Origin of the sequence: Marinomonas polaris DSM 16579 (assembly GCF_900129155.1) — a bacterium.
Taxonomy (GTDB): domain Bacteria; phylum Pseudomonadota; class Gammaproteobacteria; order Pseudomonadales; family Marinomonadaceae; genus Marinomonas; species Marinomonas polaris.
This window is the reverse complement of record NZ_FQVF01000021.1, coordinates 1-41,015: the sequence shown is the minus strand read 5'-3', so window position 1 is coordinate 41,015 and position 41,015 is coordinate 1. Positions and strand designations below refer to the sequence as shown.

The 41,015-nt window shown below is 42.2% G+C and carries 40 protein-coding genes and 1 pseudogene; 2 read left to right on the top strand and 39 right to left on the bottom strand.

Features of this window, described 5'->3' with window-relative positions:
- From BUA59_RS24210 to BUA59_RS24205, 39 genes and pseudogenes are all read right to left on the bottom strand, one after another.
- Positions 1-405: pseudogene (locus BUA59_RS24210) on the bottom strand (chemotaxis protein CheW); the annotation flags it as partial.
- Between the two features lie 9 nt (positions 406-414).
- Positions 415-1,188: a ParA family protein gene (locus BUA59_RS19190; RefSeq protein ID WP_072841273.1), complete on the bottom strand. Its 774-nt coding sequence runs from the start codon at positions 1,186-1,188 to the stop codon at positions 415-417.
- Between the two features lie 69 nt (positions 1,189-1,257).
- Complete coding sequence (locus BUA59_RS19185) at positions 1,258-2,076, bottom strand: OmpA family protein (protein WP_072841272.1); 819 nt, start codon at positions 2,074-2,076, stop codon at positions 1,258-1,260.
- On the bottom strand, positions 2,069-2,806 hold the full coding sequence (locus BUA59_RS19180; protein WP_072841271.1) for a flagellar motor protein: 738 nt from the start codon (positions 2,804-2,806) through the stop codon (positions 2,069-2,071). The genes BUA59_RS19185 and BUA59_RS19180 overlap by 8 nt, the downstream gene beginning before the upstream one ends.
- Positions 2,806-3,870 carry a protein-glutamate methylesterase/protein-glutamine glutaminase gene (locus tag BUA59_RS19175; protein WP_072841270.1) on the bottom strand — a complete coding sequence of 355 codons (1,065 nt, stop codon included), beginning with the start codon at positions 3,868-3,870 and terminating at the stop codon, positions 2,806-2,808. The genes BUA59_RS19180 and BUA59_RS19175 overlap by 1 nt, the downstream gene beginning before the upstream one ends.
- 26 nt (positions 3,871-3,896) lie before the next feature.
- Entirely contained in the window at positions 3,897-6,140 is a 2,244-nt protein-coding gene (locus tag BUA59_RS19170) for a chemotaxis protein CheA (protein ID WP_072841269.1), read from the bottom strand.
- A 12-nt stretch (positions 6,141-6,152) separates the two neighbouring features.
- Entirely contained in the window at positions 6,153-6,941 is a 789-nt protein-coding gene (locus BUA59_RS19165; RefSeq protein ID WP_012071096.1) for a protein phosphatase CheZ, read from the bottom strand.
- Positions 6,942-6,950: 9 nt separating this feature from the next.
- Positions 6,951-7,331: a chemotaxis response regulator CheY gene (locus tag BUA59_RS19160; protein WP_012071097.1), complete on the bottom strand. Its 381-nt coding sequence runs from the start codon at positions 7,329-7,331 to the stop codon at positions 6,951-6,953.
- Positions 7,332-7,385: 54 nt separating this feature from the next.
- Positions 7,386-8,123 (bottom strand): RNA polymerase sigma factor FliA, encoded by a 738-nt coding sequence (locus tag BUA59_RS19155; RefSeq protein WP_072841268.1) that lies wholly within the window; start codon positions 8,121-8,123, stop codon positions 7,386-7,388.
- A 96-nt stretch (positions 8,124-8,219) separates the two neighbouring features.
- A complete protein-coding gene (gene flhF, locus BUA59_RS19150; protein WP_072841267.1) occupies positions 8,220-9,503 on the bottom strand; it encodes a flagellar biosynthesis GTPase FlhF in 1,284 nt (427 codons plus the stop codon).
- A 101-nt stretch (positions 9,504-9,604) separates the two neighbouring features.
- Positions 9,605-11,722 carry a flagellar biosynthesis protein FlhA gene (gene flhA / locus BUA59_RS19145; protein WP_072841266.1) on the bottom strand — a complete coding sequence of 706 codons (2,118 nt, stop codon included), beginning with the start codon at positions 11,720-11,722 and terminating at the stop codon, positions 9,605-9,607.
- Between the two features lie 37 nt (positions 11,723-11,759).
- The gene (gene flhB / locus BUA59_RS19140) at positions 11,760-12,896 is read right to left on the bottom strand and encodes a flagellar biosynthesis protein FlhB (protein ID WP_072841265.1); all 1,137 of its coding nucleotides are present in this window, start codon (positions 12,894-12,896) and stop codon (positions 11,760-11,762) included.
- Entirely contained in the window at positions 12,889-13,644 is a 756-nt protein-coding gene (gene fliR, locus BUA59_RS19135; protein ID WP_269777510.1) for a flagellar biosynthetic protein FliR, read from the bottom strand. Before fliR ends, flhB begins: the two co-directional genes overlap by 8 nt.
- Positions 13,645-13,670: 26 nt before the next feature.
- Positions 13,671-13,940 (bottom strand): flagellar biosynthesis protein FliQ, encoded by a 270-nt coding sequence (fliQ, locus tag BUA59_RS19130; protein WP_012071103.1) that lies wholly within the window; start codon positions 13,938-13,940, stop codon positions 13,671-13,673.
- 2 nt (positions 13,941-13,942) lie between these two features.
- On the bottom strand, positions 13,943-14,680 hold the full coding sequence (fliP, locus tag BUA59_RS19125) for a flagellar type III secretion system pore protein FliP (protein ID WP_072841263.1): 738 nt from the start codon (positions 14,678-14,680) through the stop codon (positions 13,943-13,945).
- Positions 14,677-15,099 (bottom strand): flagellar biosynthetic protein FliO, encoded by a 423-nt coding sequence (gene fliO / locus BUA59_RS19120; protein ID WP_245813190.1) that lies wholly within the window; start codon positions 15,097-15,099, stop codon positions 14,677-14,679. Before fliO ends, fliP begins: the two co-directional genes overlap by 4 nt.
- Before the next feature lie 6 nt (positions 15,100-15,105).
- Positions 15,106-15,567, bottom strand: coding sequence for a flagellar motor switch protein FliN (fliN, locus tag BUA59_RS19115; RefSeq protein ID WP_072841262.1), 462 nt, complete (start codon positions 15,565-15,567; stop codon positions 15,106-15,108).
- Between the two features lies 1 nt (position 15,568).
- Complete coding sequence (fliM, locus tag BUA59_RS19110; protein ID WP_072841261.1) at positions 15,569-16,543, bottom strand: flagellar motor switch protein FliM; 975 nt, start codon at positions 16,541-16,543, stop codon at positions 15,569-15,571.
- A gap of 4 nt (positions 16,544-16,547) precedes the next feature.
- Positions 16,548-17,060, bottom strand: a complete 513-nt coding sequence (locus BUA59_RS19105) for a flagellar basal body-associated FliL family protein (protein WP_072841260.1) — start codon at positions 17,058-17,060, stop codon at positions 16,548-16,550.
- Between the two features lie 117 nt (positions 17,061-17,177).
- Positions 17,178-18,878, bottom strand: coding sequence for a flagellar hook-length control protein FliK (locus BUA59_RS19100; protein WP_072841259.1), 1,701 nt, complete (start codon positions 18,876-18,878; stop codon positions 17,178-17,180).
- A 46-nt stretch (positions 18,879-18,924) separates the two neighbouring features.
- Positions 18,925-20,643, bottom strand: coding sequence for a fused response regulator/phosphatase (locus BUA59_RS19095; protein ID WP_072841258.1), 1,719 nt, complete (start codon positions 20,641-20,643; stop codon positions 18,925-18,927).
- A 6-nt stretch (positions 20,644-20,649) separates the two neighbouring features.
- Positions 20,650-20,952, bottom strand: a complete 303-nt coding sequence (locus BUA59_RS19090; RefSeq protein ID WP_072841257.1) for an STAS domain-containing protein — start codon at positions 20,950-20,952, stop codon at positions 20,650-20,652.
- 30 nt (positions 20,953-20,982) lie between these two features.
- Positions 20,983-22,881 (bottom strand): hypothetical protein, encoded by a 1,899-nt coding sequence (locus tag BUA59_RS19085; protein WP_072841256.1) that lies wholly within the window; start codon positions 22,879-22,881, stop codon positions 20,983-20,985.
- 20 nt (positions 22,882-22,901) lie between these two features.
- Positions 22,902-24,779: a hypothetical protein gene (locus BUA59_RS19080; RefSeq protein WP_072841255.1), complete on the bottom strand. Its 1,878-nt coding sequence runs from the start codon at positions 24,777-24,779 to the stop codon at positions 22,902-22,904.
- Between the two features lie 51 nt (positions 24,780-24,830).
- Complete coding sequence (gene fliJ / locus BUA59_RS19075; protein ID WP_072841254.1) at positions 24,831-25,265, bottom strand: flagellar export protein FliJ; 435 nt, start codon at positions 25,263-25,265, stop codon at positions 24,831-24,833.
- Positions 25,266-25,318: 53 nt separating this feature from the next.
- Entirely contained in the window at positions 25,319-26,650 is a 1,332-nt protein-coding gene (gene fliI, locus BUA59_RS19070) for a flagellar protein export ATPase FliI (RefSeq protein ID WP_072841253.1), read from the bottom strand.
- A 5-nt stretch (positions 26,651-26,655) separates the two neighbouring features.
- Positions 26,656-27,462, bottom strand: a complete 807-nt coding sequence (locus BUA59_RS19065; RefSeq protein WP_072841252.1) for a FliH/SctL family protein — start codon at positions 27,460-27,462, stop codon at positions 26,656-26,658.
- A 7-nt stretch (positions 27,463-27,469) separates the two neighbouring features.
- Positions 27,470-28,483, bottom strand: a complete 1,014-nt coding sequence (gene fliG, locus BUA59_RS19060; RefSeq protein ID WP_072841251.1) for a flagellar motor switch protein FliG — start codon at positions 28,481-28,483, stop codon at positions 27,470-27,472.
- On the bottom strand, positions 28,480-30,156 hold the full coding sequence (gene fliF / locus BUA59_RS19055) for a flagellar basal-body MS-ring/collar protein FliF (protein ID WP_072841250.1): 1,677 nt from the start codon (positions 30,154-30,156) through the stop codon (positions 28,480-28,482). Before fliF ends, fliG begins: the two co-directional genes overlap by 4 nt.
- A 27-nt stretch (positions 30,157-30,183) precedes the next feature.
- On the bottom strand, positions 30,184-30,546 hold the full coding sequence (fliE, locus tag BUA59_RS19050; protein ID WP_072841249.1) for a flagellar hook-basal body complex protein FliE: 363 nt from the start codon (positions 30,544-30,546) through the stop codon (positions 30,184-30,186).
- An 88-nt stretch (positions 30,547-30,634) separates the two neighbouring features.
- Entirely contained in the window at positions 30,635-31,981 is a 1,347-nt protein-coding gene (locus BUA59_RS19045) for a sigma-54-dependent transcriptional regulator (RefSeq protein ID WP_072841248.1), read from the bottom strand.
- A 1-nt stretch (position 31,982) separates the two neighbouring features.
- Complete coding sequence (locus BUA59_RS19040; RefSeq protein WP_072841247.1) at positions 31,983-33,137, bottom strand: sensor histidine kinase; 1,155 nt, start codon at positions 33,135-33,137, stop codon at positions 31,983-31,985.
- The gene (locus tag BUA59_RS19035) at positions 33,137-33,607 is read right to left on the bottom strand and encodes a helix-turn-helix domain-containing protein (protein WP_072841246.1); all 471 of its coding nucleotides are present in this window, start codon (positions 33,605-33,607) and stop codon (positions 33,137-33,139) included. Before BUA59_RS19035 ends, BUA59_RS19040 begins: the two co-directional genes overlap by 1 nt.
- A gap of 251 nt (positions 33,608-33,858) precedes the next feature.
- Entirely contained in the window at positions 33,859-34,536 is a 678-nt protein-coding gene (gene bioD, locus BUA59_RS19030) for a dethiobiotin synthase (protein ID WP_072841245.1), read from the bottom strand.
- Positions 34,537-34,539: 3 nt separating this feature from the next.
- Entirely contained in the window at positions 34,540-35,358 is an 819-nt protein-coding gene (gene bioC, locus BUA59_RS19025) for a malonyl-ACP O-methyltransferase BioC (RefSeq protein ID WP_072841244.1), read from the bottom strand.
- Positions 35,342-36,145 carry an alpha/beta fold hydrolase gene (locus BUA59_RS19020; protein ID WP_072841243.1) on the bottom strand — a complete coding sequence of 268 codons (804 nt, stop codon included), beginning with the start codon at positions 36,143-36,145 and terminating at the stop codon, positions 35,342-35,344. Before BUA59_RS19020 ends, bioC begins: the two co-directional genes overlap by 17 nt.
- A 12-nt stretch (positions 36,146-36,157) precedes the next feature.
- On the bottom strand, positions 36,158-37,369 hold the full coding sequence (bioF, locus tag BUA59_RS19015) for an 8-amino-7-oxononanoate synthase (protein ID WP_072841242.1): 1,212 nt from the start codon (positions 37,367-37,369) through the stop codon (positions 36,158-36,160).
- Positions 37,353-38,408: a biotin synthase BioB gene (gene bioB, locus BUA59_RS19010; RefSeq protein ID WP_072841337.1), complete on the bottom strand. Its 1,056-nt coding sequence runs from the start codon at positions 38,406-38,408 to the stop codon at positions 37,353-37,355. The genes bioF and bioB overlap by 17 nt, the downstream gene beginning before the upstream one ends.
- Before the next feature lie 60 nt (positions 38,409-38,468).
- A complete protein-coding gene (locus BUA59_RS24205) occupies positions 38,469-38,711 on the bottom strand; it encodes a hypothetical protein (RefSeq protein ID WP_245813188.1) in 243 nt (80 codons plus the stop codon).
- An 89-nt stretch (positions 38,712-38,800) separates the two neighbouring features.
- Between BUA59_RS24205 and BUA59_RS24200 the strand changes: the two genes are divergently transcribed.
- Positions 38,801-39,232 (top strand): ComF family protein, encoded by a 432-nt coding sequence (locus BUA59_RS24200; RefSeq protein WP_245813186.1) that lies wholly within the window; start codon positions 38,801-38,803, stop codon positions 39,230-39,232.
- 77 nt (positions 39,233-39,309) lie between these two features.
- Positions 39,310-40,596: an adenosylmethionine--8-amino-7-oxononanoate transaminase gene (gene bioA, locus BUA59_RS19000; RefSeq protein WP_072841240.1), complete on the top strand. Its 1,287-nt coding sequence runs from the start codon at positions 39,310-39,312 to the stop codon at positions 40,594-40,596.
- The last annotated feature ends 419 nt before the right edge of the window (positions 40,597-41,015 follow it).

The window sequence follows — 41,015 nt, the reverse complement described above, 5'->3', positions numbered from 1 at the left end:
TGGCTCTGGCTCTGGCTCTGGCTCTGGCTCTGGCTCTGGCTCTGGCTCTGGCTCTGGCTCTGGCTCTGGCTCTGGCTCTGGCTCTGGCTCTGGCTGAATAATATTGGCGTCTTCAGAATCTAATGACAAGCCATCAACTTGAGCCGATATTGCTTCTTCAAAATCCTTAAATGATGCATCTAAAGCTGAAAGTTCTTCTTCACTCAGTCCAGCTTCTGAATCAACCAGTTCAGATTTAACTAAATCAGAATCAACAGGTTCAGGTTCAGGTTCAACAGATTCGGCCTCATCTAACTCTTCTACAGACGGCTCAGATGTCGCCTCTTGTAATAAATCATCAAGATAACGCTGGACAGCTAATTGAGGCCCAACTAAAACTGCTTCTTTACTCTTTGTGTCTTTCATAAACTGTTACTATCCCGCTGGGTTCAGCAAAGAATCCATCAGACTTGCGTAAGCCTTAATTCCTCGAGCATTAGGATCCAGTGCCGAAGGAGCAATACCTGCTGTACTGGCATCTCTTAACTTCGTGTCCACTGGAATCACCGAATGCCATACCAACTCTTCATAGGTATCTTTTAAGCTACGTAAGCTTTTATTGGAAGCCTGAGTACGGCGATCAAAAAGAGTTGGCACAATCAAAAATGGCACTGGACGTTTTCTTGCCCTGTTTATCATGGTCAATGTTCTGACCATTCTTTCTAAACCTTTTATCGCTAAGAACTCAGTTTGTACAGGTATCACTAGTTGCTGACAAGCCGCCAATGCATTAATCATCAACACACCAAGTACAGGAGGGCTATCGATCAACACATAATCGTAGTCATCCCATAAAATTGCCAGTGTTTTAGAAATAACCAACCCCATACCACCTTGAGCTTGGGCATGACGCTCTAACGTTGCCAATGCTGTAGATGCTGGCATTAAAGATAAATTGGGATGGCCTGTTTCTAATATTAACGATGCAGGTAACTCTTCTGGAATTTTTCCAGTCGCCTGAAAAAGGTTGTAAGCACTCTTTTCTATAGAATCAGGATCAAAACGAAAATAACTCGTCAGTGAGCCATGCGGGTCAAGATCTATCATTAATACCCGATGACCAGCGTCAGCCAACAACCCTGCTAAAGAAACTACTGTGGTCGTTTTACCAACGCCGCCTTTCTGATTCGCCACTGCCCAAATGTGCACTCTGACTCCCCTGATACCCTATGCTGTTATTTTGCTTACGAATTCCTTGCAATCATATACAGTAACACGCTATTGAAACAAGTAATCATAGAGATTATCAGCCTCACGCTTACTAATTCGCAAGATTACACGGCGATTTTGCTGACGAGCATAATCATTTGTGTTTCTTACTTTAGGATGTTCGCTGGAAAAACCGATTGGCGCGATCATTTTTGGGTCTACCCCTCTATAAACCAGCTCATCCACAACAGAGGAAGAGCGCAAACTAGACAAGTGCCAATTCGAAATTAAACGTCTTGAATTAACTGGCAAGTCATCCGTATTGCCCTCAACCAATATCACTGAAGGATGCACCTTTAGAATGTTTGCAACTAGGATTAATAAGGCGACAGCTTCATTCGTTAAATCGTACTCCCCTTGACCAAACAATAAACCAGACTTCAACTCCAAACTTACCCAATCTGCTGATTCAGTGACAGATATTTGACCTGATGCATGTAGTCCTGAAAATTGATTTTCTACGACTTGACTTAATAATGCGTAAACAGCAGAGGAGTTACTCTCCTCTATCGTTGGAGGCGCAGCAGGAATAGGTTTCGTTTCAACCACTTCAATATCTTTTGGCTCCCCAACAATAGGTTCGCCAATATTAATAGGCTTAATCGACTTTTGAACAGCATCGAAAACACCATGAAGGGTTTCTTTAAGGCGTTGTTCATCACCTGAGTTCTTTAATGAAAGGGAATATAGCGCCACAAAAAAAGCGAATAACAGAGTAATGAAATCAGCATAAGAAAGTATCCAACGGTCTCGGCCTTGTGCACCAGATGGTGGTGACTTAGTCACCACACGACGACGCCTCGATACCCGAGGTGGAGTATCACTCATAAGTATTAAGCTCTAACTCTAATCTGTATGGATGCTTACCTGTGGCAATACCACAAATACCATCAATAAGTAGTTGATGGAACAGAAGCTCTTTATCAACATAACCAGTTAACTTCTTAGTAATAGGAAAAATGACTAAGTTGGCAAAGCCTTGGCCATAAAGCGTAGAAACGAAAGCGACAGCAATACCATGCCCTAATGCTTCTGGACTATCTAAATTCGCCATAGCTTGAATCAGACCTAGTACCGAGCCCATGATCCCTAAAGTGGGCGCATACCCTCCTATTGATTCAATAAATGACACACTCTTCATTCGTTTATCATAAATACGAACAGCATCATCATGAAGTCTATCAGCCAATAAGTCAGGATCAGTACCATCAATAGCCATTTGCAAGGCTCGACTCGAAAAACGGTTATTCAACGCTTCAATATCAGACTCTAAAGCAAGCAAGGAGAGCCTTCTAGCTTTATGGGCAAGGTTATTTATCAATGCGCGGGCTGAGTTGAAATCATAAACAGGAGGGAAAAGGCTCCACTTAATCAAAACAAGAGCACGAGCTGCCTCTTGAATACTACTTTGAATAAGTGTAGCGCCAATACTACCAACAATAACGATGATAGCGGAAGGCAGGTTAAGAAGAAGGATTATCTCGCCTCCTCCTAACCAGTTAGCTAGAAATACGGAGCTGAAAGCAATTAATAGTCCTGCTAAGGTAACAAAATCCACTAGCCGACCTCACGTGCAATGCGCTCACCAATATGCTCTAAGTCAATAATATCATCCGCTAAATTAGCTTTTTCTACTGCCATTGGCATACCGTAGATCACACAAGACTCTTCACTTTGAATCCAGACTCTCGAACCTGAATTCTTTAGCATACGAGCACCTTCGCGACCATCAACACCCATACCAGTCATGACAACAGATAGTACTTTTCCCGGATAACATTTTGACGCTGAACCAAAAGTAACATCTACAGAAGGTTTGTAGTTTAGACGCTCATCCCCATCAAGAATACGGACACAACCGCCATTTCGAGGATCAATCATCATTTGCTTTCCACCCGGAGCTAATAAAGCAACACCAGCTTGCAAACGATCACCGTCTTGCGCTTCTTTTACTGTAATCTGGCAGATATTGTTTAACCGCTCAGCAAAAGCTCCAGTAAATGCAGCTGGCATATGCTGAACCAACACGAGAGGCGCCGCAAAGTCTTTAGGCAATTTACTTAATACCGCTTGCAAAGCCATAGGACCACCAGTAGATGTGCCTATGGCAACAAGGCTCACTCGCTTTCTCACACGCGGAATAATAACACCACGCTCAGTTACGATAGGCTTGGGAGCCTCACGTGGAGCAAGCGCAGCAACAGGTCTTCTATCACCTGCAAATCGAGTTCTAGCTACAGCCAGTACCCGATCAACCAATGCACGCTTAACTACAGCCGAATCACGAGAGATATCCTCAAAGTTCTTCGGCATAAAATCAACTGCACCGGCCTCTAGAGCATCTAGAGTAACCTTTGCTCCCTCATGAGTTAATGAGGAAAACATAAGCACAGGCGTTGGCTTAAGCTTCATAATATTGACTACAGCAGCGATACCATCTAACACAGGCATCTCATAATCCATAGTAACAACATCAGGCGATAAGGATTGAACCTTATCTATCGCCTCCCTTCCATTATTTGCAGTACCAACAACGGTTAGTCTAGGATCGGCTTCAAATATTTCGACAAGACGGCGTCTAAAGAAACCTGAATCATCAACAACCAGCACCTTAACAGGCATATCACATCCCCTAAATGAAAAACTTATTACCTAGATGCGTAACACTTAAGCATACTAGGAACATCCAGAATCAATGCAATACGACCATCACCTGTAATTGTTGCACCTGCCATACCAGCAGTACCTTGCAACATTTTACCTAATGGTTTTATAACCACCTCTTCTTGACCAACCAATTGATCAACAACAAAACCGACTTCACTCATGCCCACTTGAACAACAACAACATGAGCTTCAGTAGGTAAATTGTCTCGGCTATTCCCCTTAATCAACCAATTTTTCAGATGAAATATTGGTAAGGTTTTACCTCGAATAACAACAACTTGCTGACCATCAACCACGTTAGTTTTCTTCAAGTTGAGATGAAAAATCTCGTTAACACTCACTAACGGAAAAGCGAATGCCTGATCAGATAAAGTCACCATTAGAGTTGGCATAATTGCCAGCGTTAATGGCACTTTTATGATAAAGCGAGACCCCTGCCCAAGAACTGACTTAATCTGCAATGTGCCATTTAGTTGCGAGATTTTCGTCTTAACAACGTCCATCCCTACACCACGACCAGATACATCAGTAATTTCTACTTTAGTAGAAAAACCTGGAGCAAAGATTAAGTTAAACGCTTCTTCATCAGACAATCTATCCGCTGCATCTGCATCCATTACCCCTTTTTCAACAGCTTTTCTTCTAAGCAGATTAGGATCCATACCAGCACCATCATCTTCGATGGATAGCAAGATATGATCACCTTCCTGTTCAGCAGACAGAATTACCGTCCCCATTCGAGGCTTGCCGCTCGCTTCGCGAACATCGGGCGCTTCTACACCATGATCTACAGAATTACGCACCAAGTGAACTAAAGGATCAGCCAATGCTTCAACTAAGTTCTTATCTAGATCGGTCTCTTCACCACGAAGAACAAGGTTAACCTCTTTCTTCATATTACGAGCAAGATCTCGAACAACTCGTGGAAAACGTCCAAATACTTTTTTGATAGGCTGCATACGCGTTTTCATTACCGCGTTTTGCAGATCACCAGTCACAACATCTAAGTTAGCAACTGCTTTCCCCATCGACTCGTCTTCACTTTGAAGACCCAATCGAACAAGGCGGTTTCGAACTAATACTAGCTCACCCACCATGTTCATTATGTCATCTAGACGTTTAGTATCTACGCGAACCGTTGCCTCTTGGGTAACAGGTGCGTTAGCCGTTTTCTCTTTAACGCTATCAGCTTCAGGCTCTGGAGCCTTAGGAGCAGGCTTCGGAACAGGTTTAGGCGCTGGTTTTGGCTTAGCAGATGCTGCTTTAGGCTCAGGCTTTGCAGTAGGAGCCTCTGCTTTTTCTGCTCCACCTTTACTTTGTAAGCTATCTAAAAGAGACTCAAATTCATCTTCAGTAATTAAATCAGATTCTGCACCTGCACTAGATGCCGCAGCATTAGTATCAGTTTTAGATTTGTCTTCTTTTTTACCTGAAGCTGGAGTTTCGCCATGAAGCTTATCAAGCAATTCTTCAAACTCATCTTCTGTAATTTCATCAGAAGGAGTGTCTTTGGCACTCGAGCTATCAGCAGCTGAAGCGTCATCGGAGATACCAGGCGCACCACTTCCATGAAGTTGATTCAGCAAAGCATCAAATTCATCTTCTGTAATTTCGTCGTCCGTTCTTGGAGCAGCTGATACACTACTTTTCTCGATATCATCTTCAGATGAAGTATCACCCAAGGCATCTAGTAAAGATTCAAATTCATCGTCAGAAATATCGACTGATTCATCTGCTATAGAAACGACTTCTTCAGTTTCTTCGACATCAGTATCATCTTGCTCTTCAACTTCATCTAACTCTTCATCATCCGCGCCAGCAAGTTCTTCCGCAGTTGGCGGCTTTGCATATGCAGCGAGTGCTGCGATCAGCTCTGGCGAAGCACGTTCAGGCTCACCGCCAGCACGTACTGTATCGAACATTTCATTTACAGCATCAAGAGCCTGTAAAACAATATCCATTAAATCAGAATCTATTTTACGCTGACCGTTCCTTAAAATATCAAAAACGTTCTCAGCATAATGACAACAATCAACTAAAGCAGTTAATTGTAAAAATCCAGCACCACCTTTTACAGTGTGAAAACCACGAAAAATGGCATTCAACAGCTGCTTATCATCTGGATTTTGCTCTAAATCTACTAGTTGTTCGGAAAGCTGTTCTAGAATTTCACCAGCTTCTACCAAAAAATCTTGTAGAATTTCTTCATCGACCTCGAAACTCATCCTCAGCTCCTTCTAGAAACCAAGACTTGATAGCAAGTCGTCTACTTCGTCTTGACTATTCAGTACTTCAGGGTTGTTTTGTTTATTAATAGCTGGGCCATGTCCACGAGTGTCATCGTGTTCAGACTCTTTCTCTTGGTGTTCAATCCCCGAGATACTATCAACGCGTCCAGCAACAGCAACGAGATGTACAAGTTTTTCTTCTACGTCTCGAATTAAATCATTCACTCTAGCGATCACCTGACCAGTTAGGTCTTGATAACCTTGCTCTAGAAGAATTGTGTTGAGGTTTGAATGCAAGGTAGTGGCACTGTCATCAGCGTAAGATAAGAAGATATCAATACGCTTATACAAGTCTCTAAATTCTTGAGGTGTTAAGTCTCGCTGAATTAAACGACTCCAGTCTTTTCGCAATTCCCTTGCTTGACTCTGTAATTCACTAGCCACAGGAACACTACTGTCCACCATGTCCATCGTTTTATTGGCAGCCGCACTAGTCGTTTCAATGACATAGTTCAATCGATCAGAGGCATCAGTGATTTTTGTAGCAGAATCTTTCCCACCTTCGCCAACAACTAAGTCAATAGAATCAATTTGAAAATCACGAATAGCATCATGCAGACTTCGAGTTAAAAACCCCACTTCGTTATAAAAGCTTTTATGACGAGCTTCGCTTAACTCTTGGATGATTTTAATAGCACCACTGAAATCACCGACTTCAATGTGATTCAAAAGCTCCACAGCACCATCTTTAACTAGGTTTTCAAATTCCACTAGTCCAGATCCCAATACATTCGACATCTAAGTTCCCTATTTAGCAGCGTCTATTCGTTCGAATATTTTCTCAATTTTCTCTTTGAGAGCCACCGCAGTAAAAGGCTTTACTACGTAACCATTAACTCCAGCCTGAGCTGCAGCAATAATTTGGTCACGCTTTGCTTCTGCCGTTACCATAAGAACTGGAATGCTTTTCAATTTCTCATCAGCACGAACTGCACGGAGCAACTCAATACCAGTCATGCCAGGCATATTCCAATCAGTAACAAGAAAATCAATTGTTCCAGCTTGAAGTATAGGCAACGCAGTTGTTCCATCATCCGCTTCAACTGTATTGGTAAACCCTAAATCCCGTAATAAGTTTTTAATGATTCGTCTCATTGTCGAGAAATCATCAACAATCAGGATCTTCATGTTTTTATCCAATGCAACCTCCACACCCCAAAGGTAATATTCCACAACTCATAATTAATCTCGCCAATCGCTTAATCGAGCTCGTAATCGCATAGCCGCTTGACTATGTATTTGACTGACTCTTGATTCACTGACGCCTAATACAGCACCAATTTCTTTCAAGTTGAGTTCTTCATTATAATAAAGAGACAAAACCAACTTTTCTCTTTCAGGTAAATCATCAATTTCTTTTGCTAATTGATTTTGAAAACCACCCTCTTCTACTAGCGAATAAGGTGCATTTTCTACCTCAGATTCAATACTGTCTAAATTATTTGTATCAGAGTCTAGCATTTCTTCATAGCTAAACAACTGGGTCGACATAGATGAATGAATCATTTCATGATATTCATCCATACTTATATTCATATGAGATGCCACTTCCATATCAGACACCTCTCGACCTAACTTGGCCTCTAATTCTTTAATCGCATTAGCAACAGCTCTTCCATTACGTCGAACAGAACGAGGTGCCCAATCAGTTTTTCGCACTTCATCCATGATAGAGCCGCGAATTCGAATACCTGCGTAAGTTTCAAAGCTAGCACCTTTAGTCGACTCAAACCGTTTATACGCCTCAATCAACCCCATCATGCCAGCTTGAATTAAATCATCGACATCCACGCTATCAGGCAAACGCGCTAATAGATGATAAGCAATTTTCTTTACCAAATACCCATACTGCTCAACAATCGCATCAATCGAAAGCGTCGCTTTTTTAGAGTAAGTGTTATATCCATTTTTGGTCTGCATAAAATAGTCTAAGCAACCTTTACCATTTAAGTTAGTTGCGCTAACTAACTGTACTACATAGTTTGGCGCAACGCTTTCAGTAATAACAAAATTTTACTAACTACCATACTTTAGTGACCCATAAAGCTGACTGTAATGTTCTGCAGTATATACAGCCCTACTAATCAAGTTATGCGCCCTAGCTGGCTCGATATCATCAGGAATTCTTTGTCCATCTGCTATATATACAACAGGAAGACCTTCCTCAATAACTACACTAATAGCCTCACCAAGTGAAGCAGATTCATCAAGTTTACTTAAAACACAGCCATCTAATTGAACTTGAGAATAAACATCTACAACTGTTTTTAATACTTGTCTTTGGCTTGTACATGGTAATACTAGTAATTTTTTAAGACTTGCTCGCGCACGCTTCATCATTAAAAGCTGTCGCTCAAGATTTGAATCTCTTGGGTTCATGCCTGCAGTATCAACAAGCACTAAAGAATAATTAGCGTATTTTGCTAATACTTCATTTAGATCTGAATATTCATTAACCACTTCAACTGGCACATTTAGAATACGACCAAAAGTTCGTAATTGCTCATGCGCTGCAATACGATAGGTATCAGTAGTAATTAAAACAACACCCTCAGAACCATGTTTTAAAACATGCTGAGCAGCAATCTTACCAATCGTTGTTGTCTTCCCTACTCCGGTAGGCCCCATGAATGCTATGCAGCCTCTAAGTTCTGAAGAGCTAGAGCGAATAGGAATATAATCCGCCAAATGAGCCAACAACCGGTTCCAGTCATCTTCACGGCCTTTTAAATCAATATCGTCAATCAACCTAGAAACAACAAAATCTGATAAGCCTAGACCTTTTAATTTTTCGCGGGCACGTAGCTCAACTGCATTTTCTTTTGCTTCGGATCGGCTTTCATTTTGCTGACGCTGCTCGAGCATAGCTCGAACATTTTTCAACTCAAGTTCCATGTCTCGTAATTGCTTAGCACTCTCACTATTGCGAATAGACAAAGCTTCCTCAACTGCAGGATCTTCTTTGTCGCTTGACAAGGGTGGCATTTCAAACTGTGCTGTAGGACGTTTTTCAGAATATGAAGGTGAGGAAACCTGAGGCGGCGTCTGCTGCTTCGCTCTTTCTATGCGCTCTAAATAGTCAGCACTTGGGTCAGCATATTGTTCAGAACGAGGCGCAGATGACCGTTTAGAAGTCATACTAGAAGGCAAGGATCCATCATAATCTAGAGCAGCAACTATTTCTATCTCACCAGTAGGCAGACGTTGATTTGACAAAATGACCGCATCAGGGCCTACAGCATCACGAACCTTCCGTATCGCTTGCCGCATGTCAGGTGCTCTAAACCGCCTAATTTGCATGAATAACTTAATCCTTCCAGTTTATTTTTCTTACAAATCCATAGCTTACCCGAAAGATTACAATAAATATAGATACAATCCATCACGTTAATAGGTAGATCTTATTGACCTATAACACCCACCACAGTAATGCGTTTATGATCTGGCACTTCTTGATATGAAAGCACTGACATATTCACCATACCATAACGCATAAAACGCGCCAACATAGGACGTATAGGCGCTGACACAATTAAGATAGGAGTATTTCCCATTGCTTCTTGCTGCTCTGCCGACTGCCGCAACGAAGCCTGCAACTGTTCGGCCATTTGCGGCTCTAAAATCAGTGCTTCTTCATTTTTAATACCAGACTGCTGACTTTGCTGAACAGTCTGCATAAGCATTTTTTCCAATTTAGGTTCTAGCGTTAACACAGGAATCTCTTCAACGCCATCCGCCAATGTCTGAATAATCAAGCGAGATAATGACGTCCGCACCGCCGCAGTCAATATCATTGGATCTTGAGTTTTCGGCTGCACTCCCATAATCGACTCCGCAATAGTTCGCATATCTCTTAAAGGAACACCTTCTATCAATAAGTTCTGCAACACCTTCAGAAGAACACTCAACGGTATAGTATTTGGCACCAACTCTTCAGCCAATTTAGGATTATATTGCTTCAACAAACTCAGCAACTGTTGAACCTCATCATGACCAATCAATTCATAGGCATGCTTATGCATAATCTGGTTAATATGAGTCGCAACCACAGTACTTACATCGACAACAGTATAGCCATAAGTTTGCGCCTGATCCCTTTTCTTAGGATCAATCCAGACCGCATCCAAACCAAACGATGGATCTTTACCCGCGATACCATCAATCGAGCCAAATACCTGCCCAGGATCGATTGCCAAATCTTTATCTGGATGAACTTCCGCCTCTGCCAAACTCACTCCCATAAGAGTTACCCGATAGGCATTCGGCATCAAATCTAAGTTATCTCGAATATGTACACTTGGTACTAAAAAACCCAAATCCTGCGACAGCTTTCGACGCACACCTTTGATTCTAGCTAACAACTCCCCCCCCTGAGTCTTATCCACCAAAGGTATCAAACGATAACCCACCTCTAAACCAAGCATATCAACCGGCGCAACATCATCCCAACTAAGATCTTTCACTTCTGCTGGCGCAGGATTATCAGAGGAAGTCTTACCGGTACTTTTTGGACCTGGTTTAGGCTTCTGTTTCTTTCTGTACTCAAGAAAATAAGCAAGACCACCCAAACAAGCCGCCAACGATAAGAAAGAAAAATGCGGCATACCTGGGACAATCCCCATAATAGTCATCACACCAGCAGCAACATATAAAGCCTTTGATGACCCAAACATCTGACGAACAATCTGGGAACCCATATCGCCCGTTTCATTAACACGGGTCACCATTATTGCTGCAGCAGTCGACAGCATTAAAGATGGGAGCTGAGCAACCAAACCGTCACCAATAGTCAATAACGAATAACGCTCAATGGCTTCCGAGAACGAAAGATCATGCTGCGCCATACCAATGGATAAACCACCAATTATATTGATACCGAGAATAAGCAAACCTGCAACAGCATCCCCTTTTACGAATTTTGAGGCACCATCCATAGAACCATAAAACTCAGCTTCGGATGCAATTTCTATACGACGCTGCTTAGCCTGATCAGCATCGATCATGCCTGCATTCAAATCAGCATCAATGGCCATCTGCTTACCCGGCATAGCATCCAAGGTAAAGCGCGCACTTACTTCGGAGATACGACCAGCACCCTTTGTCACTACGGCAAAGTTGATGATCATCAAAATAGCAAACACAACAAAACCAACAACGTAGTTACCACCGATAACTACCTCGCCGAAGGCCTGAATCACCTTACCAGCAGCATCACCACCTTCATGACCATTCAACAAAACCACACGAGTAGACGCCACGTTAAGAGCCAACCTCATTAACGTAGACACCAACAAAACAGTGGGGAACACAGCAAAATCTAAAGGCCGCATTGAATAAATAGCAACCAGTAAAACAACAATGGCCAAAGCAATATTAAAGGTAAAAAGAACGTCTAATAAAAAAGCGGGGATGGGTAAGATCATCATCGCTAAAAGCGACAACAACAAGATAGGAATACCTAAATTCCCACTAAAAATACTCTGAACCTGCCCAGTAAGCCGACCGCGGTCAAAATTCACACGACATCCTTATTGGAAGAATTACTACAAAACATGATTAACTACCGTCCCACTGAAATTCATCAGGCACATCTAAGTTTGGCATCGTTTCTGGGCGCGGCGCTCCCATACGAGCGTTACGCAGCTGATATACATAAGCCAATAACTGAGCAACCACTTTAAATAAACCTTGAGGTATCTCATCACCAATCTTAGTGTGATGATATATCGCCCTTGCTAATGCGGGCGATTGTATCACAGGGATATCATAGTGATTGCCGACTTCACGAATTTTCAATGCAATAAAATCGCCACCTTTTGCGAGCAGCACTGGAGCAGCACCACCCGTTTGATCATACTTCAGGGCCACAGAGAAATGCGTGGGGTTAGTAATAATAACATCGGCACTTGGGACATCAGACATCATTCGATTCATTGCCGCTTGACGCTGCATCTGACGAATTCGACCTCGCACCAAAGGATCACCCTCTTGCTGCTTGTATTCATCTTTTACTTCCTGCTTGGTCATTTTTAGTTTTTCTTTATGTGACCAAACTTGAAAAGGCACATCAATCGCAGCGATCAGCGCTAAAGCAAGCGTAACAAAAACAAAAGACCAAATAACGATATCAATACCATGAGTAATAGCCAGCTGCATCGATTGAAAGGTTAACCCGAGCATTTCTGGTAAAAAGTAATTTAATACTACCACGGCAACAAAACCGACCAACGTCACTTTGGCAATAGACTTAAAAAGCTCCACCAAAGATTGCACCGAAAACATTCGCTTCAAACCTGCTATTGGGCTCATTTTACTAAGCTTTGGAGTCAAAGGCTCCCAAGAAAAATTCAACCCTCCCAAAGCAATACTGCCAACAATACCAGCAACAGCTAAAACAGCCATCAGCAGAACCATAGAGTCCATCATAGCCACAACAGACTCGTATAGATGAAAAACCATACGACTTAAATCAAAAACATCCGCCCGCTCGACCAAAAAATTAAAATCAAATAACACAGCGAGATCACGAACTAGTAGAGTCCCCGTTCCGTAAATAGTTGCCGCAGCCACTATTAGCAAAAGGGCAGAACTTAAATCTTTAGAACGAGGGAGATTACCTTTATTTCGAGCATCCTGAAGCTTCTTACTACTGGCACTCTCCGTCTTTTCGCTACCGTCTTCATTCTCAGCCATTTAAACGAATCCCCCACGTATCCTTCATCCAATCAATCATTTCTGCGAAAAACAACAAATAGATGTTTAAGAAATCATCCAACATAATCCAGAAAAAGAACAAAGAAAATAGCATTATGATTGGAAAACCCAACGCAAAAACGTTCAATTGTGGCGATGCCTTAGCAACCACACCAAAAGACAAGTTAATTACTAATACAGCAACAGCTAAAGGCAACACGATGAGTAATGCTTTTTCAAACATCCACCCACCCAGCAACACTAGCTGCCAATAACGCTGACTGTCAAAACCACTGCCAATAGGCCAATAATTAAAACTTTCAGCCAAATACTCTATCATAACCAAATGGCCATTCGTCCCAAGGAAGGCCAACGCCACCATCGATAAATAATACTGACCAAGCGTCGCAACCGAAATACCATTAGCAGGATCATTAGACATAGCAAAACCCAAGCCAGCCTTCATTGCCGCCAACTGTCCAGCCAGTGAAAACAACTGAAACAAAATAGTGACAACAAAACCCAACACAAAACCAATCACTAATTGCTCTGCAATCAACACAATATAAGCAGGAGAAATAGGATCATAATTAGGGACATCAATAACAGGAGTGATAATAATGGCAACAAGAAAGGAAAACGCAATACGCACTCGCGGACTAACTAGACGACTACCAAATAAAGGCAGCGCCATAAAAAAAGCGCCTATGCGAAAAAAAGGCAAAAGAAAACTGATCGTCAAGCTCATCAGTTGATCTGGATGAAGCTCTAACATCAGCCTATTATCATAGGAATATTAATAAATAAATTAGTCGTGAAATCCATTAACTTCATCAAGATCCACGGTCCCAATTGCATGATGACTAAAATAGTAACAATCAACCTCGGCAAAAAAGACAAGGTTTGCTCGTTAATCTGTGTTGCAGCTTGAAACACACTTACAATCAAACCGACGATAAGACTGGGCACCATCACAACGCCAACGATCAAAACAATTAAGTAAAAGCCTTGTCCATATAAATCTAACACCACTTGAGGATTCATAATTAAATCCCGAAACTCGCCGCCAAAGTACCCATAATCATAGACCAACCATCAACCATGACAAAAAGCATGATTTTAAAAGGTAACGATATAATGATAGGTGACAACATCATCATACCCATTGCCATCAAAACACTCGCCACCACCATATCAACAATCAAAAATGGAATAAAAATCATAAAACCGATCTGAAAGGCGGTTTTAAGCTCACTTGTCACAAATGCTGGCATCAGTATGGTAAATGGGAGCGTGTCCATTGACTGAATAGTACCTTCCTTGCCTGCCAATTTAACAAAAAGAGCAATATCGTCCTCTCTTGTTTGCGCCAACATAAAATCTCGCACAGGAACAGATGCAGCTTCAACAGCCTGAATCGACGTCATTTCTTCTTTTAAATATGGCTGCAAAGCCACTTCATTCACCCTATCCAGCGTCGGCGTCATGATGAACAAGGTTAAAAATAACGCCATCCCAATCATAATCTGGTTAGAGGGCGTTTGCTGCAAACCGATGGCTTGACGCAAAATAGCCAACACAACAATAATTCGAGTGAATGCTGTCATCATCATCAAAGCCGCCGGTAAAAGCGTCAATGCGGTCATGATAAAAAGAATTTGCAACGAAACAGTGTAGTCTTGACTACCATCGGCATTCGTTACGACTTTTACCGCAGGCAACCCCACTTCAGCCCATGAGAAAGCAGGAAACACTAACGACAAAAGCAGAACAAAACGAATCACAAGATATCCCCATTGCTCTTATTGTCAGTAGAGTTTTCCCTATCAACTTCCTCCATCATAGAAGCAAACGATTCAGCCTTAGACGGAAAACTTCGCAGATGACTAATAGAATGCGCAGTGACACCAATTAGTAAACGCTCCCCTTCCACTTCAACAAGCATCAGCTTCTCTTTTGCTCCCAAAGACTGGACATTCACTATTTTAATATCTGACTGCCCCAACTTCATTTGAGCAAATTGAAAGCGTTTCATTAACCAAAGACAAGCAGGTATAAAAGCAATAACAAAGATTAAAGAAATAACCACCTTCCAAATAGAGGAAGTAGCAGACATTTCTTGCACACCTACAGCATGCAAATAGGGAACGGCCATGCAAAGCATGGCCGTGAAGACATAACGATTAAATAAAGAAAAAATCAATTTACACTACTTCAGTCGTCTAATACGCTCACTAGGGCTCACAACATCCGTTAAACGAATGCCATACTTATCATTAACTACAACCACTTCACCATGAGCAATCAATGTACCATTTACAAGTACATCCAAAGGCTCTCCAGCAAAACGATCAAGCTCAACAACAGACCCTTGTGTCAACTGCATTAAGTTTCGAATTGCTATTTCCGTATTCCCCAATTCCATAGAAAGAACTACCGGAATATCCATAATCAAATCGAGATCAGAACCAACTCCACCACTAGGTACAGAAGGATTAGTCAGCGTTTCTAGCTTAACAGGCTCGACTTTTTGCTCAGACATTGCCGCAGCCCATTCGTCTTCAATCCCTTCACCATCTTCTGTCTCCCCCGCTTCAGACATTGCTGCAGCCCATTCGTCGGCTAAATCTTCGTCCATGCCTGCTGCATCTGGGTTTTGTTCTTCTGCCATGTTATTTCGTCACCTTCGCTTTGAAACTTTCTTGCATTTGTACTGAATAGCGTTCATTACTGACGCCCAATTTGCCTTTAAAGGTTGGCACACCATTCGCTCGAACTGTTACAAACTCAGGCATCTCTATCGGAATGATATCTCCAGCTTTGAACTTTAATACCTCACCAAGTGAGATTTTTCGATTCGCAACATTGACAGATAGCCTAACATCAATCTCTTTCACGTCTTGTTCTAAGGACTTGCCCCAGCGGTCATCCTTTTCATCCACGTCACTCTGAACACCCGCATCAAGCAATTCACGCACAGGCTCAATCATAGAGTAAGGCAGAGTAATATGCAGCTCACCACCACCTCCATCCAACTCGATATGAAAAGTGGAAACAACAACAACCTCGCTAGGGCTCACAATATTCGCCATTGCAGGGTTTACTTCAGAACTAATATATTCCAGCTCTAATTTTAATACTGGCGCCCAAGCTTCTGTTAAATCCTTGAAAACTTGTTCAAGCATCAACTGCACAATACGAATTTCAGTTGGGGTAAATTCTCGCCCCTCAATCTTAGCATGTCGCCCATCACCACCAAAAAAATTGTCTACTAGCTTAAACACCAATTTGGCATCAAGTATAAACAACGCAGTGCTTCTTAGTGGGCGGAATTTCACCAAATTCAAACTGGTAGGCACATAAAGCGTATGAACGTATTCACCAAACTTCATTACCTGTAGACCACCAGATGAAACATCTGCAGTACGACGAAGCATGTTAAACAAACTAATACGTGTGTAACGCGCGAAACGTTCGTTTATCATTTCCAGCGTAGGCATACGCCCACGCACAATACGTTCTTGACTCGTAATGTCATAGGATGCCACACCATTAGCATCCCGATTATCCTCTTCTACAGGCTTTTCATCTGCACCATGTAAGAGGGCATCAATTTCGTCCTGAGATAACAGATCTTGAGCTGACATAATTCTATTGCATCACAAAGTTAGTGAATAACACAGCATCAATACCTCCTTGACCAGTTTCCTGCTCAAGAATTCCATTGATTGCGTCAAGCGACGCTTTTTTTAACGCCTCTTTACCATCTGCTGTCTGTAAATCAACAAACGATTGGCTGGAAAATAACAAAACCAAACTATTACGAATTAAAGGCATATGAAGCGTAACCGCATTAATTTGCTCCATATTTTTTGACTTAACAGACATATTAAGCTGCACATAGCGTTGCTTACCATCAACCATAAAATCGACAGTAAAAGCTGGATCTAATGCCAAATACGTAGAAGGTTCATTAGCCAAGGCAGCCTCGGCAGATTCCGCTGAATCGCCACCCTCATCAGAAGAGCCACTAAAAAACAAGAAGTAAGCCGCTGCACCACCTCCAACCAGAACCAAAACTAGAAGAATAATGATAATAAGCTTTTTCTTACCACCAGACTTTCCCTCTTCTGCACCAATATCCAAACCGTCTTCTTCTGCCATATTCATAAACCTTAGGTGTATCAATTTCTTTATTAAGAACGCTTACCACGCTCTTGTGCACTAACAATCCTCTATTCTACAAAGAATCAAACATAGCACCATCAATTTCTCATAAGTTTAAGCATAGTAATCAATACCGGACGCAGAAACATATGATAAGTTTTTCGCAATCAGCTCTTCATCGACTTCATCATTACTAGCAACACTACCTTGAGGCGAGCCATTATTACGATTATTAGCCCTATCTTGCGCACCAGAAGTATCTTGTTGCGAAACATCAACATCTGCTCGGCTCAAGTCCATTCCTTGCTGAGCCAACATTTCTCTCAAGCGCCCCATTTGCCCTTCCAACAAGTCCCGTGCTTGTGGTGTCGCAGCAATAAAGCTTATTTGTGTATTAGAGTCACTGTCGACCGACACTTTAACCGTCAAACTACCTAATTCGGGTGGGTCTAACCTAATATGTGCGGTATGACCACCATCACGTGCAATCCAAGCAACCTTCTGACTCATTTCATTTGCCCAGCCGGGATGACTTGGCGGCAAACTCATTGCCAAGTTGTTGGCCTGAGGATTAGACATAGAAGCATTAAGGGCCGCAGCGGCAACTGCAGGGCGACTAGCATTATTATGAAGCGAACTATTTAAGCCTCCCGGTGAAGCATCATCATTCTGCTTACCATCAATCTGTGCAGACATTCGACCAAGCAGGGCCTCCTGTTCTTTTTTACGCAACTCAATAGGCTCATTAATTAAGACGCCATCTTCATCCAAAAGAGCATCTGCAACATTTAAATTAGACTCTCCTGATAAATCCCCCTCGTTTAGCAGAGAAGCTGGTACAGGCTCAGTACGGCTTCCTTTACCCATTGCTCCTGCGGCAATAACACCAGCAGCAACGGATGACGCAACTTTAGTTGTATTAAGTACTGTTTCGCCAATTGAACTTGCAGGTGGCGCTTTCACACCTGACGCTTCCATTTGAGACAAGACCCAAGATAACTCGCTTTTATCATCACCAACGGATGGTTCTATAACATCTTCTGAAGCAGTCGTTTCATTTAATGCTGAATTAATGTTTTTTACATCACTGACTACGGTCCGTCTTATAGTATCTAAACCGACAACACCAGCACCTGAACTAAGCCCTGTAACAACAGCATCTTTAGACGCGTTTTCTGTCGCGATCGGCGCTACTGCAACTGGGCCCACATCACCAACAACCGCATTGTCAGCCAGTAGGTTTTGCGCCCCCGCTTCTTCTTGTTGCGCCCCATCAAAATCAGACAATAATGAAGAATCAATTTCCGTATATTGCAAATCAGACGGAACCGCGGTCGCAAGAAGTTTTGAATTTTCTGCGGAAACAGCTATAAGTAAGCCATCAGCAGGAGATACCTGGCCATCTTGCTGCAAGGCCTTGCCGCTATCTTGAGATACAGCTGGCGCAGCAACAGCTAGCTTAGTAACAGCTACAACACCAGAAGAACCAGTCGAAGATGTAGAGACTTTATCATTGCCACTAATAGGCGCCGCATTCTTATCAAGCGTTTTAGTCGTTGTGGACGATGAATTAGCAGATGAGGGCACTGAAGAGCTAGAAGCTGCTGGAGCATCAGTAGCTGATGAAGATACTGAAGAGCTAGAAGCCGCTGGAGCATCAGTAGCTGATGATTTTTGGGGACGAATAGTTTCTTTTGCTCTATTAAAATCATTTTCAAAAGCTGCCCCGTTATTAGTGGAAGCCTTAGTCAAGGCAGACTTTTTAGGTGGAACACCTGAAGGTAAAGACAATACCGTATTTGAATCTGTGCGCATAATTTCCTCCAACGATAGAGAAGACTATGCAATAGCAAGGCCAACACTATATAGCCCTGCCATCTAGACCAACCTGCCAATGATAATGTGCCGTTACAGCACTTCCACCTTTAGAGAATTCTAGCTTTGAGCAGAGCTGATCCAACAGAGCCAAGCCTCGGTTGTAGAGCAACTCAGTATTGGATATATCATAATTGACATCCTGAAAATCAAACCCTGAACCACTGTCCTCAACATACAAAATTAGCGCTCTGTTGTTATTATCAGACGTTACTTTAACTGAAATTTTAACATAGCCGTCTTGTAAATTAGCGAGGTTACGCTCACGCTCCTCATAATAAAGAGAGAAGCCATCACTAGAGCTTTTTTTATCAGAGCTTAACTTCAAGACACCGTGTTCAAGTGCATTTGAATAGAGCTCAGAAAGAATCATGAATATTTGACTAGAAAAGCTACTTAGCCCCGGAACAGTCGTTAATATTTGTAATACATAAGGTAAAGGATCTGTATTACGCAGCGAATCTGCATTCAATACGTACTCAAACGAAAAGTCAGCAGGCGCCTCATCATGCCCTCTTGATACTTTATGCTCAGATGAATCAATTCCTATATTAGTATCCAGACGAACACTTAGGCATGAAATATCATCATGTGGATTCGCTAAAACCCCTTCTCGCTCTAACTGTTGAATAAGCCAATCAACTGACTGATCAGCATCAATTTCACCTTGATAGAGCGGATTAAGTACAGAATGACAAAACATCTGCCCAGATAAATCCAACGCCTCATAAACACCATCAGAAAATGCCATCAACCTATCACCAGGAACAAAAGACATAGGATCAATTTGGCACTCAAACGTATCAGGAGAAAGAACCCCCAAAGGTAAGTTTTTAGAGGTAAGTTTGACCGGTCTGTCTGCATTTTGAGGGAAGAACAATAAATCAGGCAATCCGCCATTCCAAACTTCAATACTCTTATTATTCACTTTTATATCAATGAACGCTGCACTACAAAACATATTCGATGGCAAAATTCCTTTTAGACGCGCGTTTATCTCAGGGATAATTTGACGCATCAGAAAGCCTTTTTTCGTCCAATCAAAGAAAATATCAGCAAGCGGTAGCGCACCAATTGCAGCAGAAAGGCCATGACCGGTGAAATCACCTAACAATATATGCATACCGCCGTTTGGCTTGTAAGCAGCTAAAATCACATCACCATTAAAGATATGAGTTCCATAATGAATGGTAGAAAGCGCAGGATCCTTCAAACAATTTGAGTTGGTTATATTTTCATAAACAACTTTCGCAACTTCTTGCTCGTTGAGCAATTGCTCATTATACAAGCTCATTGCATCACGCTGCTCTTCAAGCGTTTTTTGCATAACCAAAAGCCTGACTATGGCATTTAGCTTCGCAGTAATAAGGGCAGGACTATATGGTTTTGAAATAAAATCAATGCCACCAATCCGCAAGCAGTTTGACAAAGCAATAGGATCAGTTACACCAGAAAGGAAAACAATAGGAACAAAAACATCACCCGCGATACGCTGGATTTCGAGTGCCGCTTCCCAGCCATCTTTGTGAGGCATTTTTATATCTAAGCACACCAGCTGAATTGTATGGGGATCAAACTTATCAATGGCATCTTGCCCATCAACAGCCGAAATAACGTTGTGGCCAAATTGACTCAAAATCGCTTTCAATAAAATACGATCCGAAGGGTTATCATCCGCAATCAATATGGTTAAAACTTGTTCCATACAAAACTACTCAGTAATATCAAAAAGCCTATGAAAATTAGCAATTTTAAGAATATCAATAACGGCACTATTCACATGAACCAAACGAATCTGCGCTTTTTCTTCGCCTGCATGATCTCTAAGCAACAACAACATGCCAAGAGCAGAACTATCAAGATAAGACACATCCGCTAGATTAACTTCATAAAACTTTACCTTGCTAACCGCAGTAAAAGCTTCTTTAAATGCCTTATGACAACTGTAATCAAAACGCCCTTTCACATGGATCGTTAGACATTCTGTTTTTTTATCAAAAAAGCTCTCAACCACAGCCTACTCCTCAAATATGAGCGGTAGGCTTTAAGTCTCGTCCCACTCATTACTAGATTTTTTTATAAATACATCATCACTTTTATTTTCTGAAATATTTACTGACGTTTTAGACATCAAATCATGAATCCGCTCTATCATTTGATTAACGGATTCTCTTGCTCTATCCAAACGCGCCACACCAACACTTCGATCTGACTCAAGTAATGAAAGAGTAGAAGCCGCCATAGACTTCATACCTTCAATTTGATCCTGAACCTTACTAATATCATGCTCTATATCAATAGCAAAACGACGACGAACCTTCTCACTTTCACCTTCGGTTGCAGCAAGACTCGCTAACACTCCAGCCCTCACTTCGTTGAGACAACGATCAACATCGCCCAACAAGAACACATCAGAAGATAAGTCCTTCTCGACTAAAGCTAAGCGCTGTAAAACCAACTCATAACCCAATATTAGTGAATCTCGAACTTGCTCAGAAAGCCAAGCCATGTCATTTAATTCCACTTGAAACTCTTCAAGTGGAGCTTCATTCATCACTACGACATCGTTTACAGATGACTCATTGTGATCTGTTTTTTCGTCAATTAGGGATGCTATTTGTTGTAGTTTAGTAATTTTTTCAAGGGAATGTGTTTGCACAGAGGATGCATTCAGACCATCAAAAAGCATGACTACTTTTCTACGAAGAGCTTCCAAAGACTTAGCAAATCCAGCATAGGGCGAATCCTGCCTTGATAGTCGAATAGGAGTATTCCAGACATCTCTCTCCAATAACGCCAAACTGTGATGCAAAATATCAAACTCAGCTATATCCACTTTAGTTCGTATAGAGACAAGTCTCTGCAAACTACTTAAATCTTCATCTAAGTCAGAGATAAAATGCTGAACACTCAACCAGTAAACCCCATCTGATAAATTCAGCTTTAAATCTTGATCAGAAAACAGAATAGAGTCAGCAATACGCTCACCAATTGGGTCATCTAGCCCCGAATCTATACCAAATAGAGATTCAAATAATGGTGTATTCCTAAACCAAAGCCTCTCAGCACCAGCACTCAGCCATGCAATGTCACCTTGATAATTTGTAACAAAAAAGGGGTCATCTACTTGAGACAATGCTTTCTCAATCAAATTAAGGTTTTCGCGTTGTTGATCAATATCAAAATCTCGTGATGCTAATTCATTATCAACCAAATGACTCAAGTCGGTGAACTCATCAATCATCTTACGGGGAGGCAGCACAAGTGCATGACCATGTTTACGATGATCTATAACATGGTGCAAACTCAAAAAACCAGAGCGTAATTGGCGACCAAATTGAGCAGCTAACATAATCACAATAGAAGCTAAAATTAAAAAGATAGCAACAGGAACCCAAATCAACCTATCGACAAAAATTTGACGCTCATAATCCAAACTAACGCTAATCTGCAAAAGCTCATCATCTATCGCTTCTAAGCGCTCAAAAGATGAATAAGCGGCATCCCTTTCCGAATCTGTTAATGGCGATACATCCAGCTCTTTCAATGAAAGAGAGTCTAGTAAGGTCAATGAATTGGAAATATCGACTCCAGCTGTCAATTCAAAATCACTAATATGGCTATTCATCAAGCGATATTCATTCACTAACATCTGATGCAAATGACTAGAAGAAGGGGCTTTAGCACTATTATCATTGTTATAAATCAAACGGTCGCCAACCAACAACCATTGTAACCAGTGTTCCTCTGCACTATGAACTAGTCCCAAAAGCTCGCTCAACTTTTCTTGTTGAGCATTCTGTTTTTCCAAATTAATGCTCATCAACATATACATACCAGCGAACGCTAGTAGCAATACAAATAACAAGGCAAAAACGCCTTTTTGTAGGCCACTAATCAGCTCTTTTCTTGGAGCACCAAACGGTGAATGTAGTGTATTCATAGTCAATAATCACTTTCAAGCTAATGATGAAGATGGCAAAAGCCAGCAACAAAGGATAAATAATTTTTCTTATCAATAACAAAACAATCATCTTGCAAAGACGCAAAACGACTTACTTTATCTTCACAACCATCAACCACGCCTTTAGAAGACAAAGAAAACTCACGAATACAGTTACTATCAGTGAATGTGGCAGACCACTCAAAAGAAGAGAAAGGTAAGACAACTGACTCAGACATCCACTCAAGAATGACTGAAAAAGCCACCTTCTCAACCGAAAAGCTAGCCCCTCCAGAAAGAGGGAAAGCTGAAATTACCTTATCAAAACTTCGCCCATCATGAATAAAAAATGATGCCAAACAAAGTTCATCATTCTCAAAATAAGCCACTGAAGAAGATACCTTATAAGGCAATAACGCCAGTATCAAATCCGCCTCTACCCAAAACATCCTGCCATAGGCCTTTCCAAAATAATAACCATTCTTAGAAGGATATGTTGATTTATTTTTTTCTGACCAAGCATAGGACAGAGGCAACACCTTTTTACTCAATAACCACGGCTCTAATAACGGAGTATCAGCCTGACTTAACCAAATATTTTTTACCCAAGAACGAGGTGCTGACATCTTAGAACAAACAGCTTCTACCTCTCGAAGAAAGGAGTAAGGTAATGCAAAATAAAACTCACCTTGCTTAACAATTAACACCTGAGTGATAGCATCTGGCAACTGACAAAAAGCCGTACAATAAGAAAACATCAAAGGCATATTTAAAAGCACCTCGGCCCTGACCCCCTCTTCTGGACTAAACCAAAAAGACTCTCCGTCTAAAAAGAAATCACCTTCATTGACATCATAACGACCAAAACATTCTTGCTGATCAAAAGCAAATCGTCCGAAGGAAGTATCAATCTCATACAAAAAATAGGATAAATAATCATGCCCTAAACATTTCACATAGGAGTATTTAAGATCAACATTCCCTAAAGTGCGACTAGCAATATAAACACATCCGCCATGACGCATAGGGAAATACGCGAAATGTTCGTTCTGCTCGAAAGTCGTTACATTATTCACACTAGGAACTAGACGACCAGCTTGATCCACATGATTAAGGCCCAATGAAAAAAGAGAACTAAACACCTGATAAAATAGCGCTTTAAACCTATCTTCAAATAAAGCCAAAAGACGGTAGCGAGTATCACGAGATATAGTGACATTTTGAAACAGTGGCAAAAAACTCAATTCACACAAGTCTCGTAATGGTTCTTTTTCATTAATAGACAGGACTTGCCATTGAAGTGAAGGAAATCTCCTTTTAAGCCAAACTAATGTCTGCACACTTATCAATAAAAAACGACCGCTTAAGCGAGAACCTTTCACTGAATCAAGCTGAAACGATACACGTCCAGCACTAGAGAACGCCTCTAAATAAGCATCAACACTCATCACATTAAGTTGAGTAGGATCTAATCGCGCTTCGTAATTCCGATATATTAACGAAACATCTTTTTCATCCGCGATAGACATTACCAAAGCCCAACAAGAACGATCAGTAGACAAAAGGCCGTCTAACTGTTGTGAGCGATCAGCTGCAAATTGACCAGCCATAGCCACTTGCAAAAGCGCATCGGTAGCAGATAAAAACGCGGAATGGTAGTGACTAAAATAAGGAGAACCGGATATTAAGAGCTCATCGACTGCGGTTAAGAAAGAGCTCAGACGCCGATTATAGAGAGCATGAGCTATGCTTGATTGACAGATTTCTTGTAAGGAAAGTAGAGCAGACTGAAGTTTTTCTAAGCCGCGCCGAGGGTGATAGACATAATCATGCAAAGCTATTTCTATGTTAGAAATAGGCAAAGACAAATCAATTAGTCCATTATCCAATCGCGCCATATTTAATCCTAACAATAAGCCAAGTTGCTGTACAAAATAGCACTTAAAACGCTATCGCATATTGTCCAAAAAACGGCGCATGGCGAACTCATCGCTTTGACGTTGCTCCTGTTTTGCTTCAACAACCAATTCCGCTTTGTGGTTTTTTTCTTTTAGCCAATCCATACTTTTAGTTTTAGAACGAGCTTGCAACCATCGACGCATACTCATATCCGCTTGCTGTTCGGATCGACCAACCGCCGCTTCTTGCTGCACAATCGCTTGCTGAACACGGTTCACAAAATGCTGATAATTCGTCGTTAAATAAGCACTCAAACCAAGTAAATTACGCTCTGACTCATATTGGCCAGCATACTCCCGCAACTCATTTAACTTTTGTTCATCATACTGCACTTTCGCTTTATCGCGAGCCAACTGCTGCGCAGCCGAATCTTCTTTGCGTTTAGCAAGATCAACTAATATCTGCATTCGATGTGATTTTTTCATGCATGACCCATTCAGAAACTAGCTAAATAGTAGACGTTTTTACCTGCAATCGTCTACTGCCCTTTAGTCATTGCTGTGACAAGGGCCTGCAAACTCTGGTCAATCGTAAAACTTTCAGTAAGTGACTGCTGTAGAAAACTTCGAATTTCAGGCATCTGTATGATCGCCTGATCCAAGTCAGGGTCACTGCCCCTTGCGTAAGCACCAACCGAAATAAGATCTTGATTCTGCTGAAATTTAGAATACAACTGCTTCACTCGCATAGCACCATATAAGTGATCTTCACTGACAATGTGCGGCATAGCTCGAGAGATTGAGGCTTCAATATCAATAGCGGGATAATGACCTTCTTCCGCCAAACGACGAGACAATACAATATGTCCATCAAGAATCGCACGCGACGCATCCGCAATAGGATCTTGCTGATCATCACCTTCAGTCAACACGGTATAAAAAGCGGTGACAGAACCACTACCTTCACAACCATTACCAGCACGCTCTACCAGTTGAGGAAGTTTAGAAAATACTGAAGGCGGATAGCCTTTTGTTGCGGGCGGCTCACCAACAGACAGAGCAATTTCTCGCTGGGCTTGCGCATATCGCGTCAAAGAATCCATTAGCAACAATACGTTTTTACCCTGATCCCGATAATACTCAGCAATCCGAGTTGCCAGCATAGCAGCACGCAATCGCATTAATGCAGAATCATCGGCAGGAGACGCGACAACAACCGAACGAGAAAGCCCTTCCTCACCCAGTATTTGATCAATAAACTCTTTTACTTCTCGTCCACGCTCACCGATCAAACCAACAACCGTAATATCTGCTTCGGTAAATTTTGTCATCATGCCGAGCAGCATACTCTTGCCGACGCCACTGCCCGCAAAAAGCCCCAAACGCTGACCTTTACCAACGGTTAGCAAACTATTAATAGCTTTTATACCAACATCCAAAGGCTCGCAAATAGGCTTTCGCTGTAATGGATTAATCACATTACCATGCAGAGTCACTGAATCTTTGGTTTTAATCGGCCCCTTACCATCCAAGGGTTTACCCAACCCATTTACTACTCGACCAAGCAACTCATCACCAACCGGCATTTTACTATCACCTAGTAACGGACGTACTCTCGCTCCAGGAGAAATCCCCTCAATGGCCTCCGTTGGCATGAGATAAGTTAAATCGCCGGTAAAACCCACCACTTCAGATTCAACCCAGCGATCCTTACGAACTTGCACCGAGCAACGATCACCAAGAGCTACAACACAACCCACAGCCTCCATGGTCAAACCAACCATACGAGTGACCTTACCCTCAATTTGAGGTGGCAAGGAAACAGAAGAGACATGGCTGAGCTTATTTAAACGTTCTTCGAGGGTGGACACGAGCGTTAGTCCTGCTCTGTTAGGGAAAGATGACGAAGCTCATCGCATACAGCTTCTAACCGCTGCTCAACTCGCCCATCGATATGGAAGGATTTGGAATCAATAACGAAACCGCCATTAATAAGTGAGTCATCTGTTTCTAGCTGAATGGTTAAACGATCTTTGATTCCAAGCTCATCCAAAATAGTGACATCTGCAGGATGAAGGCGTAATCGGACTCGTCCTTCGTATTCACCTATTTCATCAAATACTCTAGTAAGCTGCTCTCTTAAAACTTGGTGACCATCTTCAGTCATTTTAGAAAGGCAGACGTTCTCAATAATTCTTGCCATCGATTGGTACAAGATATTTTCTGCAGCGGCACGGCTTTCTTCTAGAGGCAATGTTATTTCTTTAACAACATTCGCCAATAGTGCTTCAAGCGCCTCCAACTTGATCTGAGCTTCCGCTCTTGCCTGAGCCAAGCCTTCATCAATACCTTTTGACCGCCCCTCTTCATGGCCTTTTTCAAAACCATCCACTTCACCTTTGGCGAAGCCATCAGAATGACCCTTTTTATGTCCTTCTTCTTCGCCTTGAATAAAACCTTCATCGTAGGCGGCAGAACGAATTTCTTCTAACTGTGAAGCTGTCAAAGGCTCGTAAATCAAAGAGTCTTCATCCACTTCTTCAGTAGTAAAAGATGTATTTTTCTGAATAAGAAGCGCAGGACCAGAACTAGTATTTGGCTTATTATTCTCAAGGTGAGGAAGTTCCCAGCGTTCATAAGCAGTCAGCTTACGCTCGCCTTTATCCTGTTTTTGATCAGACATATTCTAACTAAACCATCTGCTCACCGCCGCCACCGAGAACAATTTCTCCGTTATCAGCAAGGCGTCTGGCAACAGCCAGTATTTCTTTTTGAGCTACTTCTACTTCACTTACCCGCACTGGACCTTTCGCTTCTAGATCATCTTTCAGCATATCCGCGGCACGAGACGACATATTCTTGAAGACTTTATCTTGCATATCTGGATCCGCACCTTTCAACGCAAGGATTAAGGTCTCAGATTCCACTTCACGAAGAATGATCTGAATACCACGGTCATCAACGTCTAATAAGTTGTCAAAAACAAACATCAAATCTTGAATAGTATTTGCCAAGTCCTCATCAACATCACGAATAGACTCCATCAATTCAGATTCTACTGAACTATCAATGAAGTTCATGATATTGGCTGCGGTACGAATACCACCAATGGTCGTTGACTGTGTTGAATTATTACCAGAGAACTGACGCTCAAGAATGTTATTCAATTCTTGTAAGGCCGCTGGCTGAACCGTTTCTAATGCCGCCACGCGTAACACGATATCCAAACGCACTCGCTCATCAAAGTTTGCTAAGATGTCAGCTGCCTGATCTGGGTCTAAATACGAAATAACAATTGCTTGAATTTGCGGGTGCTCATAACGAATAACGTCAGCAACGGCACGTGATTCCATCCATTTAAGCGTATCAAGGCCCGTTGTATTCCCGCCCAGCAGAATTCGATCAATCAAGCTGCCAGCTTTTTCTTCACCAAGCGCCTCTCTGAGCATGTTACGAATATAACCATCGGCACCAAGCCCCAAGCCGGTTTGATCACCGACCAATACTAAGAAGTCATCTAGTACTTTTTCCACTTGATGGCGTTGAATATTAGACAGTTGTGCCATCGTCTGACCGATTCGCTGAACCTCTTTCGGCCCCATATGCTTAAGTATTTGCGCAGCATCAGATTCACCAAGCGACATCAAAAGCACTGCTGCTTTTTGAACCGAACTTAATTCTGTACCTTGGTTTGTATCACTCATTTGCTTTCCATTACCCATTGTTTAACGACTTGAGCAACACGCTCTGGTTCTTCCGCTATCAAACCGCGAATTGCATTTAATTGGCGATCAATTTTTTCAGGGGAACCAGGCACCAATATATCTTCTGCACTAACAAGAGACACTTGATCGTCTGATATCTCATCCGTTTCATCAGAGAATATAGCAGCCTCAGTGTCTTCAGTAACCGCAATTTTATTCTGCTCACTAAGGGTTTTCAAAATTGGGCGAACAACCACTAGCAACAAGATAAGAACAAATATACCAACCAATGTCGGTTGTATTAACCCTAGGAACCATGCCTGTTGGTAGAATGGCAACTCAACAACAGGTTCTTCAGGATCAGGTAAAGCAAAAGGTGAATTAATCACACTTACACTATCACCACGCGATGGATCATACCCCACTGCATCGCGAACCAATAAGGTTAAGCGCCCCAGTTCATCATCATTCCAAGGCGTTCTTACAATGGCTGCAGTATCTGGATTCAAACTCATTAAATCATCAACAACAACCGCAACAGACAAGCGCCTCACCATGCCTTGTTGGCGTTTGGTATAACTAATACTTCGATCTAACTCAAAGTTACGTGTTGTTTCTTCGCGAGATTGACCATTTTTAGCTGAAGAATTTCCACCTATTGGAGCACCGTTTTCATCTACAGCTTCTGGAATAGTCACTGCACCAGGGGGCTGATTAGTCAAGGCTCCCGGAATACCACTTGCATTCGTGCCTGCGCTTCTATTTTCTCTTAAGGTCTGCTCACTACGCAAAGCTAATAAATCAGGATTATATTGCTCATTAGTTTTTTCAACAGCAGTGAAATCGACATCAGCAGACACTTCTGCTTTAAAACGCCCCTGACCGATAACAGGTCCGAGAATATTATTCACTCGCTGCAGCAACACCTCTTCAACTTTACGAGCGTAATCAAACTGTTTACCAGCAACAGATAATTCAGAGTCAGAGTCTTTTTCTGTCAACAAAGTACCGCGCTGATCAACAACAGTGACATCCTTATCGCTCAGCTGAGAAATACTAGAAGCCACCAAGTTCACAATAGCTTCTACTTGACTCTTATCCAAACGCCTTCCGGGATAAAGCTCCAAAAACACAGAAGCAGACGGCTTTCGTGTATCACGAACAAAAACCGACTCCTTTGGTATTGCCAGATGCACTCTAGCACTTTTAATGCTTTGTAGGCTGGAAATGGTTCGGCTTAACTCACCTTCAAGACCTCGTCTATAACGCGTCGTTTCAACAAATTGTGACGTACCAAGACCTTGCTCCTGATCCATTATTTCCATACCAACAATATTGTCGGAAACAATGCCGGAGCCAGCTAATTTAAGACGAGCTTGATGGTAAAAATCAGATTCAACAAGCAAAGCGCCTGTATTTTGATCTAATTTAAAAGGAATATTATTTACACTGAGGATTTCTACGATTTGGTCGGCATTGTAATCGGTAATACTACTTAATACAGGCTTGTAATCTGGACCGTTGCTCCATAAAACTGCCGCCAAACCAATTGCTATGGATGCGGCCAAACCGACCATTAATGCAAGCTGACGGATCACCGTCAGCTTATTAAAGCCAGTAACTAACTCTAAATAGAGCTTTTGCTCCGATTGTTCTGCAGGGACATTATCCATTAAAAAGCGCCAAGCGGTTTATTATGCCTAAATAGGCATATTCATGATTTTTTCATACGCGTCTACAAGTTTATTACGCACCTGAGTCATTGCTTCAAATGACACACTAGATTTTTGCAGACCAATCATAACTTGAGGCAAATCAACCCCTTCGTCACCACGTTCATAAGATTGGGCTAATTGTGTAGATTCCTTTTGCAAAGCATTTACATTATTAACTGCATTTTTCAGCATTTCCGCGAAATCTGCACGCTCTACAGTCTGGCTCCCTTCGCTCTCACCGCCCACCTTGGCAACATTAGACACAGGGGAACTCGGCGCCTGAACCTGCGACCGCATATCCCTCATTTGGGACAACACCTGATTAATGTCTGGTCGACCAGAAATCATGTTATTCACCTAAAAATTACATTTATACGACTTAACATATCGTTAATACACAGCTTAGCATAAAGCTAATTAAAACAAGATACAAAAATCAATCAACGTCTATGCCACTTTCACGCATTTTAGCGATTTTATAGCGTAAAGTTCTAGGGCTAATCCCCAATTTATCTGCTACAACTTTACGTTTGCCATTTGCGTCCACCAATGCTTGCGCAATGATACGGAATTCGTGTTGCTGAACCCCTTTACCTAGAATTGAAGCTGCACTGTCTTCAGCCACTATGGATTCAGCAACTACAGGAGCTAAGCTCATCATATCAAACGCAATATGGTCTTCATTAATTTGCGCATTTGGGCTTAAAATCAAAGCACGTTGAATAACGTTGTCAAGCTCACGAACATTACCCGGCCAAGGGTGAGCCTCTAGCTTACTTTGCGCCGACGGCTTTAACGTTGCGCCAGTAATTCGCATCTTAGCGGAATGCTTCGCAAGTAAATGCAGAGCAACTGGCAAAATATCACCTTTACGCTCACGAATAGGCAGCCAGCGCAATGGAAAGACATTTAACCGGTAATACAAATCTTCTCTGAAACCACCGTCACGTACATAATCAGCTAGATCCCTGTTAGTCGTCGCTATAATTCGAACATCTAAAGGAATAGATTTTTTACCCCCAAGACGTTCCACTTCCTGCTCTTGCAAAACGCGCAGCAGTTTAGCTTGCAAGCCGACATCCATCTCGGTAATTTCATCCAGTAGCAAAGTACCACCATTAGCTTGCTCAAACTTACCTGCTTGCGAAGATACTGCACCTGTATAAGCTCCCTTTTCATAACCAAAAAGAATCGCCTCTAACATATTTTCAGGAATCGCCGCGCAGTTAATCGCGACAAAAGGTGCATGAGGTCGACTAGAATTCTGATGAATGTAGTGAGCAAGCACTTCTTTACCTGTACCACTTTCGCCACAAATCAATACTGTCGAATCGGTCACAGCAACACGTTTTGCCAATTCTAATAAAGCAATACTAGATGGGTCTTTTGCGATAGGCTGAGGATTTGCAGATGGCGCTTCTTTTACAGTGTATTTTGCTATGGCATTCAACAACTCTTCTTCTTGAAAAGGCTTCAATAAATAATCAACAGCACCATCACGCATCGCTTCCACTGCATGAGCAATATCGCCATAAGCTGTCATCAACATCATGGGTAATTCTGGGTATGTATCAATAACATGATGCAACAAACCATAACCATCCATGCCAGGCAAGTTCACATCTGATATCACCATATCAAATAAGCTATGTTTCAATGCAACCACAGCTTCTTCAGAACTGTACACTATTTTGCACTGGTAACTCGCCAACATCAGCGTATCTTCCAACGCCTCAGCAAGACCTTTATCGTCTTCTACAATTAATAACTTAACTTCAGACATGTCATACCCTTACAAGAGGAAGCGTCAAACTGGCGGTTGTACCAGCGCCCTCTATACTGTCTATTTCAAATTGCCCATGATGAGCTCTTGCAATGGCTTTAACAACCATCAAGCCCAACCCAGTTCCATGTTGTTTTGTTGTCACAAAGCCTTCTTGAACATGCTCTAAATGCGCTTTCGACATACCCACTCCACGATCTTTGAACGTCAGTGTCACATAGCCGTCATTATTGCGCCAATCAAGTTGCACCGCATCACCTGCTGATTGTGCATCCACCGCATTATTCAAAAGATTCAATAAAGCCCCTAATAATGTTTCTTTATTACATTGAATACAATCTGTCGCCAAAAAAGAGGCTCCAGATACTTCAAGTTGCATATTTTTTTGATCGCAAATCTCTTGGCAATGATTGGTTAACTCTTTGATAAAAGCTGAAACACCAACGGTTTCATCCAGCTTTATTTCACTACGGGAAAAAATCAACATATCCCGAATTTGTTTTTCAATATTTGCCAATCTATCCACTAACTTATTAGCAAATGTCTGACGCATAACAGGTGCTAAGTCTGGCTTCTGTAAATGACCAGCGTAGAGTGTAGCAGAAGATAAAGGCGTTCTAATTTGATGCGCCAACGCCGCGACCATTTTACCCATATTAGATAATCGCTCGTGATGACTCAGCTTTTTCTGTAGTAAATAAGCTTCGGTCAAATCCACGAGAATTACTAACTGCCCAGGAACATTCCCCAGTGAAGCTGTCTCAACTCGGACACGACGACCACTAACCATACTCACATCATGACCATCGTCTTTTTGGGGTCGAAAACTCAAGGGGACAATTTCCCCCCAAGACTGGCCAACCAAGGGTAAGTTGAATAAGCGATCTGCAACCGGGTTGGCCATCACAACTATTCCTTCTTCATTCAACAACAAGACACCAACTGGCATAGATTCAAAAAGCTGCTGAAACTGCAACACCAAGATACGATTTTTGTCTTGCTCTTGGCGCTTATCTTGTTCAGACTTTTCCAGCTGCTCGTATAATCGAACCACTTCTTGCTGAAGATCTAAATAAGATTTTGCCAATACATCAGAAGATTCGGAAAACGCTTTAAATGCGGTTTTGAGTTCCGCTATTTCTTCATCTTTTGTCACTAAAACTCCGATTTATCAATATTATAGCGACGCATTTTTTCAATAAGCGTTGTACGTTGTATTTGTAGATTTTGCGCGGCTTTAGAGACGACACCTTGTGTAGACACCAAAGCTTGACGAATAAGAAGCGCCTCTAGATGGCGAACATGTAAATTCAAGTTCACGCCAGATGCCTGAGGAAAAGTATGTAACTGTTTTATTTCTTTCAATACAGAGGAAAGCGTTTGAGAACGCCAAGGTAGTGGGCAAAACCAAACATTATAATCACCAACGACATCCATTGATTCGCAAAGTGAAATGACAGGAATCATCTCATCCAACTCAAAAGATCGCACAGACTTACCCAGCACCACAAAATCTGGCAAATGAAATGCTGTCAACGATGTGCCATGCTCAATTCCAATAAAGGTCAAGATACTGGAAACACTCGAAATTTCGTCGTCATCTAGACCGCATAACCAAGCTTTCACGCCATCACCTCAACCTCAAAAATAAGCAACTCTTATCATCACTCTATTATAATGCGTAGTTACCGCTTACTTTCAAGCATTAACAATGTTTTTCATCGCATAAAACTCATGGAGACCTTTGCACAAAGTCGCGAGCGAAGCTAAGACGAGGCAAAAATAGACGAGAAAGCGGAGTTTATGGGCTATAAATAAGCATTTCGAGTCTATTTTTAACAAAGTATTGGCAAGCACAGCAGTTGTGCGAAGGTCTCCTATAGCGCTAGCAACAATTCATCAAAAACTTGCTGCGAATCAAGCTCACTTTCACACCAAGGCAAAGTACCTAATAATGGCGCGGATATCATTCCTGCAAGACTCGCTAGATTCTCTTCATAACAAGGCATTTTCTCTGCGCCTGTATTGGCAACCCAACCAGCAAGAACTAAACCATCGCGAGCAATGGCTTCAGCGGTTAATATCGTATGATTCAAACACCCCAGCTTCATATTAACAACCATAATAACTGGAAAGCCTAGAGACTTCGCCACGCCAGAAAGAAACTCTCTATCGTTCAATGGAACTCGCCAACCACCAGCCCCTTCAACTAAAGCAAGGTCATGGGGCGTAAGCAATGTGCCTTTTATAAAGCCTTCTAACCGAGAAGCCGTCACCAAACGCCCCTCTTTCATTGCCGCAATATGAGGTGCAATAGCCTCCTCTAAGACAACCGGATTCACTTGTTCATAGGCCAATTTGACACTGCTCGCCTGCTGAATAAGTAAGGCGTCATCATTACGCAAATTACCTTCAACTCGATCTGCGCCTGCCGCAATCGGCTTAAGTCCGATCGCTTTCAGTCCAGCTCGCTTAGCAGCCTTCAGCAAACCGACGGTGACATAAGTTTTGCCAGCATCAGTATCAATACCAGTTACAAAAAAACGTTTTTTCACCCATTACTCCTGAATATTGATAGGCCGTTGAGCCACCACAAACGAAACTTGATAACTCAACGGAATTCCGAATTCGTTCCGCTGTTTTTCATACTCAAGCAAAAATGCCTTCCACTTACTTGGCGATACCGACTGATCCCCATCAGAAGCAATCAGACTAGCGCCCACTTTTTTCAATGAATAAATAGCACTTTCAGGTGAATCAAACCACATAGAAATATCTGATAACTGGGAGGACAAAAGGTTCAACTCAGAGGCGCGAATACAATCTAAAAGTGCATCCGATGCCATATATTGATGAACATGTTCTTTATTATCCAAACCAAACCAAGCTTTACTAATTTCAGGCATAGAGCCTTGTGAAAGCGTTGAAAAAATCACATAGCCACCGGGCCTTATGACACGATAAAGTTCTTTAAACAAATCTAAAGGACTAAGACACCATTGAATAGCAAGACTCGAAAACACTAAATCACACGATCTATCCTGAATAGGCAATCGTTCAGCATCCGCACAAACATAATGAGTGTTGTGCAAAGAAGAAAAACGCTCATTTGCCACTGCTAACATCTGTGGCGACAAGTCGAGCGCAATGCTGCACTTAGGATTTAATTGTTCAGACAAGATTCCGAGCGCTTGACCTGTTCCTGTACCAAGATCAAGTACGACATCAGCCTGATTTAAAGGCAACATCGCTAAAAGACGCTCTAGTACAATTTTTTGGAAGTCAGCATAAGAATCATAGGATTGAGAAGCGCGATCAAAACGCTTAGCCAGCTGTCGTTTGTAGCTAAGCGCAGATATATCAGGTGTTATTAGCATCGATAAAGTTTTCTATATGACGCGCACAAGTCTCTTCATCTTCAAGAAAAGACTGATGTGCACAATTTGACAGTACAACACATTGCTGCAAAGGATTTACATCAGCTTGTTGCTCTAATGATTTACTAGAAACCAACGCATCCTTGCCACCCAATAGATGTAGATTAGGAAGATCCAAAAGCGACCATTCGCGACGCACATCCAACGACTTTAACAACCTAAGTCCGCCAATCAGAGCGGGGCGACTCAAGGTTTTAACTGGCAAAAAAGCCTGTAATTGCTTAATCAAAGCTCGCTCATTATCCGCACCTTTAGCCTGCAACATAACAAAACGCTTAAGCCCTTCTTCTGGCGACTGCTCAACTAAGGCGGCAAAGGCATCAAAATCCTCGACAGCCATCGCATCTTCCCAGTTTTCTCGTTTAATAAAGCTCGGGGAAGACGACAGGGTAATCAAACCAAGCACTCGACTAGAACGACGCGCGGCAACATAAGCAGATACCATCCCACCCAGAGACCAACCAATCCACCACGCTTCTCTTGGAGCAACTTCAATTAGTTGTTCAGACAAGGCAGCGATATCGTAATTAGGACCAATGCGGGAGCGAGAAATCCATTGTTCATCAAGTGAAATACCTGGCAAGTTCGCCACCACAACATAAAAGCGCTGACTCAGACGCAAAGCAAAAGAACGCATCACCTCTTTTGGCATTGCCCAACCAGAGACCATAAAAATAGACTGATTAGACGAATCTCCAAAAGCTTCTGTTTCAATACGTGCTCGCATGCTGCCCCTCTGTTACTTTGGATTTAAACGTTTTGCGTTTAAAAGTTTCGCTGTTAAAACTTTTTCGAGTGAATCGCATAATAACACTAAATCTTCATCAGAGTGGGCGGCACTTAAGGTAATTCTTAAACGAGCACTGCCTATCGGCACTGTCGGTGGACGAATTGCTGTACACCAGATTCCAAGAGTTTTTAATTGCTCACTAATTTGAATCGCCGCTTTACTATCGCCAATGACAATCGGCTGAATAGCGGTATTTGAAGGCATCAATTCAACCGGAAGCAACTGAACTCTTTGACGAAAATAAGTAATATGCCGAGCTAGTCTATCTCGCCTTTCCTGACCTTCTGCAGACTGAATAAGCTGCAACGAAGCCAAAGTAGCTCCTGCAATCGCTGGCGACATAGCCGTGGTATACACATAAGGCCGAGCAAATTGAGTGAGATAATCCGCATAATCATTAGATGTCGCCACAAATGCTCCAGCGGTTCCAAACGCCTTACCCAAAGTGCCAACCAAGATAGGCAAACTTGTTGCGTCCAGTCCCTCTAGCGCCAAACAACCTCTACCGTTTTCACCAAGACACCCCAACCCATGAGCATCATCCACCACGAACATCCAATCATGTTGATTAGCCAACTGAGACAATTCAGACAAAGGTGCAATATCACCATCCATGCTGAAAACCCCATCGGTGATCAACAAACCACCCGGTGCGGACCTAGCAATCAACTTTTGCGCACTTTCCACATCACCATGCAAATAACGGCGCAACGGTGCTTGTGCCAACAAAGCGCCATCTATTAAAGACGCATGATTAAGTTTGTCTTGTACTACGGGACGATTTTTATCCGCGAGCGCAGAAATCACGCCAAGGTTCGCCATATAACCGGTACTAAACAACATGACTCGCTCATAACCTAGCCAATCCGCCAAGGCTTCTTCCAGCGCCTGATGCGGAGCTAAATGTCCACACACCAAGTGAGACGAGCCACCGCCAACACCATAGGCTTCAGCGGTATTATTCATCGCCTTAATCAGCTTAGGATGATTGGCCAAACCTAGATAATCGTTTGAACAAAACGCCGTATAGTTTTGAGAATATATTTTAGTATGCGGTATTTGAGGGCTATCTAGCGTAATGGTACGACGCATTAAGTCCTGCTGGCGACGCTCTTCAAGCGCGGCCAACACCCAATCCGGCGTATTAGACGCTAGCTTCATAAAACAACTTAGACTCTTCTTGTTTTACTGCTTGCGCTGCAATGGCTTCAGCTACTGCAGCATCTGAATGCTCTTCGCGCTTCTCTGGATTGATGCCCAGATTAGCAAACAACGCCATGTCTTTATCGGCTTCGGGGTTACCAGTTGTTAACAGTTTTTCACCGTAGAAAATAGAGTTGGCGCCCGCCATAAAGCACAAGGCTTGAGTTTGTTCATTCATACCTTGTCGACCAGCAGACAATCGAACATGCGACTTAGGCATTAAAATACGCGCTACAGCAATCGTACGAATGAATTCAAACGTATCTAGATCATCAACATTTTCTAGCGGCGTCCCTTCAACTTTAACCAACATATTGATTGGCACACTTTCCGGATGCGGTGTCATTTGAGAAAGTTGACGCAACAGACCTACGCGATCTTTTTGCTCTTCACCCATGCCCATAATGCCGCCACAACAAAGTTTGATACCTGAATCACGAACACGAGACAGCGTATCCAAGCGATCTTGATAAGTACGAGTGGTAATAATGCTGTCGTAGAACTCAGCAGAGGTATCTAGGTTGTGGTTGTAATAATCCAAACCTACTTCTGATAAGCGCTTCGCCTGATCATCATTTAAAGAACCTAGCGTCACACAAGACTCTAAGCCTAAAGATTTAACACCCTTAATCATTTCAAGCACATAAGGAAAATCTTTCTCGGAAGGATGCTTCCATGCCGCGCCCATACAGAAACGGCTTGCACCTTTTTCTTTTGCCAAAGCTGCTTCTTCAAGCACCTTTTGCACTTCCATTAACTTTTCTTTTTCAAGTTCAGTATTGTAATGACCACTTTGCGGACAGTACTTACAATCTTCTGGACAAGCGCCAGTTTTAATCGATAAAAGCGTACTAACTTGCACTTCATTCGGTGCAAAGTTTTCCCTATGGACAATCTGAGCTCGAAACATCAAATCCATAAAGGGTAAATCAAACAGTGCTTTTATTTCCGCATGAGTCCAATCAAAACGCGGTGCGCTCATATTGTTTATAGACATATTCGCTACAGACGTATTTGTAGACATACTTAAAGACATAGTATCCTCGATCCAGAAAAATTAATGGAGCAATACTAATGGACTGGAAAAAACTGTCAACAACAAAAATATCCGAGGTTTACAAGAGGTTATTTTTAAATCAATGCTATATCTGCAATATAAAATGCCAGAGCTCGCTCTGCCATCCATGCCATGAAGGATTTCCAGCCAACCTAAAGTACTGCCAGCACTGCAAACGCCCAACTCATAGAACCCGTATTTCATGTGGACAATGCCAAACCAACCCTCCACCTTATCGAACATGTATTGCTCCTTATCGATTCGAAGGCATCATAAAGACCCTGATACACAGCATCAAATTCAATCAAGGAACTCATTACATACGACCACTCATGTATCGATTAAGCAAACACCTCATCGAATCATATCCACCGGAGAGCTGGCCAGAACAAATACTCTATGTACCAAGCCATCCAAGCCGAATCAAAGAGCGCGGATTTTGTCAAACAAGAGCCATGGCCACTCAATTAAGGAAAAACCTCAAAGAGCTTCTGGGTGAAAAATGCCCTACTCTTCCTAAACATAACCCACTCAAAAAAATCAAAAACACTAAAGCTCAGCACTCATTAAGCCGAAAAGAGCGACTAAAAAGCCCTCAAAGTAGCTATCAACTTGATGGACCTATAGCCAAACATGTCGCCTTATTTGACGATGTAATGACCACAGGAAGTACGATTGAAAATTGCACTAAATTACTCTTAAAAGCTGGCGCAGAACGAGTTGATATTTGGGTCATTGCCCGAACACCAGATAAAGAATACTAATCATAAGCAAAGATATCAGCCTAGCCACAGAAGACACCTTTGTTTACTATGCCCCCAACAAAGCAATGGTGAACATCATGAAAACAGATCAAGAATATCTAGACTTAGACAAGCAACTTCTGTGGCATCCATACACTTCAATGAGCAAACCCAGCCCGCATTTTCTGGTCGAAAAAGCTTCGGGCTGCGAAATAACCTTAAGCGACGGACGCACACTGATCGATGGCATGTCTTCTTGGTGGAGTGTTATTCATGGCTACAATCACCCAACTATGAATGCCGCAATCCAAGCGCAATTATCACAGTTTTCTCACGTCATGTTTGGTGGCCTAACCCACAAACCTGCTATCGAGCTCGCAGAAAAACTTATCACTATTACACCGACTGAATTGCAACGTGTTTTCTTCTCTGACTCTGGTTCTGTTTCCGTTGAAGTGGCATTAAAAATGGCCATTCAATATTGGAATACTCAAGACAAACCTAACAAGCAGTTTTTTGTTACCCCCAAAAGCGGCTACCATGGTGATACATTCGCTGCTATGTCAGTATGCGATCCTGAAAATGGTATGCACAATTTATTCACTGGTGCGCTGACACAACAATTCTTTATCTCGCCACCACCAACTGGCCTCAGCGAACCAATAAAAGCCGAATACCTAGACGAAATTCGTAAGACAATTGAAGAGAATCACCAACATATAGCAGGCTTTATTATCGAGCCAGTTGTACAAAATGCTGGCGGTATGCGCTTTTATAATCCAGATTATTTAAATCACATTCGAGCACTTTGTGACGAATTCGAGATCTTGTTAATTTTCGATGAAATTGCCACAGGTTTTGGCCGTACAGGCAAGCTTTTCGCGACAGATCACACCAATATCTGTCCCGACATCATGTGCGTTGGCAAAGCGTTAACAGGCGGCTATATGACGCTGGCCGCCACTTTAACAAATGATAAAGTGGCACTTGGTATCAGCGACAATGGTGGCGTATTCATGCATGGTCCAACCTTCATGGGAAATCCTCTCGCCTGCTCCGCTGCCAACGCCAGCTTATCCGTTCTAAGCGAATATAATATTCCAGAAAAAATATCTCAGCTAGAAACATGGATGAAGGAAGCGCTGGAGCCATGCGAGCAGCTTGAGCAAGTAAAAGAAGTCCGCTGCCTTGGCGGCATTGGAGTTGTAGAGTTAAAAAACGCGATTAACCTACATGAAATTCAACCTAAGTTCGTCGAACTAGGCGTTTGGGTGAGACCTTTTGGTAAGCTTATTTACTTAATGCCACCTTATGTTATTAGCCAACAACAGGTGCAAGCATTGGCTAAAGCCATCTACCAAGTAGTAAGTGAAGAGCCTTGTTAACCCACCAGATCAGAAGGTTAATCATGAATTGTAGGTCGGTCTTTAGGCCATCAAAAGCCTAGTTAAACCAAACCAAAACCCTTGACGCGCTAAAGCACGACCTTGTATCTCTTCTTGATGAGTGTTTAGCTAGCACTTATCGCATCGGGAAATCGGTGAGCTCGTGCGCGACCTGAGCACAAAGATGCTGTTTTGTAGATTGAGCCCTGATTTCCTAACCTCCATTAAACTGAATGGTATCCTAGCACCCCAGGTAAGGGTGATGCTGCATGTACAAGGGGAGTAGATAGAGATGAAGGCTTTTATTGGCATTGATGTTGGTAAAGAAAAGTTAGATGTTAGTTGGTTACGCGACGTGGTCAAAAATAAGCAGAAAACCAAGGTCTTAAAGAACACAAAACAAGGCTATCAAGAATTAG

Excerpts from the sequence above, each read along its gene's own strand:
- BUA59_RS19185 (WP_072841272.1), bottom strand. The coding sequence starts at position 2,076 with ATGAGTGATACTCCACCTCGGGTATCGAGGCGTCGTCGTGTGGTGACT.
- BUA59_RS19175 (WP_072841270.1), bottom strand. The coding sequence starts at position 3,870 with ATGCCTGTTAAGGTGCTGGTTGTTGATGATTCAGGTTTCTTTAGACGC.
- BUA59_RS19170 (WP_072841269.1), bottom strand. The coding sequence starts at position 6,140 with ATGAGTTTCGAGGTCGATGAAGAAATTCTACAAGATTTTTTGGTAGAA.
- BUA59_RS19165 (WP_012071096.1), bottom strand. The coding sequence starts at position 6,941 with ATGTCGAATGTATTGGGATCTGGACTAGTGGAATTTGAAAACCTAGTT.
- BUA59_RS19160 (WP_012071097.1), bottom strand. The coding sequence starts at position 7,331 with ATGAAGATCCTGATTGTTGATGATTTCTCGACAATGAGACGAATCATT.
- BUA59_RS19155 (WP_072841268.1), bottom strand. The coding sequence starts at position 8,123 with ATGCAGACCAAAAATGGATATAACACTTACTCTAAAAAAGCGACGCTT.
- flhF (WP_072841267.1), bottom strand. The coding sequence starts at position 9,503 with ATGCAAATTAGGCGGTTTAGAGCACCTGACATGCGGCAAGCGATACGG.
- flhB (WP_072841265.1), bottom strand. The coding sequence starts at position 12,896 with ATGGCTGAGAATGAAGACGGTAGCGAAAAGACGGAGAGTGCCAGTAGT.
- fliR (WP_269777510.1), bottom strand. The coding sequence starts at position 13,644 with ATGAGCTTGACGATCAGTTTTCTTTTGCCTTTTTTTCGCATAGGCGCT.
- fliQ (WP_012071103.1), bottom strand. The coding sequence starts at position 13,940 with ATGAATCCTCAAGTGGTGTTAGATTTATATGGACAAGGCTTTTACTTA.
- fliN (WP_072841262.1), bottom strand. The coding sequence starts at position 15,567 with ATGGCAGAAGAACAAAACCCAGATGCAGCAGGCATGGACGAAGATTTA.
- fliM (WP_072841261.1), bottom strand. The coding sequence starts at position 16,543 with ATGTCAGCTCAAGATCTGTTATCTCAGGACGAAATTGATGCCCTCTTA.
- BUA59_RS19105 (WP_072841260.1), bottom strand. The coding sequence starts at position 17,060 with ATGGCAGAAGAAGACGGTTTGGATATTGGTGCAGAAGAGGGAAAGTCT.
- BUA59_RS19100 (WP_072841259.1), bottom strand. The coding sequence starts at position 18,878 with ATGCGCACAGATTCAAATACGGTATTGTCTTTACCTTCAGGTGTTCCA.
- BUA59_RS19095 (WP_072841258.1), bottom strand. The coding sequence starts at position 20,643 with ATGGAACAAGTTTTAACCATATTGATTGCGGATGATAACCCTTCGGAT.
- BUA59_RS19085 (WP_072841256.1), bottom strand. The coding sequence starts at position 22,881 with ATGAATACACTACATTCACCGTTTGGTGCTCCAAGAAAAGAGCTGATT.
- BUA59_RS19080 (WP_072841255.1), bottom strand. The coding sequence starts at position 24,779 with ATGGCGCGATTGGATAATGGACTAATTGATTTGTCTTTGCCTATTTCT.
- fliJ (WP_072841254.1), bottom strand. The coding sequence starts at position 25,265 with ATGAAAAAATCACATCGAATGCAGATATTAGTTGATCTTGCTAAACGC.
- BUA59_RS19065 (WP_072841252.1), bottom strand. The coding sequence starts at position 27,462 with ATGTCTGATCAAAAACAGGATAAAGGCGAGCGTAAGCTGACTGCTTAT.
- fliG (WP_072841251.1), bottom strand. The coding sequence starts at position 28,483 with ATGAGTGATACAAACCAAGGTACAGAATTAAGTTCGGTTCAAAAAGCA.
- fliF (WP_072841250.1), bottom strand. The coding sequence starts at position 30,156 with ATGGATAATGTCCCTGCAGAACAATCGGAGCAAAAGCTCTATTTAGAG.
- fliE (WP_072841249.1), bottom strand. The coding sequence starts at position 30,546 with ATGATTTCTGGTCGACCAGACATTAATCAGGTGTTGTCCCAAATGAGG.
- BUA59_RS19045 (WP_072841248.1), bottom strand. The coding sequence starts at position 31,981 with ATGTCTGAAGTTAAGTTATTAATTGTAGAAGACGATAAAGGTCTTGCT.
- bioC (WP_072841244.1), bottom strand. The coding sequence starts at position 35,358 with ATGCTAATAACACCTGATATATCTGCGCTTAGCTACAAACGACAGCTG.
- BUA59_RS19020 (WP_072841243.1), bottom strand. The coding sequence starts at position 36,145 with ATGCGAGCACGTATTGAAACAGAAGCTTTTGGAGATTCGTCTAATCAG.
- bioF (WP_072841242.1), bottom strand. The coding sequence starts at position 37,369 with ATGAAGCTAGCGTCTAATACGCCGGATTGGGTGTTGGCCGCGCTTGAA.
- bioB (WP_072841337.1), bottom strand. The coding sequence starts at position 38,408 with ATGTCTATAAACAATATGAGCGCACCGCGTTTTGATTGGACTCATGCG.
- BUA59_RS24205 (WP_245813188.1), bottom strand. The coding sequence starts at position 38,711 with ATGTTCGATAAGGTGGAGGGTTGGTTTGGCATTGTCCACATGAAATAC.
- BUA59_RS24200 (WP_245813186.1), top strand. The coding sequence starts at position 38,801 with ATGTATCGATTAAGCAAACACCTCATCGAATCATATCCACCGGAGAGC.
- bioA (WP_072841240.1), top strand. The coding sequence starts at position 39,310 with ATGAAAACAGATCAAGAATATCTAGACTTAGACAAGCAACTTCTGTGG.